Source organism: Deltaproteobacteria bacterium, assembly GCA_030690165.1.
GTDB lineage: Bacteria > Desulfobacterota > GWC2-55-46 > UBA9637 > UBA9637 > JACRNJ01.
Genome location: JAUYHF010000060.1, coordinates 1 through 57,671 on the forward strand (window position 1 = coordinate 1; position 57,671 = coordinate 57,671).

At 43.2% G+C, this 57,671-nt stretch carries 48 protein-coding genes, 5 tRNA genes and 1 riboswitch; of the genes, 33 read left to right on the forward strand and 20 right to left on the reverse strand.

The window, feature by feature from the left end; all coding sequences use genetic code 11:
• Positions 1–247: 247 nt before the first annotated feature.
• The 3 genes from Q8P28_09975 (at position 248) to Q8P28_09985 (ending at position 3,678) form a co-directional block, all read left to right on the forward strand.
• Positions 248–1,105, forward strand: a complete 858-nt coding sequence (locus Q8P28_09975; protein MDP2683107.1) for a sulfide/dihydroorotate dehydrogenase-like FAD/NAD-binding protein — start codon at positions 248–250, stop codon at positions 1,103–1,105.
• On the forward strand, positions 1,105–2,523 hold the full coding sequence (gltA, locus tag Q8P28_09980; GenBank protein ID MDP2683108.1) for an NADPH-dependent glutamate synthase: 1,419 nt from the start codon (positions 1,105–1,107) through the stop codon (positions 2,521–2,523). Before Q8P28_09975 ends, gltA begins: the two co-directional genes overlap by 1 nt.
• Before the next feature lie 171 nt (positions 2,524–2,694).
• The gene (locus Q8P28_09985; protein MDP2683109.1) at positions 2,695–3,678 is read left to right on the forward strand and encodes a beta-1,6-N-acetylglucosaminyltransferase; all 984 of its coding nucleotides are present in this window, start codon (positions 2,695–2,697) and stop codon (positions 3,676–3,678) included.
• A 166-nt stretch (positions 3,679–3,844) separates the two neighbouring features.
• On the opposite strand, the gene Q8P28_09990 is transcribed toward Q8P28_09985, so the two are convergent.
• Both Q8P28_09990 and Q8P28_09995 read right to left on the reverse strand, forming a co-directional pair.
• Positions 3,845–4,636 carry an ABC transporter permease gene (locus Q8P28_09990; protein ID MDP2683110.1) on the reverse strand — a complete coding sequence of 264 codons (792 nt, stop codon included), beginning with the start codon at positions 4,634–4,636 and terminating at the stop codon, positions 3,845–3,847.
• Entirely contained in the window at positions 4,633–5,364 is a 732-nt protein-coding gene (locus Q8P28_09995; GenBank protein ID MDP2683111.1) for an ABC transporter ATP-binding protein, read from the reverse strand. Before Q8P28_09995 ends, Q8P28_09990 begins: the two co-directional genes overlap by 4 nt.
• Before the next feature lie 97 nt (positions 5,365–5,461).
• Here Q8P28_09995 and Q8P28_10000 point away from each other — a divergent pair.
• The 5 genes from Q8P28_10000 (at position 5,462) to Q8P28_10020 (ending at position 6,008) form a co-directional block, all read left to right on the forward strand.
• A tRNA-Pro gene (locus Q8P28_10000) sits at positions 5,462–5,538 on the forward strand.
• A 45-nt stretch (positions 5,539–5,583) separates the two neighbouring features.
• A tRNA-Arg gene (locus Q8P28_10005) sits at positions 5,584–5,660 on the forward strand.
• 98 nt (positions 5,661–5,758) lie between these two features.
• Positions 5,759–5,834: transfer RNA gene (locus tag Q8P28_10010), tRNA-His, on the forward strand.
• An 18-nt stretch (positions 5,835–5,852) separates the two neighbouring features.
• Positions 5,853–5,926: transfer RNA gene (locus tag Q8P28_10015), tRNA-Arg, on the forward strand.
• 6 nt (positions 5,927–5,932) lie between these two features.
• Positions 5,933–6,008 (forward strand) — tRNA-Arg (locus tag Q8P28_10020).
• Positions 6,009–6,011: 3 nt separating this feature from the next.
• Here Q8P28_10020 and Q8P28_10025 read toward each other — a convergent pair.
• Positions 6,012–6,713, reverse strand: coding sequence for a Crp/Fnr family transcriptional regulator (locus Q8P28_10025; protein ID MDP2683112.1), 702 nt, complete (start codon positions 6,711–6,713; stop codon positions 6,012–6,014).
• Between the two features lie 98 nt (positions 6,714–6,811).
• Positions 6,812–6,898, forward strand: a riboswitch (ZMP/ZTP riboswitch).
• 110 nt (positions 6,899–7,008) lie between these two features.
• Between Q8P28_10025 and Q8P28_10030 the strand changes: the two genes are divergently transcribed.
• Complete coding sequence (locus Q8P28_10030; GenBank protein ID MDP2683113.1) at positions 7,009–8,829, forward strand: KUP/HAK/KT family potassium transporter; 1,821 nt, start codon at positions 7,009–7,011, stop codon at positions 8,827–8,829.
• Between the two features lie 50 nt (positions 8,830–8,879).
• On the opposite strand, the gene Q8P28_10035 is transcribed toward Q8P28_10030, so the two are convergent.
• Entirely contained in the window at positions 8,880–9,464 is a 585-nt protein-coding gene (locus tag Q8P28_10035) for a NapC/NirT family cytochrome c (GenBank protein MDP2683114.1), read from the reverse strand.
• A 284-nt stretch (positions 9,465–9,748) separates the two neighbouring features.
• Between Q8P28_10035 and Q8P28_10040 the strand changes: the two genes are divergently transcribed.
• The 9 genes from Q8P28_10040 (at position 9,749) to Q8P28_10080 (ending at position 21,715) form a co-directional block, all read left to right on the forward strand.
• Entirely contained in the window at positions 9,749–11,959 is a 2,211-nt protein-coding gene (locus Q8P28_10040) for a methyl-accepting chemotaxis protein (GenBank protein ID MDP2683115.1), read from the forward strand.
• 56 nt (positions 11,960–12,015) lie between these two features.
• Complete coding sequence (locus tag Q8P28_10045) at positions 12,016–13,029, forward strand: ethylbenzene dehydrogenase-related protein (GenBank protein MDP2683116.1); 1,014 nt, start codon at positions 12,016–12,018, stop codon at positions 13,027–13,029.
• Between the two features lie 89 nt (positions 13,030–13,118).
• On the forward strand, positions 13,119–14,123 hold the full coding sequence (locus Q8P28_10050) for an ethylbenzene dehydrogenase-related protein (GenBank protein ID MDP2683117.1): 1,005 nt from the start codon (positions 13,119–13,121) through the stop codon (positions 14,121–14,123).
• A gap of 15 nt (positions 14,124–14,138) precedes the next feature.
• The gene (locus Q8P28_10055) at positions 14,139–15,083 is read left to right on the forward strand and encodes a DmsE family decaheme c-type cytochrome (protein MDP2683118.1); all 945 of its coding nucleotides are present in this window, start codon (positions 14,139–14,141) and stop codon (positions 15,081–15,083) included.
• Between the two features lie 33 nt (positions 15,084–15,116).
• A complete protein-coding gene (locus Q8P28_10060) occupies positions 15,117–17,399 on the forward strand; it encodes an MtrB/PioB family decaheme-associated outer membrane protein (protein MDP2683119.1) in 2,283 nt (760 codons plus the stop codon).
• A 290-nt stretch (positions 17,400–17,689) separates the two neighbouring features.
• A complete protein-coding gene (locus Q8P28_10065) occupies positions 17,690–18,871 on the forward strand; it encodes a class I SAM-dependent rRNA methyltransferase (protein MDP2683120.1) in 1,182 nt (393 codons plus the stop codon).
• Positions 18,872–18,905: 34 nt separating this feature from the next.
• Positions 18,906–20,174, forward strand: a complete 1,269-nt coding sequence (locus Q8P28_10070) for a nodulation protein NfeD (GenBank protein MDP2683121.1) — start codon at positions 18,906–18,908, stop codon at positions 20,172–20,174.
• 17 nt (positions 20,175–20,191) lie between these two features.
• Positions 20,192–20,947 (forward strand): slipin family protein, encoded by a 756-nt coding sequence (locus tag Q8P28_10075; GenBank protein MDP2683122.1) that lies wholly within the window; start codon positions 20,192–20,194, stop codon positions 20,945–20,947.
• 42 nt (positions 20,948–20,989) lie between these two features.
• Positions 20,990–21,715 carry a response regulator gene (locus Q8P28_10080; GenBank protein ID MDP2683123.1) on the forward strand — a complete coding sequence of 242 codons (726 nt, stop codon included), beginning with the start codon at positions 20,990–20,992 and terminating at the stop codon, positions 21,713–21,715.
• A 47-nt stretch (positions 21,716–21,762) separates the two neighbouring features.
• Here Q8P28_10080 and Q8P28_10085 read toward each other — a convergent pair whose 3' ends face one another.
• The 4 genes from Q8P28_10085 to hypD are packed head-to-tail and all read right to left on the reverse strand — an operon-like array spanning position 21,763 to position 25,258.
• Entirely contained in the window at positions 21,763–22,095 is a 333-nt protein-coding gene (locus Q8P28_10085; GenBank protein ID MDP2683124.1) for a hypothetical protein, read from the reverse strand.
• 18 nt (positions 22,096–22,113) lie between these two features.
• Positions 22,114–23,073 (reverse strand): alpha-ketoacid dehydrogenase subunit beta, encoded by a 960-nt coding sequence (locus tag Q8P28_10090; GenBank protein ID MDP2683125.1) that lies wholly within the window; start codon positions 23,071–23,073, stop codon positions 22,114–22,116.
• Positions 23,061–24,122, reverse strand: a complete 1,062-nt coding sequence (gene pdhA / locus Q8P28_10095; protein MDP2683126.1) for a pyruvate dehydrogenase (acetyl-transferring) E1 component subunit alpha — start codon at positions 24,120–24,122, stop codon at positions 23,061–23,063. Before pdhA ends, Q8P28_10090 begins: the two co-directional genes overlap by 13 nt.
• 35 nt (positions 24,123–24,157) lie before the next feature.
• On the reverse strand, positions 24,158–25,258 hold the full coding sequence (gene hypD / locus Q8P28_10100; protein MDP2683127.1) for a hydrogenase formation protein HypD: 1,101 nt from the start codon (positions 25,256–25,258) through the stop codon (positions 24,158–24,160).
• Positions 25,259–25,407: 149 nt separating this feature from the next.
• On the opposite strand from hypD, the gene Q8P28_10105 reads away from it, so the two are divergent.
• Positions 25,408–25,713: a DUF3467 domain-containing protein gene (locus Q8P28_10105; protein ID MDP2683128.1), complete on the forward strand. Its 306-nt coding sequence runs from the start codon at positions 25,408–25,410 to the stop codon at positions 25,711–25,713.
• 88 nt (positions 25,714–25,801) lie between these two features.
• Positions 25,802–26,761 carry a DUF362 domain-containing protein gene (locus Q8P28_10110; protein MDP2683129.1) on the forward strand — a complete coding sequence of 320 codons (960 nt, stop codon included), beginning with the start codon at positions 25,802–25,804 and terminating at the stop codon, positions 26,759–26,761.
• On the opposite strand, the gene ligA is transcribed toward Q8P28_10110, so the two are convergent.
• Positions 26,758–28,806, reverse strand: a complete 2,049-nt coding sequence (gene ligA / locus Q8P28_10115; GenBank protein MDP2683130.1) for an NAD-dependent DNA ligase LigA — start codon at positions 28,804–28,806, stop codon at positions 26,758–26,760. The two genes, Q8P28_10110 and ligA, sit on opposite strands and share 4 nt — an antisense overlap.
• A 46-nt stretch (positions 28,807–28,852) precedes the next feature.
• Between ligA and Q8P28_10120 the strand changes: the two genes are divergently transcribed.
• A complete protein-coding gene (locus tag Q8P28_10120; protein MDP2683131.1) occupies positions 28,853–29,602 on the forward strand; it encodes a ComF family protein in 750 nt (249 codons plus the stop codon).
• A 12-nt stretch (positions 29,603–29,614) separates the two neighbouring features.
• Positions 29,615–30,097 (forward strand): D-glycero-beta-D-manno-heptose 1-phosphate adenylyltransferase, encoded by a 483-nt coding sequence (gene rfaE2 / locus Q8P28_10125; protein MDP2683132.1) that lies wholly within the window; start codon positions 29,615–29,617, stop codon positions 30,095–30,097.
• Positions 30,098–30,108: 11 nt separating this feature from the next.
• On the opposite strand, the gene Q8P28_10130 is transcribed toward rfaE2, so the two are convergent.
• The gene (locus Q8P28_10130) at positions 30,109–30,600 is read right to left on the reverse strand and encodes an NTF2-like N-terminal transpeptidase domain-containing protein (GenBank protein MDP2683133.1); all 492 of its coding nucleotides are present in this window, start codon (positions 30,598–30,600) and stop codon (positions 30,109–30,111) included.
• Between the two features lie 8 nt (positions 30,601–30,608).
• Positions 30,609–31,442 (reverse strand): universal stress protein, encoded by an 834-nt coding sequence (locus tag Q8P28_10135; GenBank protein MDP2683134.1) that lies wholly within the window; start codon positions 31,440–31,442, stop codon positions 30,609–30,611.
• Between the two features lie 184 nt (positions 31,443–31,626).
• On the opposite strand from Q8P28_10135, the gene Q8P28_10140 reads away from it, so the two are divergent.
• From Q8P28_10140 to Q8P28_10160, 5 genes are all read left to right on the forward strand, one after another.
• A complete protein-coding gene (locus Q8P28_10140) occupies positions 31,627–31,749 on the forward strand; it encodes a hypothetical protein (protein ID MDP2683135.1) in 123 nt (40 codons plus the stop codon).
• Between the two features lie 18 nt (positions 31,750–31,767).
• Positions 31,768–33,201 carry a tRNA uridine-5-carboxymethylaminomethyl(34) synthesis GTPase MnmE gene (mnmE, locus tag Q8P28_10145; protein ID MDP2683136.1) on the forward strand — a complete coding sequence of 478 codons (1,434 nt, stop codon included), beginning with the start codon at positions 31,768–31,770 and terminating at the stop codon, positions 33,199–33,201.
• 89 nt (positions 33,202–33,290) lie between these two features.
• Complete coding sequence (locus tag Q8P28_10150) at positions 33,291–34,550, forward strand: glutamate-5-semialdehyde dehydrogenase (GenBank protein MDP2683137.1); 1,260 nt, start codon at positions 33,291–33,293, stop codon at positions 34,548–34,550.
• A gap of 945 nt (positions 34,551–35,495) precedes the next feature.
• A complete protein-coding gene (locus Q8P28_10155; GenBank protein MDP2683138.1) occupies positions 35,496–35,744 on the forward strand; it encodes a hypothetical protein in 249 nt (82 codons plus the stop codon).
• Positions 35,744–36,298 (forward strand): SEC-C metal-binding domain-containing protein, encoded by a 555-nt coding sequence (locus tag Q8P28_10160; GenBank protein ID MDP2683139.1) that lies wholly within the window; start codon positions 35,744–35,746, stop codon positions 36,296–36,298. The genes Q8P28_10155 and Q8P28_10160 overlap by 1 nt, the downstream gene beginning before the upstream one ends.
• A gap of 105 nt (positions 36,299–36,403) precedes the next feature.
• Here the strand turns inward: Q8P28_10160 and mtnA are convergent, their stop codons facing one another.
• The 4 genes from mtnA to Q8P28_10180 all read right to left on the reverse strand — a co-directional run bounded on the left by mtnA (position 36,404) and on the right by Q8P28_10180 (position 41,679).
• On the reverse strand, positions 36,404–37,441 hold the full coding sequence (gene mtnA, locus Q8P28_10165; protein ID MDP2683140.1) for an S-methyl-5-thioribose-1-phosphate isomerase: 1,038 nt from the start codon (positions 37,439–37,441) through the stop codon (positions 36,404–36,406).
• Positions 37,442–37,562: 121 nt separating this feature from the next.
• Positions 37,563–38,816 (reverse strand): molybdopterin molybdotransferase MoeA, encoded by a 1,254-nt coding sequence (locus Q8P28_10170; GenBank protein MDP2683141.1) that lies wholly within the window; start codon positions 38,814–38,816, stop codon positions 37,563–37,565.
• A 53-nt stretch (positions 38,817–38,869) separates the two neighbouring features.
• On the reverse strand, positions 38,870–40,165 hold the full coding sequence (locus tag Q8P28_10175; protein MDP2683142.1) for a transglycosylase SLT domain-containing protein: 1,296 nt from the start codon (positions 40,163–40,165) through the stop codon (positions 38,870–38,872).
• A gap of 5 nt (positions 40,166–40,170) precedes the next feature.
• A complete protein-coding gene (locus Q8P28_10180; protein MDP2683143.1) occupies positions 40,171–41,679 on the reverse strand; it encodes a radical SAM protein in 1,509 nt (502 codons plus the stop codon).
• 165 nt (positions 41,680–41,844) lie between these two features.
• Between Q8P28_10180 and Q8P28_10185 the strand changes: the two genes are divergently transcribed.
• From Q8P28_10185 to Q8P28_10210, 6 genes are all read left to right on the forward strand, one after another.
• Positions 41,845–43,224 carry an FAD-linked oxidase C-terminal domain-containing protein gene (locus Q8P28_10185; protein ID MDP2683144.1) on the forward strand — a complete coding sequence of 460 codons (1,380 nt, stop codon included), beginning with the start codon at positions 41,845–41,847 and terminating at the stop codon, positions 43,222–43,224.
• A gap of 9 nt (positions 43,225–43,233) precedes the next feature.
• Entirely contained in the window at positions 43,234–44,478 is a 1,245-nt protein-coding gene (locus tag Q8P28_10190) for an MFS transporter (GenBank protein MDP2683145.1), read from the forward strand.
• A 78-nt stretch (positions 44,479–44,556) separates the two neighbouring features.
• Positions 44,557–47,211 carry an AMP-binding protein gene (locus Q8P28_10195; GenBank protein MDP2683146.1) on the forward strand — a complete coding sequence of 885 codons (2,655 nt, stop codon included), beginning with the start codon at positions 44,557–44,559 and terminating at the stop codon, positions 47,209–47,211.
• Between the two features lie 107 nt (positions 47,212–47,318).
• Positions 47,319–48,581: a (Fe-S)-binding protein gene (locus Q8P28_10200; protein MDP2683147.1), complete on the forward strand. Its 1,263-nt coding sequence runs from the start codon at positions 47,319–47,321 to the stop codon at positions 48,579–48,581.
• A gap of 28 nt (positions 48,582–48,609) precedes the next feature.
• Positions 48,610–48,747, forward strand: coding sequence for a hypothetical protein (locus tag Q8P28_10205; protein ID MDP2683148.1), 138 nt, complete (start codon positions 48,610–48,612; stop codon positions 48,745–48,747).
• Complete coding sequence (locus Q8P28_10210) at positions 48,744–50,165, forward strand: hypothetical protein (protein MDP2683149.1); 1,422 nt, start codon at positions 48,744–48,746, stop codon at positions 50,163–50,165. The genes Q8P28_10205 and Q8P28_10210 overlap by 4 nt, the downstream gene beginning before the upstream one ends.
• Positions 50,166–50,209: 44 nt before the next feature.
• Here Q8P28_10210 and Q8P28_10215 read toward each other — a convergent pair whose 3' ends face one another.
• The 5 genes from Q8P28_10215 to Q8P28_10235 all read right to left on the reverse strand — a co-directional run bounded on the left by Q8P28_10215 (position 50,210) and on the right by Q8P28_10235 (position 57,195).
• Positions 50,210–50,440, reverse strand: coding sequence for an RNA-binding S4 domain-containing protein (locus Q8P28_10215; protein ID MDP2683150.1), 231 nt, complete (start codon positions 50,438–50,440; stop codon positions 50,210–50,212).
• A gap of 151 nt (positions 50,441–50,591) precedes the next feature.
• Positions 50,592–52,079: a class I SAM-dependent DNA methyltransferase gene (locus tag Q8P28_10220; protein MDP2683151.1), complete on the reverse strand. Its 1,488-nt coding sequence runs from the start codon at positions 52,077–52,079 to the stop codon at positions 50,592–50,594.
• 67 nt (positions 52,080–52,146) lie between these two features.
• A complete protein-coding gene (rhuM, locus tag Q8P28_10225) occupies positions 52,147–53,121 on the reverse strand; it encodes a RhuM family protein (GenBank protein ID MDP2683152.1) in 975 nt (324 codons plus the stop codon).
• Entirely contained in the window at positions 53,111–54,424 is a 1,314-nt protein-coding gene (locus Q8P28_10230) for a restriction endonuclease subunit S (GenBank protein MDP2683153.1), read from the reverse strand. Before Q8P28_10230 ends, rhuM begins: the two co-directional genes overlap by 11 nt.
• Entirely contained in the window at positions 54,424–57,195 is a 2,772-nt protein-coding gene (locus Q8P28_10235) for a type I restriction-modification enzyme R subunit C-terminal domain-containing protein (protein MDP2683154.1), read from the reverse strand. The genes Q8P28_10230 and Q8P28_10235 overlap by 1 nt, the downstream gene beginning before the upstream one ends.
• Between the last annotated feature and the right edge of the window lie 476 nt (positions 57,196–57,671).

Consider the following 57,671-nt stretch of genomic DNA (forward strand, 5'->3'; position numbering starts at 1 on the left):
AAGGAGAAGGACAAGACCTATGGGTGTGTTCAGCGACAGAACGAGTATGGAAAGAATACTGTATGCTGTATTTACCTATGAAAACAAAAAGGAGGGAACTAATACCCCTTTCTTACTGACACATAATAATTGACATTACCGCCATTTGTCTTGACAACACCAAATAAGATTTTGTATCTTTAAATGCCCTTTAATTAACGATATAATACAACTTGGGCTCTGAATTATAAAATGAAAGGAGCAAACCTTGTTTGAGATAGCAGAGAAAAAACAGCTTTCACACACTGTGTCGCTTTTCAGGATTAAGGCGCCGCAGATTGCAAAGAAAAGAAAGGCAGGCCAGTTTATTATCATCAGGCTAAATGAGCACGGCGAGAGGATACCGTTAACCATTGTTGACTCTGATGCAGCAGAAGGGACAATTAGCATCATATCCCAGGAGGTTGGGAAGACCACTTCACTGCTCGGCGCGCTTGAAAAGGGTGACAGCATAATGGACGTTGTGGGCCCGCTTGGCAGGCCAACCCATATAGAAAATTTCGGCACAGCAGTCTGCGTGGGCGGAGGCATAGGCGCTGCGCCTGTATATCCCATTGCAAAGGCATTAAAGGCAGCGGGCAACAAAGTTATTTCCATAATAGGCGCAAGAACAAAAGAGATTTTAATCCTTGAGGATGAGATGAAAAAGACAAGCGATGAGCTTTATGTGACAACAGATGACGGCAGTTATGGCCATCACGGATTTGTAACGCAGGTACTTCAGAAATTCATAGATGAAAAGAGGAAGATTGATATTGTCGTAGGCATAGGTCCTATTCCTATGATGAAGGCGGTTTGCAATGTGACAAGGTCGCACAAAATTCACACAGTAGTCAGCTTGAACCCGATTATGGTGGATGGCACAGGCATGTGCGGCACTTGCAGGGTAACAATAGGCGGGAAGAACCAGTTTGTCTGCGTTGACGGCCCTGAGTTTGACGGCCATGAGGTTGACTTTGACGAACTCATAAGGAGAAACAGAAGCTATCTCAAAGAAGAAAAAATGGCAATGGAAGAAGCCACCTACCATGAAGGCGCAAGGTGTTATGATAGGAGCGGAAGCTGATGGATCCAAAAGAAATTAAAGAACGGATGAAGATACCCAAACAGCCGATGCCTGAGCAGGAGCCGAAGGAAAGGGTAAGGAATTTCTACGAGGTGCCTTACGGATACACGGCCGAGCTTGCAATAGAAGAGGCAAAGCGGTGCATCCAATGTAAGAACCCTTTGTGCATCGGCGGATGCCCTGTAAATATTGATATACCGTGGTTTATAAGGCTTATCGCAGAAGGCAAGTTTGTTGAGGCCGCAAGAAAGTTAAAGGAGACAAACGGCCTGCCGGCAGTATGCGGCAGAGTCTGTCCTCAGGAAGATCAGTGCGAAAAGACTTGCATAGTCGGTAAAAAGGGGCAGCCGGTATCAATCGGAAGGCTTGAAAGGTTTGCCGCAGACTACGAAAGGGAGCATGCCGAGGTGGTAATACCTGATATGCCGAAGTGGACAGGAAAGAAGGCGGCTGTTGTGGGCGCAGGCCCGGCAGGCCTTACAGTGGCAGGAGACCTCGTTAAAAAAGGGCACAAGGTTACTGTGTTTGAGGCGCTCCATGTCGCTGGCGGGGTTTTGATGTATGGCATACCTGAGTTCAGGCTGCCCAAAAAGATTGTTGAGTCCGAGGTTGAGTATCTTAAAAAGATGGGTGTTGAGATTATATGCAATGCGGTTGTCGGAAAACTTGAGACAATCGACGAACTTTTATCAAATGGCTATGATGCAGTATTCGTAGGCACAGGCGCGGGCCTGCCGATCTTCATGAACATACCCGGAGAAAATCTCATAGGCGTTTATTCTGCAAATGAATATCTTACAAGGGTAAACCTGATGCGCGCATATCAGTTCCCTGAGTTTGACACGCCTGTGCTGCGGGGCAAGAGGGTGGTTGTAATAGGCGGCGGAAATACTGCAATGGATTCTGCGCGGACAGCGATGAGGCTCTGTCCTGAAGAAGTGACAATTGTTTACCGTCGTTCAAGGGAAGAGCTGCCCGCAAGGGTTGAAGAGGTCCATCATGGAGAGGAAGAGGGTTTAAAATTCATGCTGCTTACCAATCCAATCAGATTTATAGGCGACGATGAAGGAAGGCTCAAAAAAATTGAATGTATAAAAATGGAACTTGGAGAGCCTGATGAATCTGGCAGAAAAAGGCCTGTGCCTGTAAAGGGTTCCGAATTCCAGATAGAAGTGGATGTTGCAATCATTGCGATAGGCAATGGCGCAAATCCGCTTATCCCTCAAACAACCCCTGACATCAAGCTTAATAAATGGGGCAACATAACCATCAATCAGGATACAGGCAGGACGAGCAAAAAGGGCGTATTCTCAGGCGGCGATATCGTGCGCGGCGGAGCCACAGTCATCCTTGCAATGGGCGACGGCAGGAAGGCGGCAGATTCTATGCACGAGTATATGACAACAGGGATATGGTAAGTAGATGTTCCCAGCAAATGCATATTAGTCATTTTGAAAGTGTAATAAAATTAAACAGATACGTCGGGTGTTTTTCCCCTTAACCTAAAATAAGCATCCTGCTATAGCTTGACACTGTAACTGGATAATAACTGGTTAGGCAACCCCTTTGCTAAAAGTATCAGGTGAAAAATGACAACAAAAGAAAATATGACCGAACAACTTATTTCAACACAAAAAGAAAAATTAAATTTTGACGCCCCAAGTGGACAAATACAGATTGCCTACTTCATTTTGGTTCATCGCTTTCCCGAACAGTTTAAAAGACTTTTTAAAGCCATTTACCACCCAGAAAATTACTATTTAATCCATTTAGACAAAAAAACTAGCTTAGAAATTTATGATGACATTCAAGATTTTTTAGCGAATTTTTTAAACGCATATATATTAGAGAGTGAGAATGTAGTTTGGGGCGGATATAGTATGGTTCAAGCTGAATTAAGTGGCATCAAATACCTTTTAGATATCAATGCTGAATGGGATTTTTTTGTCAACCTTAGCGGACAAGATTTTCCGCTTAAATCCCAAGATTTTATTCGTGATTTTCTTGGTAAAAACAAGGGGAATAATTTTATTAAAATTGCAAATCAGGCTACGGATAGACCAGAAACCATGAACCGCATTGAAAATTATTTTGTAGAAACAGACACTGGGTTTTCGGGAGTTCCTTACAAAAGGGCTTATCTTAAAGATGTTATTTCCTACATTGGTGGACAATGGATGATTTTGACAAGGGAATGTTGTGAATTCATTTGTAATAGTGGTGAGGTGAAAAAGTTTGAGGATTACTATCTTCATACGTTAATACCAGATGAATCGTTCTTTCAGACAGTGATGATGAATACCTCATTTAACGGAAAAATAATGAATGACGACAAAAGAGCTATCATTTGGATACCAGACATAGGCATTAAACTTCGCTCGAAAATCTTTACGGAGAGTGACACTAAATCTTTAATCGCAAGTGGAAAAATCAAACTACGCCCAAAAACTTTTATAACACAGGATCTTTCATTTCTACTCTCAAGTAATGCACTCTTTGCTCGTAAATTTGATGAAAATATAGACTCAAACATCTTGGACGTCATGGAGTCAAATTTTCATATTTACAACTAATCACAGACGAAAACAAAATCCCAAAGGAAAAACCAGGAGACGAGGAAAAACCAGGAGACGTAGATAAAAACATTGCGGAGGGAAGCTATTTGCCTAACAAAAGGATGAACCTGACTGGTATTCCGCTGAGCTCCATACCAGCAGGTTATCCTTATCGTTACCCCCCTCACTCCCCAACCTTTGCAAGAAGCCCCTTTTTCTTTACGATGCCAAAATTCCAGTGGAAAAATATGAATGAGGCGATTATGTATATTAAATTCAATCCTGTTGCCAGGAATATTTCATGGGCGGGAAAGCCGCCGCTATTGATAACTGCGCGCATACCTTCGAATATGTGGGATGAGGGTATAAATCCGGCAATGGTTTGAAGAAATGGCGGCAGCACTGCCACTGGATAAAATACTGCTGATACAGGCTGAAAAAGAAAGGCAACAGCCCATGCCAGGACTTCAGCCTCCTGGCCGAACCTGAGTATCAGGCCCATTGTAACAATTCCGAGCACCCATCCCATAACCACCAGATTAAGTATCAGCGGAATCAGGGATAGGCCGATTAGGAAAAGGTTAAAAGAATAAAACAGCCATGCAAAGAGAACCATAACGGATGCGGCAAGAAGAAGCTTTACAATGCTTACCAGCATCAGCGATGTAATATACTCCACAGGGCTTATGGGGCTTACAAAGATATTTAACAGGTTCCTTGCCCACATATCTTCAAGAAAAGATACTGACAATCCCTGCTGAGACCTGAATAATATGTCCCATAGTATAAGCGCCCCGATGAGAAAGGCTGCAAAGTCCGGAAGCGCGTCTTTAAATCTTGCAAGGTAAATTGATATAAAACCCCAGATCACGAGGTCCAGAAAAGGCCAGTAGAATACCTCCATGAGTCTTGGGAGGCTTCTCTTGTAAAGATAGAGATGCCGTATAACAATGGCCGCTATTCTGTGAATCTTCATACTCCCCTCGCAATCTTTATAAACACATCTTCAAGATTTTCAACCTTGAATTTTGTGAGAACTTCCTCGGGCCTGCCTGCGGCAATGATTTTTCCCTTATCAAGGAATATAATCCTGTCGCTCATCTCTTCCATCTCTTTCATATTGTGGGATGTATACAGGATTGACAATCCCTTTTCTTTTTGGATCTTCTTTAGAAGCCTTCTTGTCTTATCTGCAATATCAGGGTCAAGGCTTGCAGTAGGTTCATCAAGGAATAATATCTTCGGGTCATTCAAAAGCGCCTTCACAAGACAGACCCTTGTAATCTGACCTGTTGAAAGACTCCTCACGACCCTGTCCTTAATATCTTCTATCTCAAAATCCTTTAGCAGCCCGGCAATCTTTTCCTTTGGGTTTTTTACTCCGTAGAGTCTTGCAAACACAATAAGATTTTCCATGATTGTAAGCGAATACGGCATGGAAATATAGCTTGAGGAAAAGTTTACATCCTGAAGTATCTTCTCCCTGTGATGTGAAATATCTAAACCAAATATCATAATATCCCCTGATGTGGGTGTTGTGAGACCGAGGAGCATTTGGAGGGTTGTGGTCTTTCCTGCGCCATTTGGACCCAAAAGGCCGAGTATCTCACCCTGGTATACTTCAAAGGAGATATTATCAACGGCCTTATTTCCGTTAAAAGTCTTTGTTAAACTGCTTACTTCTATGATTGGATTTATCTGCATACTTTATCAAATCCTTCTATCACAAATACAGGAGGTATTCCAGAAATCAGAAAGGGCTTGCAATAATAATATGTAATGTGCTAAAACTTAACATTCTCGGGGCGTAGCGCAGCCTGGTAGCGCACCTGCTTTGGGAGCAGGGTGTCGGAGGTTCGAATCCTCTCGCCCCGACCATTTGAGTTTAGAGTTCGTAAACTAAAAACTCCTAACTGTTATATTGCGCCCGTAGCTCAGATGGATAGAGCAACTGCCTTCTAAGCAGTCGGTCAGGGGTTCGACTCCCTTCGGGCGCGCCATGTAAAGCAAGTGGACAGTGGTCAGTGATGAGTAGCTACTGAAAAGAAGTCATTTTAGTTTTTACTGATCACTGTTTACTGATAACTGTTTTTCAATGGTGGGCGTAGCTCAGCGGTTAGAGCATCGGACTGTGGCTCCGAGGGTCGGGGGTTCAAATCCCCTCGTCCACCCCAATATCATAATTGAAAATTGCGCCCGTAGCTCAGTTGGATAGAGCGACGGACTTCGAATCCGAAGGTCGCAGGTTCGACTCCTGCCGGGCGCGCGTTTTGCGCCTGTAGCTCAGTGGATAGAGCATCAGCCTCCGGAGCTGAGGGCCAGAGGTTCAAATCCTCTCAGGCGCGCCAGTTTTACTCACCTAGCGCCTCAAGCTTTGCAAGGGATTTTATAATAATCTCTTTCCTCTTTATTTCAATTATACCCTCGTCTTTGAAGCTCTTTAAAAGACGAATGGCTGTTTCCTGTGTTATCCCCAAAAGCTCCGCTATTTCAAGCCTTGACAGGGAAAGGTTTAATTTTATCTTTCCCTTTTCTGCAATGCCATATTCCTTTGATAAGGTATAGAGGAGATGGGCCATCTTCTCCCTCGCATTCATAAGACCCATGCTTCCTATCTTTGAATAGGCATGGTCAAGTTCCTTGCTTAAGGCAACAATTATCTTTTTTGCAATTGAAGGATGCCCCTCAATTATCCTGAAAAACGCATTTTTTTCTATGAAACAGAGTTCGCAGTCATCCATTGCCATGGCTGTATTGGCATATCTCTTGCCGTTATAAAATGTCTCCATCCCAATAAGCTCACCCGGCTGAAGTATCTTTATAATCTGCTCCTTGCCGTCTTTTGAAGTTTTCAAGAGCTTTACCCTTCCTGATTTTACAACATAAAAACCTGGGCATTGACCTCCCTCTATAAATATCACATCTCTTTTATTGTAAAATGATGTCGTAACAGCATCCTTAAAAATTTCAAGCTGCTCATCCGTAAGGTCGGAAAAGAGCGTATTCTCCTTGATCTTGCAGTAACATATAAGACAAAGCGACTCAGTAGACATGGGCAAATCATATTAAATCCTGCGGGACATTGCAAGCAGGTTATTTGTCAAAAAATATTCTTGACTTGATAATTTACTTATGCAAGCATTAACAAATATAAATCTTTCGTGACTGACGGAATGAAGGTGGACAACCACAATGGAGCGAAAGATAAAAAGATAAGCCGACCGTCTGGGCAAGGAAAAGAGAGATTGTAAAATCTTTTTTTGAAAGCCAAGATGGTTTTTTTATTATCTGTAAATACTATAAGTGAAGGTTTGTTCCTACAGATAAAATATAATAAAACACAGCATCATGCCTAATAGAGATACCCACCATCCGGTCAAAGGAATAATAAATTCACTTGGCGTTGTCTTTGGAGATATCGGCACAAGCCCTATCTACACACTCACGGTTATTTTCCTCATTACAAAACCCACAGCAGCCAATGTGATAGGTATCCTTTCTCTTGTTGTCTGGACACTGATAATTCTTGTAACTATTGAATATGCCTGGCTTGCCACAAGCCTGAGCAGGAAAGGTGAGGGAGGCACCATTGTGCTCCAGGGAATACTTGTCCGCTTTCTTAAATCCGGCAGGCAGGCGGCATTTGTTTCGCTCCTCTCATTTATCGGAATTTCTTTGCTTATTGGCGATGGGGTTATAACCCCTGCCATAAGCATACTCAGCGCCGTTGAAGGCATACTTCTCATCCCCGGCTTTGAATCAATTGGAAACAATGTCCTCATTATTATCGCAGGTGCAATCTCTATTATCCTCTTCTCATTTCAGCAAAGGGGAACAGAAAAGGTCGCCGGGATATTCGGACCAGTAATGTTCGTCTGGTTTCTTGTATTAACAATATCAGGTGTTCTATCAATAATACATGTTCCGTCTGTAGTTAAGGCTGTAAATCCTTATTATGCAATAAATTTTATGGCACACAATGGAATAGCCGGATTCTTTGTGCTTTCTGAAGTAATTTTGTGCGCTACCGGCGGCGAGGCATTATATGCAGACATGGGGCATCTTGGCAGGTTGCCCATTGTCAGGGCGTGGTATTTTGTATTTACTGCCATTGTTCTGAACTACCTGGGGCAAGGTGCGTTTCTCATCCAGCATCCGGAGGCAAAAAATGTGTTGTTTGAAATGATATTCAGCCAGGCGCAAATGCTCTACATCCCGTTTCTCATTCTCACCATCATGGCAACCATCATAGCGTCGCAGGCAATGATTAGCGGCATGTTCTCGGTAGTGTATCAGGGGATTATTACCCATATCCTCCCCATGTTTAAGGTGGATTACACATCTCGGGAGATGCGGTCGCAAATATATATCGGCGCTGTCAACTGGTTTCTGCTTTTCTCCGTCATCTTCATTATGTTTGAATTCAAAGAGTCTGCGCGTCTTGCCGCGGCATACGGCCTTGCAGTAACAGGGACAATGGCTCTTACAGGCATAATGATGACATGGATATTCTATCTGAAGCATAGATATATAAAAGCCGCTGTCGCAACCTTCGTTACGGCAGTGGATGTCATTTTTCTTGTTTCAAACATGTACAAAATTCCCCATGGCGGGTATTGGTCCCTCATCATAGCCGCAGTGCCGTTCATCATTATTCTCATCTATACCAAAGGCCAGAAAAGGCTTTATCGTGCGCTCCGCCCTCTTGATATGGAAGTCTTTCTTACAAGCTACAAGCAAATATATAATGAATGCCCGAAGATAAAGGGAACGGCTCTATTCTTTACAAAAAGTACGGATGTGGTTCATCCCTATATCGTCCATACGATGTTTAGAAACAACATCGTATATGAAGATAATATTTTCCTCTCTCTTATTATATTGCATGAACCCTTTGGCATTTCAGGCTCGTTTAGCGGCGAACTTGCATCTGGACTTCGATCATTTGTGATTCAGATGGGATACATGGAGGTAGTTGATGTGGAGGATATACTGAAAAAAGCGGGAATAAACGAAAAAACAATATTCTACGGCCTTGAGGATATAACAACCACAAACATTATCTGGAAGATGTTTTCTGTTATTAAAAAGCTCACGCCTACTTTCGTCAAGTTCTACAAACTTCCGGGCAACAAGCTCCATGGTGTGGTTACAAGGATTGAGATATAAAATTCCTTAACCCAGAAAATGCAATCGCGACCCCTTTGCTTTTTTGTTCCTTATTTTTCTTTCTCCTCCTCTTTTACCACGATTTTACCTTCTTTCATCCCTGCAACAATATCTTCCTCTGGAACCTCTTCATGGGCAAGATTCTGATGGCAGTCTATACAGGTCTTATTTTCTGTCTCCATTTTCTTGTGTTCCCTTGCCGTCTCATCGCTGGATGACCTTAGTACCTTGTGGCATGTGCGGCAGGGTGAGCTATCCCATTTCTTAATATTTATCCTGGCATTATGGGCATATTCTGCCCTGTACCCGTTAAACTTTTCCTTTGTGCTGTGATCGTGGGTAAATTCACCGATGAACCCCCTTACGCCGTCCACAATATGCGATTTAACCCTTTTTAAGAACTGGGGCGGCAGATGACAGTCCTGACATCCGGGATCGGCGCCAAGCGCCCCGTAATGCGATGACTTTTTTAAATCATCATGCACGTAACTCATGCTATGACAGGATAAACAAAAACCCGTGGAGCTAATGTACATTTCTCCACCAATAATCCCGAATGTTATCACAATGGTAACAACCGCTGTTCCCAGAATAATCCCCCATCGTTCCTTTAAAAAGTTTAACAACGTTCCCATAGATTTCTCCTTTGCCGAATGTATGCTAAATTTAGTTAAAATTTAAGATAGCGGCTCCTAAAATGGTGAAGTAATTTAGCGAAAAAAACAAACACCAATAAAGGAACCGGTATGGAAAAGGTATTATAAATCTCATCAAAAAGCAAGGCAAGAAAGGCAAGGTGTCAACCCAATTTAGAAATGTCCTGTTTTTACCAAAATAGAAATGTCCGCTTTTTAAGTTGTTGCCTCTTTCTAAAATAACTTGACAAAAATTCCCATAAAAATATATTATTAACGCCAGAATGTTCAAGGTTACCCTCCAGCAAAGAATATACCTCGTCATAGCCGTTGTGGTTATCGTCCTTGCCGCAAGTTTCAGCCTTCTCATCTACTACGTTATAAGAAATGAAGAAGCCAAGCTTATTCAAGAAAAGGCAAAGGCAAGCTCCATGATGTCTCAGACCATTCTCCATACCATTTATAAGGACATGCTCGATGAACGGGCGGACATGGCCTATCACCTCATGCAGAGCGTAAAAAAAATCAAAGGGATGGAGCGGGTGCAGATCGTGAGAAGCAACGGCGTTGAGGCGGCGTTTGCAGACGACAAGACACTCAAGGAAGTTGAAGAGGAATACGGAGAATTGAAACCGGAATGGAAAACCCCCCGCATCTCCCATGGCGGGAAAAATGTCGCCGATGGAGTAGACTACCCTAAATTCAAGGAAGCATTACAGTTTTTTAAAGACAATCCGAAAAATATCGAGCCAATACATTTTATAGAAGAACGCACGGATAAAAGACTTTTTACATATCTTGAGATTATTAAAGGGCGTCAGAAATGCAGCGCATGCCATAAGGAAACAGTAGGGTTTCGGGCTTTCCTCATGATCTCAATATCCCTTGAAGATACCTATGCTGCGCTCAAGGAGAGCCGGAACAACTGGACATGGTTCGGAATTGTGACCATCGCCGTGGTGAGCCTGATCCTCGGCACCACCATAACAGTAGGCGTTACCAGGCCCATTAAGCAGACAGTAAGCATGCTCGGGGATATCGCAGAGGTAAAGGGAGACCTGACCAAAAGGCTTACGGTTAAAACAGAGGATGAGATCGGCAAGGTTGCGCTCTGGTTCAATAAATTCGTTGAAGGGATGCAGGAAACCGTCAAAGTAGTCAAGACGGCTTTTGGGAAGGTTGTGTCCATTTCCGGACTTTTATCCGCATCTTCCCAAAAGGTGCGGCAGTCCGCAGAACAGCAACTCCGCTCAACAGATGACACCTCGTCTGCAATCAACGAGCTGGAAACGTCCATGAAGTCTGTTACAGGCGCTGCCGAACATATCCACTCCTCAATGGACAACGTTGCATCATCCGTGATTGAGATGTCTGCATCTTCCGAAGAGATATCCGGTAATATGGAAAAATTGTCTTCTTCTGTCGAAACAACAACGTCATCAATCATGGAAATCAGCGCGTCGGTAAAAGAGGTGGCAAACTCTATCGAGATGCTCTCGGACATTGCGGAAAAAATAGCCTCCTCCATAACGCAGATTCATGCTAATATCAAAGAAATTGAGAAATACACCGACGAGCAGACGGGCCTTGCCGAAGATGTTAAAAACTATGCAACTTCAGTCGGTATGGATTCGGTGAAAAAGACTATGACCGGAATGACCCGCATTCGGGAAGACGTCACCTCGGCATCCGCAGTCATAAAGAAGTTAGGTGAACGGTCCGAGGCTGTCGGCAGCATGCTCAACGTAATCAATAATGTCGCTGAAACGACATCTCTCCTCGCTCTCAACGCAGCCATACTTGCGGCCCAGGCAGGAGAGCACGGCAAGGGATTTGCCGTTGTTGCCAATGAGACAAAGAACCTTGCGAGTAAGACAGCCACATCAACAAAAGAGATTGCCGGCATTATCGAGGCGTTTCACGGTGATATAGCAGATGCAATAAATTCCATCGGGCGGAGCTCGGCCGCTGTAGAGGAAGGGGTTGCGGCCTCCTCAGAGGCGCTAACCGTCCTTGAAACGATCGGCCAGAGCACGGACCAGACCGCAGGGATGGCAAAAAAGGTAGGGATTGCCACCAGAGAGCAGGCACAGGGAGTGAACCTTGTCACAGAGACCATTCAGAAAATGGGGCAAATGATTGAAGAGCTGAAGAGGTCAACCGACGAACAACGGCGCGGAACTGAAGGGATCATCAAGGCCTCGGAAAACATGAGCGACATTACAAAAACCGTGAAGACGTCCACCCAACAGCAGGCCAAAGAATCAAAATACACCTCAGAGATTGTTTCCGACGTTGCGCAAAAGATAAAGGCGATCGCAAAGACAATTGACGAACAGAGAGTTGCGGTAAGCCGCATTGCAAAGACAGTGGAACTGGTAAAACGGGTCGGCGAAGACAATGTCAATCTTGCGGCAGAGCTCGACAAGACGGTAGAAAAATTGAATGAACAGGCAGCTCATATGAAAGAAGGTATGGATAAGTTCAAGGTCTGAGACTCACCCCGTTAGAGAACAAGTTCTCTAACGGGGCTCACTTTAAGGAGGCGTCCATGAAAAAAACTCTTTTGATTTTTGCATCCCTCGCCATGCTCTCGTTCCAGCGCTCTTCTCTCGTGATTGCGGCAGACGTTAACTGGGATGCCGTACCGGCAAACACCGTTAACTTTTTCTATACAGGCGTTGCGTCGTGGGAATTTCTGACGAGCAAGAACCACGGCGTCGGCATGGTTCCAGTCGTGAAGAAAAAGAAAACATGCCGCGAATGTCACATAAGCAAAGATGGTACTTTTGACATAGAAGTCTCTGAAATCATAAGCGGCTCGCTGGTCATGAAGGCATCGAGAAACTCATTTGAACCAAATCCCATACCAAACAAGCCGGCGATCATTGATGCCATGTTCCAGGTGGCGTATGACCCCGACTATGTCTATGTGAGAATACAGTGGAATTCTGCCGGCAAAAGCTGGAACAGCGCAGATGATGATAAAAATGATAAACCGGATAGAGTTGCCATACAGATGAATCTTAGCCAGGAGGAATTTTCAAAATTCGGCTGTTTTATTGCGTGCCACAATGATCAGAACTCCATGCCCGACAGCCCCTCAAAAGATAAGGTGGCTAAACATCCGTATTACGCAAAGCTCAAACGGGATGACGTACGTCTCTATGCGTTCTACAGCAGGAATGACGGATGGTCATCCTTAAAGGACAACAAGGCCATTGACGAACTTCTCAAAGGCGACGGCCTCATTGACCTCTGGGCAGCGAGCTTTAAGGGGAAAAAGACAGAATTCCTGGATGAATGGATACTGGAAGACAGGAAGGAAGACCACAAAGATATTGAAGGAAGCGGGAATTGGAATGGCGGAAAGTACACTGTTGTTTTTAAAAGAAAACTGAATACCGGCGATAATAAAGACGTGCCTATCAAAGATGGAAGCACGGTAACCATCGGCATCGCCATTCATGACGATAATGCAAAATTAAGACAGCACTATGTCTCATTCCCCATGATTATAGGATTCGGCGCTAAAGGGTTTATCAATGCAACAAATATAAAATAAGATATGCGATCTTTTTTGAAAGGATTATCAGGTAAGTATCGGGCACGTCTGCCCTTTTGAAGCAAACCATACATTTTCCGGAGGCTGACGTGCAAAAAAAGTTATTTATGTTGATGCTATCCATCCTCTGCTGTAGAATTCCTTCCGTTGCTTTTGCAGCAGACATTGACTGGAACAGCATTCCGCCGTATAAGGTAAGACTCTTTTATCCGGGCGTCGCGTCCTGGGAATACCTTACGAGCAAAGACCACGGCATTGGAAGATATGCTGTCATAAACAACAGAAAATCGTGCGCCGGTTGCCATATAAGCAAGGGGCTTACCTTTGATCTAAGGGATCAGGAAATAGTTAGCGGCTCGCTTAAGATGAAGGAGTCGGAAAGGCAGTTCGAACCGAGCCCTATCCAAGACAAGCCTGCCTCCATGATAGCGTCTATCCAGGCGGCATATGACGATGAATATATTTATTTCATGTTGCAGTGGGATTCCGCAGGCAAGAGCTGGGACAATCCGGCAACAAAACGGTTTGACGGTGTTGCCATACAGATAAATACCGGACGGCCCGAATTTGAAAAGTTCGGCTGTTTCATAGCATGTCATAACGATCAAAATACCATGCCCGACAGCCCCTCAAAGGATAAGGTGGCTAAACATCCGTATTACGCAAAGCTCAAACGGGATGACGTACATCTCTATGCATTCTACACCAGAAATAACGGGTGGGAAGATATAAAGGATGATGCATTGCTTGCAGACCTTCTAAAAAAGGATGGACTTATTGACCTCTGGGTGGTAGGTATAAAGGGGAAAAATATGGAGGTTAAGGACGAATTCATATTCACAGACCGCCGGGATGATTCCCGCAACGATATTGAAGCAAGCGGAACATGGGAAAATGGAAAGTATACCGTTATTATGAAGAGGAAGCTCGTAACCCTGGATCAAGAGGACATTCAGCTTAAAGCCGGCAGTTCGTTCAATATTGGCCTTGCAATTCATGACGACGGGGCTCAGAAAAGGCAGCACTATGTTTCATTTCCGGTAAGCATCGGGCTGGGGACCAAGGGAACAATAACAGCAACAAAAATAAGATAACTTAGGAGGGAGATTATGAAGAGATACCTATTTGCCATGCTATTTTTGGCGCTATGGCGTCCTCTTGCATACGGAGGAGAAGTTGACTGGGCAGCGCTCAATCCAGCGCTTGCTGACGCGACCTATATCGGGAGCAGCGCAAAATGTCTGGAGTGCCACGAGGAATACATGAACGTCTTCAAAAAGACAGCCCATTCGCGGGCCAGCCACACCATGAAGCAAAACGACTGCGAATCATGTCATGGGCCGATGAGCAAACACCTGGACGCTCCCAAAAGGCGTCCTCCACTTACGGTCTCTTTTAAAAAGGAGCGCGGATTGACGGCCCTGCAGAAAAATTCCATTTGCCTGCAGTGCCATGAAAAAGGAAAGGTAGCTATGTGGATGGGAAGTCAGCATGAAAGGGTCAGTGTTGCATGCGCAGACTGCCACAACATTCAGAAGGGAATGCCGCGGGACCTTATAAAACAGACAAATACCGACCTTTGCATCAAGTGCCATACGAAATACCGTGCAGCCATACAAAAGTCCTCTCATCACCCCCTGCGGGAAGGGAAACTCTTTTGTACTGACTGCCACAACCCGCATGGAACCATGACAGAAAAACTCGTTTCAGCAAACTCCGTGAATGAGAAGTGTTATGAATGTCATACTGAGTATCGGGGACCGTTCCTGTTTGAGCATCCGGTGGTCAGGGAAAATTGCATGACCTGTCATGAGCCGCACGGTTCAAATTTAACCTTTCTCTTAAGATTAAAACCGCCGCATCTTTGCCAGCAATGCCATGTGAACGTCATTCAGGGTCACAGCGCGTTCCTCTTCGACGGCAATGACCTGCCCGGTGGTTCAAACTTTAGCGGCAGTGTTGGCGGCAAGCGCATGGTCCAGAAAGGGTGTCCAAACTGTCATTCTCAAATACACGGCTCCAATCATCCGGCAGGGGCAAAGTTTCAGAGATAAGGATACATACATTACAAAACGAGGAGGATTGCCATGAGATTTCAAAAAAAATTACTTACAGCGCTAACACTGCTTTCAATTATACTTGGCATGCGCACAATCTCCATAGGAGCAGACACTGATGGCTATATTGAAGCAGGCGCCATGACTGTGGATCAGCGCCCTGAGTCATCAAAGTTCATGGAATATCGGGGCATAGATGAGGATGGCACATTCCCCATAGCAAACTTCAACGCTCTCTATGATACGGAAAGCCATTATTTCCTTGATTTTACCGGCAAGAACCTGGGCATTGATACAAGGAACGTATACTTAAAAGGCGGAAAATATGGGCTCTTTAAATACTTCCTTGAATATGACCAGATTGAGCAATTCATTTCAAACAACAGCAGAACGTTATTTACCAATCCCGGGTCTTCTGATTTAACACTGCCGTCAGGGTATAACAGAAACGTTGTAGCTAAAACCACAGTAGATACTATCTTAAATGGCGCAAGTGGCATCGGCGGGACCGGGAATCTGAAAGATATTGATATGAGATTAGAAAGAAAAGTTGGCAAGGCAGGATTTTCCTTCACCCCGTTTGACAATATTACCTTTGACTTTTCCTATAAACGCGAGCAAAAAGAAGGGGTCAAGGCAATCGGCGCCCTGAATGGGGGCGTAGCCAACATAGTCATTTTGCCTCAACCTGTAGATTATATTACGGATACACTCAGGGCAGCAGCGAGATACGACACTGAAAGCACGCATACGGAGTTTGAGTATTATCTCTCAAAATTTAACAATCAAGATGTTTCCCTCAGATGGGAGAATCCTTATAATAGCGGTTCTACAACAGATCCGCATCAGGTTAGGAGCGCCCTTCCGGATACCATCTATCACCGTTTCAGCCTGTCAGAGAATATGAAACTGCCGTGGTGGCACACCAGTCTTTCTCTTGCCGCTTCCTACGGCATCATGCTGCAGGATCAGGCATTTTTACCATATCATGCGGTTTCTTCAGCGACTGTGAATGGTTCAACCAATCCTCTGCCCAGACAATCCCCTGACGCAGAAGTTGATGTAATATCGCTCAACGCAAATATTGCCTCGCGGCCATCTTCTAACCTCGGCCTTAGCGCAAAGTTCATCCATTACGAAACTGTCAACAAGACACCGTCCTCGCTTTACCGGTATGTAGCGGCTGACGGCACTCCAACAACCGCAGTACCGGGGCTGAGCTCGGCGCAGTCAGTAAATAATCTGCCCTATGACATCATAAAAAATCAGGTAAAGCTTGACGCAACCGATCTTCTCCTGCCAAGTCAGAATACGACCCTTTCCATGGGATATGAGTTTGAGAAGATTGAACGGGACCACAGGGAATCAGACACAGCAGAAAATATCGGCAAAATAGGATTGCGTTCAGACCTTACGTCATTCGCCCAGGCCGGCGCGAACGGTTTATACGGAAAACGGGAGGCCCTGAATTATAACGGCAGGGTAGTCCTTGAATTGCACCCTCCGGAATATGAACAGTGTATAACAACAACTTCGCCTGCAGGATGCGGTGTTACTTCCCTTGCAAATGCCAGGAACTGGTTTAATCACCCTGATGTGCGAAAGGCTGATGTATCAGACAGGGAGCGGTATCAATACAACGGCTTCCTTAATATCTTTCCTCATTACAACGTAACCGTGGGCATTGACTATTCCAACACCATGGATGATTTTTACAATACATTACTGGGAGTGCAGAAACGAAATAACGAGATTTACACCATAAATACAACCTATTCACCCTTTGACGCGCTCTCTCTATATGCATACTATACCAATGAAAGAAACGATTCGCAGCAGGCCGGAAGACAAATAAGCGCTACTGCTACAACATGGTACAATCCAGCACTCGACTGGAGGATGGACATTAGAGATGTGAGCAATACGGCCGGCGTTGGGTTAAACATCTTGTTGCTCAATGACCGGCTGATTGTAACGCCTGACTTTATTTATGAGAGAACAACAACTGCATATACTGCTTTTGCAGGCAGCAGTTTTAATGGCTCCAGCGCAGATCTACTCCCGGCGAAGACGATACCTAACCTAAAGACGAAGCGCTATACCGTGGATATGTCAGGAAAGTATAAGCTTACGGATCACTGGACCGTGCGGGCAGGATATATATACGAGTCGTTTAAATCCGATGACTGGGCAATGGACGATATTACCCTGAATAATACAGCGTCGGTTCCAAACGCATTGTTCATCTTGAGTGAAAGCATACATGATTATATTGCCCATGTGGGAAGTGTTGCTATTGCGTATAACTGGTAACAGAGAGAAATGACAGAACCGAGGTATGAGTAATTAAGCGAGAAGTACTTTGCGAGTCAAACCCCCAGAGCCTGCCCCTGAAGGTTTCAATCAGGGGTAGTTAGCGAAACATTCGGGGATGGCGGGAATTTGGTTCCGGCTTGTCCGGATTGGAAAATCCTATCAGGACTGCGCTATCAATAATTCAGTAAAGCTCAGTCCTCATCACCTTCCTGTTTTTTCCGTGCAATATCTCATGCACTGCATTCAGAAGATCAACAGTCGAAAAAGGTTTTGATACGAGGTGAAACTTGGTTCAGGTTGTTGTTTCAAAAAAATGCGCAGAAAGGCTTTTGTCAGGCCATCTCTGGGTTTTTAATAACGAGATAAAGGCAGTCGAAGGCAATTATTCCAATGGGGATATTATCCATGTTGCTGATGGAAAGAAAAGATTTATCGGCAAGGGATATATCAATGACAACTCAAAGATAATAATCAGGCTTTTGAGCTTCAGGGATGAGGAGATAAATAAAGGCTTTTTCAGGAAAAGGATTGAAGATGCTTTAAGCTACCGGCTTTCATTGGGCTGGCAGATGGATGGCTCTTTCAGGGTCGTATTCAGCGAAGGTGATTTGCTTCCCGGTTTGATAGTGGACAAATATGAAAATGTCCTGTGCATCCAGATATTGACCCTCGGCATGGAAAGATGGAAGGAAGATGTTGTTGACATATTGAAAGAAATATTTAACCCAAAAACCATTGTTGAGCGCAGCGATGTTGATGTCAGAAAAAAAGAAGGGCTTCAGCCAAGAAAAGGGGTTCTCTACGGAGATGAAAACAGCAAAGTTGTTATAGCGCTTGACGGACTAAAGTTTGAGATAGACCTTCTGGAAGGGCATAAGACAGGTTTTTACCTTGACCAGCAGGAAAACAGAAAAATAATAGAGCCGTATGTAAAAGATAAAAGGGTTCTTGACTGCTTTGCCTATACAGGCGCATTTGCCATACATTCAGCGAAATACGGCGCAAAAGAGATTGTGGCGCTGGAGGATTCCGGCAAGGTATTGGAGATGTTACAGCAAAATATCCAGCTTAACGGCCTTGAAAATATAATAAGGGCTGAAAAAGGCGATGCCTTTGACTGGCTCCGCGAGCAATATAAAAAAGGCGAAAGATTTGACTGTGTGATGCTTGACCCGCCGTCATTTGTAAAAGGCAAGGAGGCAATGGCCGGCGCATGGCGCGGATATAAAGATATAAATATTTTGGGTTTGAAACTATTAAACGACAACGGCTATCTTATCACATCTTCTTGCTCGCAAAATATTTCTCCAACTGCATTTCTGGATATATTGAATGATGCGGCGCGGGATGCAGGCTGTATGCTCCAGCTTATTGAAAACCGCTCTCAGGCAAAAGACCATCCAATTCTAATCAGTATGCCGGAGACACATTATCTAAAATTTGTTGTGGCAAAGAAGGTTGCAAAATAAAAAAATCCCTGATATAAATACATAAATACAACGTATGAAAAATTATCTAATTTTATTATTATTATTCATCTCTATTTCGTCTCCTGTATTTGCCGGCAATATCCACTATCTTACTGTTGATGGTATTGTAAATCCTGTAATGTCAGAATTCGTTATAAAGGGCATACAGGATGCCGTAAAAGAGAATGCAGAGGCGGTAGTGATTCAGCTTGACACGCCCGGCGGTCTTGATTTGTCCATGAGGGATATTGTGAAGGCCATGCTATCTTCAGATGTTCCAGTTATAGTTTATGTTGCTCCTGCCGGCTCAAGGGCTGCGTCTGCCGGTGTATTTATAACTTATGCGGCGCACATTGCGGCAATGGCGCCAGGGACAAACATAGGCTCTGCGCATCCTGTTGCAATGGGCGGCGAAAAGATGGATGAGACAATGATGAAAAAGGTTGAAAACGACGCAGTTGCTTATTTGAAAGGTATCGCGGCAAAAAGGCACAGAAACGCAGACTGGGCTGAAAAGGCTGTGCGGCAGAGTATCAATGTGCCTGCTGAAGAGGCGCTTAAGTTGAATGTCATTGATTTGATAGCGCAGGATAAAAAGGCCCTGCTTGAGGCAATAGATGGAAGAAAGGTAGAGATTATTTCAGGAGAAAAGATTTTAAAAACAGCAAAAGCAGAGATAAAAGATATAGAGATGGGACTCCGGCACAAGATATTAAATGCCATAACAAACCCGAATGTAGCATATATCCTAATGATGATCGGTCTCATTGGTCTTTACTTTGAGCTTTCAAATCCAGGTCTAATCCTGCCTGGTGTTGTTGGCGCAATATGCCTTGTCCTTGCATTCTATGCGTTTCAGACTCTTTCTGTAAATTACGCGGGTCTGCTTTTAATCGGTCTTGCCGTGCTTTTCTTTATAGCAGAGATAAAGGTAATGAGCTATGGCCTTCTGACAGTTGCGGGTATCGTTGCGCTTACCCTCGGCTCGCTCATGCTCTTTGAATCGCCTCTGCCTTTTATGCAGGTTTCGCTTTGGGTTGTATTGCCAATGGTTATAAGCATCACTGTTATATTTCTCGGCGCAATGTATTACGGCCTGAAGATACGGCATAAAAAACCGATAAGCGGCGCAGAGGGCTTGCTTGATGAGATAGGCATCGCAAATACAGATATTGGAAAGGAGGGAAAGATTTTTATTGACGGCGAATACTGGGATGTGTGGAGCGATGAGCCGATAAAGGCCGGGGGAAAGGTAAGGGTGGTTGAAGTAGTAGGGCTGAAATTGAAGGTAGCAAAAATATAATTAAAAAAGGAGGCTTTATGATTTTAGGAATAGGCACAGGGACTTTGATTTTAATCGGCATAATAGTATTAATACTCTTCAATGCCATAAACATCCTGAAAGAGTATGAAAGAGGCGTTGTATTCTTCCTCGGAAGATACCAGAAGGTAAAAGGGCCGGGGCTTGTCTTGATATTTCCCGGCATCCAGAAGATGGTGGTGATGAGTTTAAGGACTGTAACATTGGATATCCCTCCGCAGGATGTAATTACGAGAGACAATGTCAGCATCAAGGTAAATGCGGTCGTATATTTCAGGGTTCTTGCCCCTGAAAAGGCGCTTATCAGTGTGGAAAATTATCTCTATGCAACATCCCAGCTTGCCCAGACAACTTTGAGAAGCGTATGCGGCCAGGGAGAGATGGATGAACTCCTCTCAGCAAGAGAGAAGATAAATAAGCAGCTTCAGGAGATTCTGGATAAGCAGACAGAGCCGTGGGGGGTGAAGGTGGCTCTCGTGGAACTGAAGGCAATAGACCTGCCGGATGAGATGAAGAGGGCAATGGCAAAACAGGCAGAGGCAGAGAGGGAAAAGAGGGCAAAACTGCTCCATGCAGAGGGTGAATTCAATGCCGCTCAAAAGATAGTAGATGCAGCTAATCTGATGAGCCAGAATCCGACAGCCCTGCAGCTACGTTATCTCCAGGCATTGACGGAGATTGCTACAGAAAAGAATTCAACCATTATATTTCCATTGCCGATAGATTTAATAAGTATGTTTATGAAACAAAAATAACAACTTGACGGCAAGACACTTCTTATGGAAGGATAGTATTGCATGGGTATTGATCAAAAAACTGTGCTGATAGCTGACAGCAACCGGGTAGATATTCTGCGCTTGTCCCTCCTGCTTAAAAGATTGGACTATTCTGTGCTTACAGTTTTAAACTGTTTCGATGTTATAAAGAAAACAGCCGTTTTCAACCCTGATATTGTGCTTATAAGTATCAGGATGTCTGATATGGACAGCACCGCATGTATGGAACACATTAAGAAGGATGCACATTTGAAAGCAATACCTTTTGTGACCATGGGTGAAAAATCTGATGCAAATGCCCTGGAAGACAGTCTTAAGAAAGGGGCAGCCGCACACATATTCAAGCCATTAAGCCCTACTTCGCTTTACCGCCTTGTCCAAAAGATAACAGAAAAAAAGCCGAGGGAAAATGTAAGGGCCAGAATTATATTTAAAACTACTATTTTATATCAAAACATCAGGAGGGTGTCTTTCGCAAGCAATTTGTCTGAAGCCGGGGTCTTTATACGGTCAATTAAACCTATTCCAGTTGGTACAAAGGTTTCCATTTCCATGGACCTTCCTAGCGCAAAACCTATTGAGCTTGAAGGTGTTGTTATCAATATAGTTGAGTTCAATAGAGACAGCTTTATAGAGCCGGGCATGAGTATCCGCTTTGCCAACATAGATAAAAATATACAGCTTGGCTTAAGAAAGTTTATAGAGGAACAGCTAACATACGACCTGGATCCAAATCTTGAGCTATAACCCAAATTCCGCGGCAAAACCCATGCCCTTGGTTTTATGCGATATGACTATTTATTTTTTAAGAGGGCTATCTTCAGGGTAGTATGCGCCGCATCCTGCCACGGCCAGAACATCGCTATTACGACCGTTCCGTCAGACCCATTCTTAAATAAGGTTTGATTATCAGAAATACCGCCAAATTCCTCTGTCAAATGCATATCGTGCTTGGCAGGTTTCACTCCTGCAACTTTTATGGGGGGACCAAGAAAACTTGCAATTACCTTATTCCAGTCGTCTGTTTCTTTGCTGTAGAATACCAATTCACAATACTCTGCTGTTGAGGCCCGCTTTTCGCAAATATTTAGATGGCTATATCTTTCGCTGATATCTGCTAATGTCATATAAAATCCCTTTCTTTATCAATACTCCATCACTTTCTTTAACGCCTTTATAACCTTCTCCTTTGAAGGCGCGTAATAATCCTCAAGTCTTGCCATCGGGATTACTGCGTCAAGGCCGGTAACCCTTATTATTGGCGCCTTTAAATGGAGCATTGCCTCTTCTGCTATAAATGCAGAAAGTTCAGCGCCAAAACCGCAGTTTCTCGTTGCCTCATGCACAATAACAACCCTTCCGGTCTTTTTAACTGAATTTAAAATTGTATCCTCATCATAAGGCCTTAATGTCATTAAGTCAATTACCTCTGCGTCAAATCCCTCTATGCTTTCCAGAACCTTGTGTAACATGCTCCCCCATGCGATTACTGTAATATCCTTGCCTTCCTGCACAACCTTTGCCTTGCCAATGGGTATTGTGTATTCAGTCTCAGGAACCTCTTCTTTTATGAGCCTGTATAATCTTGTCGGCTCAAGGAATATCACCGGATCAGGGTCTCTTATGGCTGATATGAGAAGGCCCTTTGCATTATATGGAGAGCTTGGCACAACAACCTTTATCCCCGGCATGTGGCAGAGCAGGGCTTCTGTGGATTCTGAATGGAGTTCGGGAGGTTTGATACCAAGACCATAAGGCGTTCTCACAACCAGCGGGCATGTGTAGCGCCCCCTTGAGCGGGAGCGAATCCTTGAGGCATGAGAAAAGAGCTGTTCAATGCCTGCGTATATAAATCCCATAAACTGTATCTCTACAACAGGCTTCAGGCCGTATACTGCCATGCCTATGGCTGTGCCGATAATGCCGGACTCTGCAAGCGGCGTATCAAATACCCTGTCAGGGAATTTTTCCATAAGGCCCTCGGATATTCTAAAGACCCCGCCATCCTTGCCCACATCCTCACCGATGAGGACAACATCCTTGTCCTTCTCCATCTCCTGCCGTAAGGCAAGGTTTATGGCCTGAACCATATTTATTCTTGCCATAGTTTTAATTCCTTTATCTGTCTCTGTGAAAGTTCTTTATATGTAAAACTTATTATATCCTTCTTGTCCGGCAAACCCGCGGCCTCTTCTTTCTTTATCTCGCCATCCACAAACTCTATTACCTTTTTTTTCACATCATCTTCATAAACCTGAGTCCAGAGCCTCTTTTTTTCCATATACAGTTTAAGCCTCAGGAGCGGGTCTTTATCTTTCCATCTTTCCACATCCTCTTTTGAACGGTATCTTGACGCATCATCAGCAGTTGTATGGTCGGCCATCCTATATGTAAAACACTCTATAAGTGTTGGGCCTTTACCTGCCTTTGCCTTTTCAAGGGCGTCCTTTGTTGCCTTGTAAACCGCAAACACATCATTGCCGTCCACCTGTATGCCTTCAAAGCCGTAGGAATAGGCCTTTTGAGCTATTGTTTTTGCTGCTGTCTGCTTTTCGCGGGGAAGTGATATTGCCCACTGGTTATTCTGGCATATAAACACAACAGGAAGTTTATACACGCCTGCAATATTAAGACTTTCGTGAAAATCGCCCTTTGACGAGCCGCCGTCGCCGAAATATGCCGCTGTTGCTATTCTGTGCCCTTTTATCTTTGCGGCAAAGGCTGTGCCAACAGCATGGATCATATGGGTGCCAACAGGAACAGATACGGGAAATATGCTTAAATCGTCGGGGGTCTTCATACCCCTTTCATCGCCTGTCCAGTATTGAAAAAGCATCCAGATCGGATACCCCAGTGTGATATACACCCCCATCTCCCTGAAAGACGGGAATACCCAGTCTGTTTTTTCAAGGGCATAGGCGCTGCCTATCTGTGATGCCTCCTGGCCGAGGATGGATGCGTATGTGCCAAGCCTTCCCTCTGCGTGAAGCTGGAGCGCGCGCTGGTCAAATTGCCTTGAAAGGATGAAGAGTTCAAATATTTTTTTGAGGTCATTATCGGAAAGATTGGGAAGGAGGGCGGCATCTGCATTACCCTTTTCATCAAGTATCTTAAGTTCTTTTACTTCAAATCTTTCTATTATATTTTCCGGCATATTGGCTTGAAGCCTATCACAAGAAATAGGTGTAGTCAAGGCGAGTTGGACACCTGTCTTTTGTATTGATACCACACCCTGCACGTTCCATCCATAGACACCATACACGGCCCATAAGGAGCATCCGGAACGCAGGTGTTTCCGAAAAGCGGGCACTCTGTTGGTTTTATCTTTCCAATCATTATAAGGTGGCAAGAGCAGCCGGGGTTTATATCCAACCCCCCTTCTTTTGTTTTGATATCAAATCTGTATCGTGCATCGCGCATCTTGTATCTTTCTTTCAATCTCAGCCCTGACCTTGGTATTTTTCCGATGCCGCGCCAGTATGCAGGCACAACATCAAAAACCTCTTTTATCGCCATTTGCGCCTTTGGATTCCCGTTATCCTGCACAGCCCTTTGATACACATTTTCGCATTTTGCAGTTCCTTTGTTTATCTGCCTGATTATTGCCAGCACAGCCATAAGCACATCAACAGGCTCGAAACCTGCTGCCACTGTGGGCATCCTGTATGCCTCTGGAAAAAGCCTATACTGCTTAAGACCCATTACTGTGGTTACATGTCCGGGTATCAGAAAACCGTTTATGCAGATGTCGCCGACTCCTAACAGAAACTCCATAGAAGGGGGTATAAGGCGGTGGGAAACAAGTATGCTTAAGTTATCAGGAATACCGGACTGAACAAGGCTTGCCACACCGCAGGCAGTGGTTTCAAAACCTACTGCAAACAAAACAACTTCTTTTAAAGGATTTTCTCTGGCAATCTTTAAGGCGTCAAACGGTCCATATACAACCCGTATATCAGCGCCCTGCGTTCCGGCATCAGAGAGAGAACCTGCCGATGATGGAACTCTAATCATATCCCCGAATGTGGCAATTACGGCCTCTTTCTCCAAAGCAAGTTCAACTGCGAATTCTATATCATGCCCTGGGCATACGCACACGGGACAGCCCGGCCCTGCAATCACATCCACATTATCCGGCAGCAATCCCCTTAATCCAAAACGGCTTATGACATTCTCATGCGTTCCGCATACATGCATTATCTTGACAGGGCGCTTTAAAGGCGCTTCTTTGATCTTTTTAACAAGATTCTCGACAATGGTCTTGTCTCTGTATACGGATTCTATAACCATTTCTGCCGATTATATTCCTTTCTTTTACTCATTGCAAAGCTTTACTAAAATCAGCAAGTGTGCTATTTAAAATACGGGAGAGAGAATATGGAATTCAGACATTTTTTGTTTTTGACTCCTGACTTTTGACTTCTTAAATTGGAGGTATTATGGCAGACGCAAAACAAGCGGCAAAAGATGTTAAGGTAGAGCTTCAGATAGATGACGACATTGCCCAGGGCATGTATACAAACCTGGCAGCGATAAATCACAGCGAAAATGAATTTGTCTTTGACTTTATCTTTCTCCAGCCGCAGTCGCCAAAGGCAAAGGTAAGGTCAAGGGTAATACTCAGCGCAAAGCACGCAAAGAGGTTCTTAAACGCATTGCAGGATAATATCCGCAGATACGAAAATAATTTCGGGAAGATAGAGGAAATTAAAGGCCCTGCAATAGATACCAGTTTCATGCATTAACAGACTATTTGATATGTCCTCCCGCCGTTTCATATTAAGCCTTTTCGGGGCTTTATTATTCCTCCTGTCTTTCAGAAAGAGGCTGGCCATGGCAAGTATATTTTTTAAACCAAAAAAGAAGATGAAGCCAAGAATACCGTCTGACCTTTTTACAGAAGGGGATAAAGCGCTTGTCGCCGTTGCAGGCGGCGGTACAGTAAAGGAGATGATAAGGGAGGCTGTGTCCCTCATCGGCGGTTTTGAAAGGCTTAATATCAAAGGCAAGACAGTCCTTGTAAAACCCAATTGCGTATCAGGGGAGAAAAATCCGGCGACAACAAATCCAGAGGTTGTAAAGGCAGCAGTAGAAATCCTTTATGAACAAGGGGCAAAGAAGGTCTATGTTGGCGACATGTCTGCCCTTGCCACCCTTTCCACTGTAAGAAATATGAAACGAAACGGGATAAAGAAGGCGGCGGAGGATGCAGGCGCAGAGGTTATTGTGTTTGAGGATTATGACTGGGTTGAGGTGGAACTGCCGGGCGCTTTGTATATTGATAAGGCGTATGTTACAGAATGGATTTACAATGTGGACATTATAATAAATCTGCCTGTCATAAAGACACACAGGTCTGCAAGCTACACCATCACGTTAAAAAACTTCATCGGATGCACCCACCTGAAACAAAGGCCGTATCTTGTAGACTCCAGCCATTGGGAGGAGCTTATATCGGAATTTAACATTGCCTATCGTCCTGATTTAAATATTGTTGACGGCACTGTCTCCATGATAGAGGGCGGGCCGTGGGAAGGGACGTCGGCAGATACAAATCTCATAATAGCAAGCGGAGCCCGTGTTGCAGCGGATATAATTGGCCTTGGCATAATAAAATCCTTCGGCAAATGGAAGATGGTTGCAGAAAAGGATGTCTGGGAGCAGAAGCAGATAAAAAGGGCAATAGAACTTGGAATTGGCAGAGGCAAGGATAAGATAAAGTTTATTTCAGGTTCAGGAGATAAAAAATTTAGGGAGTTGATGGAGCGGGTGAGGAGAGAGACGGGTTTTTAATCCACTATCTTTTTAAACTCCTCCTCTGTAATTATCTTAAGTCCCTTTTTTTTTGCCTCATCATATTTTGAGCCTGGCTCTGTTCCGACGACCACATAATCAACACCCTTGCTTATGCCTGCGGCTACCTTACCCCCATGTTTCTCCACAAGCTCTTTTGCCTTATCCCTTGAAAAAGATTCCAGTGCGCCTGTAAATAAAAAAGTCTTGCCGGATAGTTTTCCGCGCCCAGAGGGCACCCGCATTTTCATTTGAGAAACTACAACACCTGCCTTTTTTAGTTTTTCAATAACTTTCCTGTTGTGCGGCTCCTGAAAGAAATCATAGATGCTCTCTGCTGTTTCAGGCCCGATATCACGGACAGATAGTAATCTATCTTTGTCTGCCTCCATAATTGCCTCAAGGGTTCCGAATTCCTCTGCAAGGACATGCGCCATGTGTTCCCCCACCTGCCTTATGCCGAGGCCATAGATGAGCCTTGGAAGTGTAGGTGTTTTGCTCTTTTCAATCGCATCAATCAAGTTATCCGCCGATTTTTCAGCCCATCTTTCAAGTTTTAAAAGGTCAGACTTTTTAATATAATACAAATCAGCAACATCCATTATAAGGCCGTCATCAACAAACTGCTCAATATGTTTGTCTCCAAGCCCTTCAATATCCATTGCCCTCTTTGACACAAAGTGCTTTATAGTCTCTTTTATCTGCGCGGGACAGGAAAGGCCGCCTGTGCAATAGTGTATCTTGCCAATCCGCTCAATCTTAGAATGACAGGACGGACATTCATGAGGGATTGTATAGGTTTTCTCCTTACCCGTCCTTTTTTCCTTTATGACCATTACAACTTCAGGTATAACATCGCCTGCCCTCGCCACAACAACCGTATCGCCGATTCGCACATCTTTTCTATCTATCTCATCCTGATTATGAAGCGTCGCCCTCGTTATAGTTACACTTCCCGTTATATCTCCGATCTCCACAGGTTCCATAACAGCAACAGGCGTTAATGCGCCTGTCCTGCCTACGTCGGCAATAATATCTTTTATCCTTGTTGTTCCTTCCCGCGCCTTAAATTTATAGGCAAGCACCCATTTGGGGTATCTTGTCCGAACGCCGAGCCTTTCCTGAAGTTCAAGATTATTTACCTTAATGACTATTCCGTCAACGCCATATGGCAAACCGTCCCGCTTTTCTTCCATCTGGCTGTGATAATCTATTGCCTCGTCAATACCGTTACATATTTTTACAAGAGGGTTGATTTTTAAGCCGAAAGCCTTTAAAGCATTAAGTGTTTCAAAATGGGTGGTAAATTGAACCCCCTTAACAGTGCCGATGCCATAGCAGAATATGTCGAGCGGCCTTAAAGCCGTTATCTTTGAATCCAATTGCCTCAATGACCCTGCAGCGGCGTTTCTCGCGTTTGCAAACAGAACTTCACCCCTTTCTTCCAGTTCTTTATTAATCTTTTTAAACGCCTTGATGGAGAGAAAAACCTCCCCGCGCACCTCAAGGCGAAATGGAGCCCTTAGCGGCGAGTGGCTGGCGCTGGGGGATGTAAGAAGCCTCATTGGTATACTCCTTATTGTCTTAAGGTTCTGTGTTATATCTTCACCCGTGTATCCATCGCCCCTTGTAGAACCTGTTGTAAACACACCGTTTTCGTAGATAAGTTCCACAGCAAGTCCGTCTATCTTTGGCTCTACGACATATTCAATTTCATGGTTTATTCCAAGCTCTTTTCTTACACTGGCGTCAAATTTTTTCGTCTCTTCAATACTGAAGGAATTTTCTATAGAAAGCATAGCCATGGTATGTTTAACTGTTCCGAATGCTTCCGAAGGTTTTGCGCCGACTCGTTGGGTAGGGGACTCAGTGGTGATAAGTTCAGGATATTTTGCCTCAAGCTCAATAAGCCCCCGCATAAGCTTGTCATACTCAGCATCGGAGACTACAGGGCTGTCCAGCACATAGTAACGGTAGTTGTGGAAATTTATCTCATCCCGCAGTTTATCAACCTCTTTCTTAATATCTTTTATGGGGTTTGGCATAGCCCAATATTTAGCATAAAATTGAGATGGTAGCAAAGAACAAAAATTGATACAATTCCAGGCGCTTATGCTGAAAGGATTTTTAAATCTGCTCCTGCCGCCAATATGTCCTCTATGCAGCAGCGATGCCCTTGACGGCAGATTTTGCCAAAAATGCCTTGACAGCGTAAGCCTGATTACAGGCCCAATCTGCATTTGCTGCGGCAGACCTTTCGTTTCACAGGAATGTGAATCGCATCTGTGCTGGGAATGCATAAAAAAACCTGAGAAAATAGCTTTTTCAACGGCAAGGAGTTTTTTTGTATATAAAGGGGCTTTGTTAGATGCCATCCATATGTTTAAGTATAATGGCAAAACCTCTCTGGCAAAGCCTCTGATAGCGATAATAGCTGACTCGCAACCTGTTTTTGAAAAAACCGGATTATTATTTAACAGCCATGATTTGATAGTCCCTGTGCCTTTGCATAAAAAAAGACTTAAAGAACGCGGTTTCAATCAATCGCTAATTCTGGCAAAAGGGCTTGCCGAGATATACAACCTGCCTGTAGATTATCTGAACCTTAAGAGAATACGCGAAACAGACCCGCAGATAAATCTGAAGGGGGAGGACAGGATAAATAATGTCAGGGGCGCTTTTGCGGCAGAAGACACGGCGGCCTTTAAAGATAAAAGGGTCTTGCTTATAGATGATGTCTATACAACCGGCGCGACTGTTCTTGAGTGCAGCAGGGTCTTGAAAAAGGCCGGTGCTAAAAACATAGATGTAGTTACCCTTGCAAGGGTGGCTAATCTGTGATACGAGATATCTATGGCTAAAAACAAGCTTGTTGCCCTGCGAACATTAAAGAAACATATTGGCAGCGCCAGAAAAAAAGGTAAAATTATTGTCTTCACAAACGGCTGTTTCGATATTATTCACGCAGGACATGTCCGTTACCTTAATAAAGCAAAATCGCTTGGCGATATACTCATAGCAGGATTAAACAGCGACATATCTGTAAAAAAGATAAAAGGCGAAAAAAGGCCTATTGTGCCGCAAAAGGAAAGGGCAGAGGTTTTATCAGGCCTTGAGGCAGTTGATTATGTGGTTATCTTTAATGAGCCGACACCCATAAAACTTATAAAGGCTGTTCTGCCGGATGTCCTTGTAAAGGGCGCAGACTGGGCAGGCCATGCAATTGTAGGCGCTGATGTGGTAAAAAAGGCCGGCGGCAGGATTGCAAGGATAAAATTAGTAAAGGGGAGGTCAACAACAAATATAATAAAAAAGATTTTGGAACTTCACCAATGAAAATTTAAGATTTATTTTATTTTTATATGCTTCTTTGATTTATGCTTTGGCATGTCAGGCGATGCGGCGAGCATATCCTTTACCTTTATCTTCCATCCTTCATCTTTAAGATAAAGAGGCACCTCTGCGTTAACATAAGAAATATCATTTGACTGGTCTTCAAAACCTAGCTTTGCCGATACAACTGCCTTGCCTGAAGAATATAATTTAACCTTTACATCCTGAACCTTTTGCCAGCAGCAGGCAAGCCTTTTCTTTTCATTTGTTATGCGGCTTATAAATTTTTCTTTTGACAGCGCAGACTTGTCTCTATCCGCAAATTTATCATAGAGGCTGTCAAATTTATGCTCATACCATAATTCAACAATCTCATTAAAAGCAGACTTTGCCTGTTGTGTCTTCTCGGCCTCTTTATCGCTGGTCAAGGCATAGATATTATGGCTTGCCAAAAAAGTTAGATGTAAAACCATCAATATAGCGAGCATCCATCTATTCATTTCCATAGTTCGTATTATCTCCCTAAAAATACAGGACCGTTAACGTTTCTCATCACATATTCGGTGGTGCTTCCAAGAACCATCTCTACAATTCTTGAATGGCTGGTTACGCCCATGAACAGTATGTCGTGGTTATTTTCCTTATAATATCTAACTATTTCCTGCGGAGTGTCTCCTTTAACCGAGATAAATTGAGGCTGGATATTATAAGGCTTGAAATATTCTTTTGCCTCTTTCAAAAGGGCTTCACCGTTCCCATCCCTTGAAACCGTTAAAACTGTTAACGGAAGTTTCAATGTCTTTACAAATTCAGCGGCGGAATGCATGGCGCGGCTTGCCGTAAAACTCCCGTCGTATGCAAAGAGCGGGTTCGACGGCTCCTTATATTCATCAGAGACAATAATTACAGGCCTTGGAGATTTCCTTACTACGCCCTCAGTAGTTGAGCCGAGAAGGCCATATTCAAACTGGATGTTTACCCCCCTGCGGCCCATTATGACAATATCCGCAAGTTTCGCCCTTTCGCATATCGTATTTGTAACTATTCCAAATCCCTGCGCGCCGTCATAAGCCACCTTTTCACGCTCGCAGGTTTCCCTGAATTCCTTTAAAATACCCTTGCCCTTATTTTCCAATATCTCTCTCATCTTTGTTGAGAAATTTAAGAAAGGTTCAAAGCCAAGAGAGCCCGAAAGGTCGTGAAGGAAAGGGCCTTCCATTACAACAACATCAACAACATAGAGGCCGATTACCTTGGCGTCAAATTTCCTGGCAAGCCAGATTCCGTAAGAAAGCGCCGTCCTGCTGTGATTTGAACCGTCCTGCGGTATGAGAATATTCTTGAACATAGTTGCCTCCCCCTAATCATCTTAAACCCCAGTCATTTACTGGGACGATTGTTTATCAGGAACTCTATCTCTGCTATCTGCACACCGCTAATTTTACCGAAATGAGTCCCTCTATGCAAGTAATATCTAATCATAATACTTTAATTTCCTTGACGCCGCATTTATCTTCAACTAAACTTTAAACATGAAGAAAACCTTTATCCTGTCTCCTTCCACTATTGTCTTCGTAGTAGATGTTGCCCCTCGCATATCCGATATGGAGATAATTGAAAAGCTTACAAAATTGGAAGAAGGACAGAAAGTGTAGTCAATGGTCTGGAGTCAAATGAATCTCTCCGATACCATATCTGCCATAGCAACCCCTCATGGAGAAGGCGGAATCGGCATTATAAGGATAAGCGGCGCTGATGCAGAAAACATTGCCAGAACTGTATTCAAACCCCGCAAAATTCCCCCTTCTGTCCCCCTTTGTCAAAGGGGGATACAGGGGGATTTTGCAAAAGGGGGGATTTTTGAAAACCGCCGCCTCTACTTCGGAACAATCTTTAACCCATCCGATAACACCCCTCTTGATGACGCGCTTATGGCAATAATGAGAAAACCAGATTCCTTCACAGGCGAGGATGTGGTGGAATTTCACTGTCACGGCGGCCAGCTTGTGCTGCAAAGGGTGCTGGAGGCTGTTTTGCGGCAGGGGGCGCGATTGGCAGAGCCAGGCGAATTCAGCAAAAGGGCATTTTTAAACGGCAAGATGGATCTGGCCCAGGCAGAGGCTGTTATAGATTTAATAAGGGCAAAGACAGATTTGAGCTTAAGGCTTGCACGTCTTCAGATGGAGGGCGTTCTTTCCAGAAAGGTAAATCAGATAAAAGAGTCTGCCGTAGGTCTTCTTGTTTCCATAGAGGCAGGCCTTGATTTTCCGGATGAAGAGGACGTGACAATCCTTTCTGGTTCGGAGATTAACAAACGACTAAAGCAAATAAGCGGCGAAATAAAGAAACTCCTTTCCACATACGAAGAGGGGAAGATTATACGGGAAGGGATAAACTGCATTATCCTGGGAAGGCCTAATGTCGGAAAGTCAAGCCTTTTAAATCTCCTCTTAAAAGAGGAACGCGCCATTGTTACAGCAATTCCCGGGACAACCAGGGATATTATAGAGGAGGTTGTTAATATAAAAGGCATACCGCTAAGACTCATGGACACAGCAGGCCTAAGAGAGACACAGGATGAGATTGAAAGCATAGGCATACGGTTTACCATGAAAAGGCTTGAATCCAGCCAGATGGTTCTTTTTGTAGTGGATCTGTCGGATGGCGAATTTAAGGAAGATATCGGAATTCTGGAAAAGATTTCGGACAAAAAAATTATTATTATTGGGAATAAGATAGATAAGGCATCTATAGAGGCTGTCAGTTCCTTCCATAGCGCATTCAAAGAAATGACAAAGTTAGAGATTTCCGCGCTGCTGAATAAGGGCATTGAGGAGTTAAGACAGACAATATACAATGAGGCAATCGGGCATAAGGCCGATGAATCTATTGGCGTAGTTATCTCCAATGTGCGGCACAAGATTAGCCTTGAAAAGGCGCAGAGGGCTGTTGCAAAGGCAGAAGAAGCCCTGGAAAACGGCCTGTCCGGAGAATTCATTGCAGTAGAGCTTAAAGAAGCAATAGAAAGACTCGGCGAAATAACAGGGGCAGTAACAACAGAGGATATTCTTGACAGGATATTCAGCCAGTTTTGCATAGGAAAATAAACCACGCAATCACTGAAGCGCTTAACCTATTGACAATAAAGGCCATATTGCTACAATAGCCCAACAAATAAACTTATGAGGCATATCTAATGTCTACAATAAAATCCGATATAAAACAAATTGCTAAATCCGCAAGAGAGGCATCTTTAAAGCTTGCCAATATAAATACTGGCGTAAAGAATAAAGCCCTTTTAAGGATGTCCGATGAGCTTCTGAAAAATGGAAACAAAATAGAAGAGGCTAACAAAAAAGACATTAAAGCCGCAGAGGACAAGGGTTTATCAAGGGCAATGATTGACAGGCTTACAATTACCGACAAGGTTTTAAAGACCATGTCCGACGGCATAAAAGAGGTTGCCGGCCTTTCTGACCCTGTTGGCGAGGTTACCCGTATGTGGAAAAGGCCAAATGGCCTTCTTGTCGGGAAGATGAGGATACCGCTTGGCGTTATCGGAATAATCTATGAGGCAAGGCCGAATGTTACTGCTGATGCGGCAGCGCTTTGTTTAAAATCAGGCAATGCTGTTGTCTTAAGAGGCGGTTCAGAGGCAATAAATTCAAACCTTGCCATTGCAAAGGTTTTGCAGGATGCGTGCAGAAAAGAAGGTATTCCTGACACGGCAATTCAGGTTGTGCCGACAACCGACAGAGAGGCAGTTTTGGAGATGTTGAAACTTGAGGAATATATTGACCTCATTATTCCCAGGGGCGGCGAGGGGCTTATCAGGTTTGTTGTAGACAATTCTAAAATCCCTGTTATCAAGCACTATAAAGGCGTGTGCCACATATTTGTGGATGAATACGCTGATTTAGATATGGCTCTTAAGGTGTGTTTTAACGCCAAGGTTCAAAGGCCTGGGGTTTGCAATGCTATGGAGACTTTGCTTGTCCATAAAAATATTGCCAAAGAGTTTTTGCCGAAAATGGGCAAGAAATATCAGGATGCTAAAGTTGAACTCAGGGGATGCGCGGAAACAAGAAAGATTCTGCCATATGCCAAACCCGCAGCAGAAGAGGACTGGCCGGCAGAGTATCTGGATTTGATTCTTGCGATAAAGGTTGTAAAAGATATGGATGAGGCAATATCGCACATTGCAAAATATGGGTCGCTTCATACTGAATCAATAATCACAAAGGATTACAGCAACAGCCAGAGATTTTTGCGGGAGGTCAATTCATCGACTGTCCTTATAAATGCCTCTACAAGATTTTCTGACGGCTTTGAGCTTGGCCTTGGCGCGGAGATCGGCATATCAACAACAAAGATTCACGCCTTTGGCCCGATGGGGCTTCTTGAGCTTACAACACAGAAATTTATAATTTATGGAGAGGGGCAGGTAAGGGAGTAATTTAAGCAGCAGTGTATCTGCAAATATCCCGTTTTAATCTTGATAGGTTTATTTATTTGACCTAATATCAGCAAAAACGATGCTGCGGCATAAAAAAGAATGTTAGCTTGACCAAGATACCCAGAGACTCGTATGCCGACCACCGACGAAATGAACATCTCGCTCGATGATGCGAAGTTCTTCAACGACAAGATAGGGGAGATAGTGCGAGGCCCTGATCACGGTCACGATCTCGCGGTCGTTCGGCGTTACTTTCGTGGCTATTTGCACTGTTGGAAGACCGTCTTGCATCTCGTTCGAGAGGCCAAAGGATTTGGGGCACCGAGACAGACGAAGAGCTGGATCGCTTGGTGTAAGCGATGGCAGTCTGGGCATCTGGACTCGCGAGACGTCGACCTCATGGACCAGCTTCGCGAAACGAGAGATTACGATACACACACCGGAACAATCGTGATTACCGGCGAAGTCGCGGCCGGGCTTTTCCCACTTGTCTTCGTGAGCCCTGTGACAACGTCGCACACCAGGAGAGAATTGGTAACCTGCACAAGAAGAGGTCTCGATCTAATCAGCGCAATCATTGCAACACACGCGAGTACGCCGTAAGGAACAGTATCTCTTCGGCACCAGCTTTCTCTCGAAGTAGTCCTCTTCTCGAGCGCTTCCGGAAGTTGATACAAAATGTGGAAGGACAGGTTAACAACCGAATGGAGCCGACGCGCCTGTCCGTCTGTGCGATCATGTCGCTGAAGGCGCTCGGCTCATTAGGAAACGTTGGAATTTCCCAACCTGACGCTCCAGACGGTCTACGCCGCTGAGCGGGCCACAAAGTCAAAATCAAATGAAAATCGATTTTGCCCTTGCATTTCTGATTAGACATCTGCTATTATATATTTAGACAGTCACTTAACGCTGTAGTATTATTAGTTATTTTAAAGAGTTAAAAACATGGCACGTGTAAATCTCAAAAAAGAGTTCAAATTTTATCTCGACCACCAGAACGAGTTGGTGGAAAAGTACAACGGTAAATTCATCGTGATAAAAGATGAAGATGTCATCGGAGCATATACATCTGAATCCGACGCAATTGAAACAACATCAAAGACACATGAACTCGGGACTTTTCTCGTACAGAAGTGTGAACCTGGAACAGCAGGATATACCCACACCTTCCATTCCCGTGTGGTTTTTGTCTAATGCCACCCGCCGGCTCCCGCAGTTTCACTCTTCAGAGTAACGGTGGTCTTCTTAATCAGCTTATAACCGATATTGAAATTGCTCCTGCTTTTGATCCAGCCACCGCAGCACAACAAACAAATCCATATAAACCGTATAAAGCCCTTTGGGATACGGGCGCCACGGGAACCGTAATCACCAAAAAGATTGTCGATGATTTAGGTTTGAAGCAGATCGGCATAACAAAAGTATTTCATGGTGACGGATCAACCGATCAGCCGGTTTATTATATTAACATCATGCTCCCTCATCGGGTTGCCTTCTCTTACATTCGTGCGACCGAAGGGAAGCTTACTGGATTTGATGTTCTCGTCGGAATGGACATAATAGTAAAAGGTGATTTTGCCATTACGAACTCAGATGGTAAAACAACTTTCTCGTTCAGGATACCATCAGAGATCTGCATTGACTTCGTGAAAGAACATAATAGCAAGAACGCCCCACCTCGTGTCGGAAGAAACGATCCCTGCTCCTGCGGTAGCGGCAAGAAATACAAAAAGTGCCACGGTAAATAGTGTATTTCCTGTATTTCTAGCAAGCATTTACATCACCAGAACAACCTCTTATTCCAACCAGAAGATCGAGAGCGTCCGGGGCACGCCCCGCGTCTCATCTTAGCGCTATCCTTTGACCATTCTTTTCAAGCTCTTTTCAAAGGGTTTTCCGGCAATCCCATTTTCTGTGATAATGGCTGTTACCAGTCTGTTCGGTGTTACATCAAAGGCAGGGTTTCTTACCTTTATGCCAAGAGGGGCAATGGGAATGTTTTTTATATGTGTAATCTCCCTTATATCCCTTTCCTCAATCGGAATCTTATCTCCATGTTTTATGTCTAAATCTATAGTGGATATGGGGGCGGCAACATAAAAAGGTATCTTGTGCTCCTTTGCGAGAACCGCAACAGAATATGTCCCTATCTTATTAGCCACATCGCCATTTGCGGCAATCCTGTCAGCGCCAACAATTACCAAATCTATCAATCCCTTTTTCATCATATATCCTGCCATACTATCAGTTATAAGCGTGGTATCTATGTTGTCTTTCATAAGCTCCCACGCTGTGAGCCTTGATCCCTGCAAAAATGGCCTTGTCTCATCCGCAAAAACCTTGATTTTTTTCCCATCTTCAATTGCCGCCCTTATTACGCCAAGGGCTGTGCCGTAACCGGCGGTTGCAAGCGCGCCTGCATTGCAGTGTGTAAGCACAGTTGCCTTATTTTTTATGAGCTTGCTTCCATACCTGCCCATCTTTTTATTTATCTCAATATCTTCATCATGAATCCCTTTTGCCTCCTGAACAAGTCTTTCCTTAATCTCATCCGGAGACATCCCTGTATCTGCCTTTACAACCCGCTTCATCCTGTCAATTGCCCAGAAAAGGTTTACTGCTGTCGGACGGGTGGAGGCCATAACCTTGCAAATCTTTTCAAACTCTTTTACAAATCCCTTGCGCCCTTTCGCATTTATCTGAGATGCGCCCAGCGCAACGCCCATTGCCGCTGCAACGCCGATTGCAGGCGCGCCTCTTACAACCATCTCCCGTATGGCCTCTGCCACATCAAGGAAATCTGTATATGTCCTATAGACCTCTTCGTTTGGCAAAAGCCTCTGGTCTATCATTACAATGCTGTTGTTTTTCCATTCTACGGTTTTAAACATACCGCCTCGCTCCCTGTGAAATGTAAATTGTAAATATTAAATTATAAATTGGTTCGCTTTTGTTTTAAAATTTTCACTCTTCAATTTGCAATTTCCAATTCAACATTCTTAAGAATGTTGCTTAATATCCAGGCTTATCCTGATATAAAAAACCATGATCCAGCATCTGAACCTTTACCTTGCTGTCCTTTTCTATATCCTTGGCATCTTCCGGGAGAATTATAAGGCAATTGGCTTTTACCATGCTGCTCAATATGCCTGAACCCTGGCCCTCCAGAGGCGCAGCGTAAAATTGGCCATTCTTTTGTTCAAGCGCCGCCCTTACAAAATGCACCCTCCCTGGTTTTTTCTTTATAGGTTTGGTAAGCAGCGCATCAAATACCCTCTTAAAAATCTCTCTTTTTCCCATCATCTTTAAAATGGCAGGCATTGCAAACTGTTCAAATGCAACCATTGATGAAATAGGATTTCCCGGCAGGCCGAATGCAGGTTTGCCTCCGATAACGCCAAATGCAAGGGGTTTACCGGGTTTCATTGCCACCTTCCAGAATCTCATCTCGGAACCCATTTCCTTCAGAACATCCTTTACAAAGTCAAAATCTCCCACAGAAACGCCGCCGGATGATACAATGCAGTCTGCTGTCAGGCCAAACTCAAGTTTTTCCCGAAGGTCTTTTTTATTGTCTCTGGCTATGCCAAGTTGAACAGGGATTGCGCCGTATGTCTTTACTTGAGCGGCAATAGCATAGCTGTTGCTATTTCTTATCTTGCCGTCTGTTGGCGTTTCATCTATCTCAACCAGTTCATCCCCTGTTGAAAGCACAGCAACCTTTGGCCTTTGATGCACATAGATAACAGGCTTGCCGACTGCTGCAAGCATACCTATTTCAGCAGGCCGTATACTTATGCCTTTTGTTAAAACAATATCGCCTTTCCTGAAATCCTCTCCTGCTTTCCTTATATTGTCCCCAAGCTTTGCTTCTCTAAATATTTTTACTTCTGACTTTTGACTTTTGACTTCTGACTTTTCCGTATCCTCCACCATCAGCACTGCATCAGCGCCCTTTGGCATAGGCGCCCCTGTCATTATCCTTATTGCCTCGCCTTTTTTAATAGTCTTTTTTGCCGTATAACCTGCCGGCAGGTCTTCTATAACTTTAAGGATTATAGGTTTGTCCTTTGATGCCGTTTTTGTATCAATTGCCCTTAAGGCATAACCGTCCATTGCAGAATTATCCCACGGTGGATTGTCTGTAGAGGCAGTTATATCCTCGCCCAAAACCCTTCCGAGCGAGGAGAGGATATTTATTCTCTCCATGCCAAGGGGTTTTATCCCGCTTAAGATTATTTCAAGCGCTGCTTCAACTGAAATCATAGGATTTAGAATTAGAAATTATGAATTAGAAATTTGATGCGGTCTCACGACAGTTAGCCTCTTGGATTGGATGAGGCAGTTACCGGAGCGGCCATCTTTTTAGGCCTTACAGGAATCACTATCTCTATGCCAACCTTCACATATTTTGCGCTTTTTAGTTTGTTCAGATACAGGATAGAATCAATGGATGCGCCGTATTTTTTTGCTATAAGCGAAAGGGTTTCGCCTTTTTTTACCGTATGCACTAAAAAGTTAAGCCGTTCCTGCGGAGGGATTACTATAAAATTTGCTTGAAATACCCCGGCCTTTTCCTTTGGCAATTTTATCTCATATTCCGGGTAGTTCGGGGGGGTAAACCATTTTAAAAGTTCCGGGTTCAATTCCTTTATGTCTTCAACAGGGCACTCACACGCATTTGCAATAACCCTTAAATCTGTTGCACCTGGGATGACAATCTTATCGTAAGCAATCCGGGGTTGATATTCCATGTCTGTAAAGCCATATTTTGCGGGTTCTTTGGCAATAATCATGGCAGCGATGTATTTTGGTATATAATCCCTTGTTTCCCTCTTTAATGTCTTTTTCTGTTTTGCAACAATCCAGAAATCATCCGTCTTATGTTTTTTCATAGCCCGCAAGATGCGGCCTTCTCCTGCATTATAACTTGCTGCCGCAAGGTGCCATGAATTAAATATGCCGTATAGGTCTTTGAGATATTTTGCGGCAGCCCGTGTGGCTTTTTCCGGATCTTTTCTTTCATCTACCCACAAGTCTGCCTTCAGGCCGTATTTCTTCCCTGTCCATTTCATAAACTGCCACATCCCGACAGCCCTTGACCTTGACCTGGCATTGGGATTAAAGCCGCTCTCTATCAAGGCAAGATAGGTCAGGTCTTCAGGAAGGCCGTTTTGCCTGAATATATCCTTAAGCATAGGAAGATACATCTCAGACCTGGCAAGCCATTTTTCGAAATATTTTCTACCGCGTGTTTGAAAATACTTTATGAAGAACTCAACCTTATCATTTACAACAACAGGCACATCATAGGTTATTTCTTCTTCTATCTCATCGTCTGGAGTTTCAGCAGTCAAATCATCAAGCCTTTGAAGATACTGCTCCTTATCGGGAACTGCATCCTGCCCGCTGTTGTTCTCTTCTTCCTGCTTTTCCATGGCTGTGGCAAGAATAGTTTTATCCTGTGAATGGACGGCAGTTATACCGCCTTCAATGGCGAAGGCAGGAGAAGCAGTGACCAGTAAAAACAAAACCAACCTCATTAGACCTTTTCTGACCACTGACCACTGGCCACTATATTTTGGAGATGGGGTGCGGAATGTCTGTGTTTTCATAATTATTACCACTTCAAATTTGTTTTTGCTGTATTTAACCTTGCCAGTACACCGCTTATTTCAAGCTGCCTGAACCTTTCCTTTATGTCCTCTGCCGTATTTTTAGCGGCCAGTTCTATCTGTTTGCCCTTTTCAGTAATGGCCTTGGTATATTCAAGAAAATATTCGTTCTTCTTTGCCCATTTTTTTGTAAGGTTTCTACCATATATCTTAATTGACACATTGAACATGTGCAGTTTGACGGCCCTTTTTATTATCTGACCTATGGAGTAAAATCTGGCGGTTGCCTTAACGGTTTCAGCCTGAAGCTCATGGTATGTCATCTTCTTAGGCTCAAATACAGCATGGTGCGCATCATATAAGCTCCAGTCCTTTGTTATAAATCTGTTCTGTTTCTCCATTTCACGGAAAAAGCCGGTGCCCGGCAGCGGTGTAAGTATCATGAATTGAACAGACTCAATGTTGTTCTTTTTTGCAAAAGAAACAGTCTGCTGTATAGTTTCAACTGTATCATTATCTGAACCAAATACAAACATCCCATGGATGCGGATACCGTGGTCATGGAGTTTTTTTATACAGGCTTTAATATCCTCAACAGACTGCTTTTTGTTATACGCCTTTAATGTCTCCGGGTTTACAGATTCAAAACCTATATAAACAGTATGACAGTTTGACCTTTTCATAAGGTCAAGAAGTTCAGGGTCTTTTGCAACATCAACCCGGACCTGGGCAGTCCATTTTGGGGTCAGGCCCTTTTCTATCATAAGCCTTAAGAGTTCCTTTGTCCTTTTTTTGTCCGCCGAAAAATTATCATCATAAAAGAAGACCCATTTCCCACCGTTATCTTTGTTAAGCTGGAGCTCTTCTATTACACTTTCTTTGCTCCTGAACCTGTATTTCTGGCCGAACATCCCTGTCACAGAACAAAAGCTGCAATCGTAGGGGCATCCTCTGGATGTCATTATCGGCGTTATCGATAACTTTTTGCGCGCCTCTTTTTCAAGGCCTTTGACTATTGAGAAATCCGGGCATGGAAACTTGTCCATGTCCTTGCAATAGCTGGTTGTCTTATTGTGAATTGTCTCTCCGTTTTTTTTGTAAGAAAGTCCTGTAATAGCCTCAAATCCCATGCCTGTTTCAAGCGCCTTTATAAAATCTACTATAGTCTCATCTGCCTCTCCGCGCAGCACATAATCGCATACCTCCAGCGCCTCGTCAGGCATATATGTGACATGAGCTCCTCCCATAAAAACAGGTATTCCTGCCTTTTTCACAATTCTCGCTATCTCGTATGCCCGTGAAGATGTAGATGTAATCGTTGATATGCCGACAGCGTCCGCTGTAAGCACATCCTCCAGATCTAATTCCCCGACTGCCTCTACATAACTCCTGACATCGTATCCCTTTTCCTTAAGCACTGTTCCAAGAAGAACGGTGCCAAGCCTTGGCAGAGGCATCTTGCTGAATATATGAAAATCCGGCGGTTTTGGCTCTATGAATATTATCTTTTTCAATGAATCCTCCTGTGGGCAAACACACTATAATTATGCGCCAAATATTATAATTGCCGCATCCTACCCTATTCATCCCTATTTTGTCAAGGCTTAAAAAAAGAGACTCATGGACAACCCCCGTATCATCTCTTTATATCACCCTTTCAATATGCTATTATTAATACCATGCTTTCCAAAAACATCATAACAGAGATGATCAATATCGTCGGCAAGGAAAATATTTCCACTGACAGGGAAGACCTTATCTGTTATTCCTACGATGCGACAAACCAAAAGTTCCTGCCGGATGCGGTTGTTTTCCCCAAAGGCGCTGAAGAGATATCCATTATTTTAAAGCTGGCCAATAAAGAGGTATTTCCTGTTATTCCCCGCGGCGCAGGCTCAGGTTTTTCAGGAGGTTCTTTGCCGGTTGAGGGCGGGGTAGTTGTATCTCTTGAGAGGATGAATAAAATCCTGAAGGTTGATGCTGATAATCTCATTGCCATTGTTGAGCCCGGAGTTGTTACAGGGGATTTGCAGGAGGAGGTGGAAAGGCTCGGCCTGTTCTATCCGCCTGACCCGTCAAGCCTTAAATTCTGCACTATCGGCGGAAATGTAGCAGAATGTGCGGGCGGGCCGAGGGCTGTGAAATATGGCGTTACAAAAGATTATGTCCTGGGGCTTGAGGTTGTTCTACCTACCGGCGGGATAATAAACACAGGCGCTCAGACTATAAAAGCCGTTGTAGGGTATGACTTGACAAAATTGATGGTCGGTTCAGAAGGCACATTAGGCATTATTACAAAGATTATATTGAAACTTCTCGCTCTGCCGGAGGCTACAAAGACCATGCTTGCGGTTTTTACCGATATGCGGGATGCAGCCAAAACTGTTTCAAAGATAATTTCTTCAAAGATTATTCCTTCAACACTGGAGTTTATGGATAAAGACAGTATAAAATGTGTTGAAGATTATTCAGGTATGGGACTTTCGGATAATGTTGATGCGCTTCTTTTGATAGAAGTGGATGGAGGTAAGGAACTTGTGGAAAATCAGGCAGAGACCATTAAGAAGATATGTCTTGATAATGGAGCGAAGGAGGTAAGGATCGCCGGAGATAAAAGGGAGGTGAAAAAACTCTGGCAGTTGCGCCGCTCTATATCGCCGGCATTGGCAAAACTAAAGCCAAACAAGATAAACGAGGATATTGTTGTGCCGAGGAGCAAAATCCCTGATGCGATAATCGGTATAAGGCGGATTGCGGGAAAATACAATCTGACCAATGCCAACTTCGGCCATGCAGGCGACGGAAATATCCATGTGAACATTATGATTGATAAGTCTCTTAAGGATGAGCTTAACAGGGCAGAAGAGGCTGTAAAAGAGATATTTGAGCTTGTAATTAGTCTTGGCGGAACCATTTCAGGCGAGCATGGGATTGGCACAACCAAGATGCCGTATATAGGAATGGAATTGAGCCAACTTGCGATAGATATAATGAAAAAGATAAAACATGCTTTAGACCCAAAGGGGATATTGAATCCTGGAAAGATATTTCCTCAATAACAAGAAAATATGGCGATTAGCCGACAGCTTGACAAAAAATCTATCCTGAGCTGGTGTCTGTTCGATTTTGCCAATTCCAGCTATTCCGCAGTCATTGCCGCAGTGGTTTTTCCAGTCTATTATGCCAATATCGTAGTGGGTAATGAGAACGGTAATGGGGATTTGTGGTGGGGCAGGGCCATATCCCTGAGCATGGCAGTAATAGCCATCAGCTCTCCTTTCCTCGGAGGCATTGCAGATTATGTTGGGCTCCGGAAGAGGCTTCTCCTGCTTTACACTGCTTTGAGCATATGTGCAATAGCAGGTTTTTCTCTATTAGACAAGGGAATGATTATGGGAGGCTTTTTCATGATTCTGGTTGCTAATATTGGCATGGAGGGCGGTCTTGTATTTTATAATTCATTTCTTCCTGAGATAGTTCATAAGGAATACCATGGGAGAGTCTCGGCATGGGGCTTTGGAACAGGATATGCGGGCTCTATTATCTCCCTTCTCATTGCCATACCTTTTGTAAAGGCAGGCAGTTTTGAGCTTGTATGGTTCATGGTAGCGCTCTTTTTTTTGGTATTTTCCCTTCCTGCCTTTATCTTTCTCCCATCGGACAAGAGAAACAATGTATCTTTAATCAAGGCCGGTACAACGGGTGTAAGATATACCATTGCGACATTGAAGGAATTATGGAATAGAAAAGAAACAAGAAAATTCCTTCTTGCCTATTTAATATATGAGGACGGCATCAATACCGTAATAATATTCTCAAGCCTTTTTGCAGCCGCAACCCTTGGTTTTAAGCCACAGGAATTGATAGTTTTGTATATTGTCGTTCAGGTTACGGCTCTTATCGGCGCATTCATCATGGCAAAACCGATTGACGTTTGGGGGCCAAAGACGGTTGTTATCACATCTCTTATCATGTGGAGCATAGTGGTAATGGCAGCATTTTTTGTGCAAACCAAAACACAGTTCTGGGGCATAGCCACCTTTGCCGGTCTCGGCCTTGGCACTGTTCAGGCGGCAACGCGTGCTTTTTATATGCAGTTTATTCCACAAGAAAAAGAAAGCGAATATTTCGGCATATATTCCCTTGTTGGAAAATCATCAGCTATAATAGGGCCGTTGGTTTTCGGCTTTTTGTCTTCTGCTTTTGGAAGCCAGAGGCCGGCCATCCTCTCCATAGCCGTATTTTTTATTTTAGGCACTATGATATTGAGCTTTGTTAGGGGTGGCGGGCCTAACGTAACAAATGCAAAATGAAGATTGCAAATTGAAAAATGCAAAATTTAAAGGAATGGTTTTCATTTTTCAATGAGCGATAGCGCATTAGGAGTTTTGATGCCAGAAACATATACCATACCTCAAGCTTTTGAAAAATCTGCATTGTTCTCTCCTGAAAAGGTTGCGCTTCAGGTGAATGTTAATGGCGGATACGCATGCTGCACCTATGGAGAATTATTAGCCAGAGCTAAAAATGTTGCAGCATTTTTAATTTCCCAAGGCGTCAAAAAGGGCGATAGGATTGCTATTTATTCAAGAACCTGTCCTGAATGGGGAATATCCTACATGGGGCTTATGATGGCAGGCGCTGTTGCAGTGCCTATTGACGCTCAGATTGAGACAGAAGAGGTAAAAAATATCCTTACACATTCTCAAGGCAGGGTGATTCTTATCTCTGAAGAAAATGGAGATAAGACATTAAAAGCAGCCGAAGACCTCATGGTAAGGATAATAAATCTTAATAGTAAGGAATTCTTAGATATCTGTCATTACAACCAAAGCTCTAAAAAGTTTAATCTTCCGGAGGTTAATGAAACAGATATTGCCTCCATAGTTTACACCTCGGGGACAACAGGTATTCCCAAAGGGGTCATGCTCAGCCATAAAAACTTTTGCTTCGATGCCTTGAGCATTATAGAGGCTGGTCTTATATCAAGAGATGATAATGTGCTTGGTGTATTACCCCTTCACCACACATATCCATTTATGACAACCTTGCTCACGCCGCTTATCGCAGGAGCAACGGTTACCTATCTAACCATACTAAAAGGGCCTGAGATAGTTAAGACAATGAGAGAGTGCAAAATCACTATTTTTATAGGCGTGCCGCAGCTTTTTGAAATGCTGTTAAGAGGAATTCATTCAAAGATGGAAAATCCCATTTTGAAAGGGCTGGCTTATGTATGTGATTTTTTTAGGAAAATAACAGGGCTTAATTTGGGGAAAATTATTTTTAGCAAGGTGCATAAAAACCTCGGTACTGGCTTACGATTCTTTGCATCCGGAGGCGCAAAGCTTGACCCGGATGTGGGCAGGGGGTTTTTTTCTCTTGGTTTCACTATCATTGAAGGCTATGGACTGACAGAAACATCTCCGGTTGCTGCATTAAATCCTGAAAACAAGCCCAAAATCGGTTCAGTGGGCCTGCCAATACCAAAGGTTAAAATAAGGATATTAAACCCGGACAAAGATAGGGTTGGTGAGATAGCTATCAAAGGTCCGATAGTCATGCAAGGCTATTATCTGAATGCCGAAGAGACGGATAAGGTAATAAAAGACGGCTGGCTCCTGACAGGGGATTCCGGGTATAAAGATGAAGATGGATACCTTTATATAACAGGCAGATTTAAAGAGGTAATCGTTTTGAGCTCAGGGAAAAATATCTATCCGGAAGAAATTGAGAAACTCTATCTTGTCACGCCGTTTATAAAAGAGATATGTGTAATCGGGGTCGAAAATAAGAGTGGGGTTACAGATCACCTGCAGGCTGTAATTGTGCCTAACTTTGATTATTTAAAAGAGCAGAAGATTGCCAATCTGAATGAGGTAATCAAGCGGGAGATAAATGTGCTATCCTCAAAACTGCCTTCCTATAAACGGATTATGGGCTACAGGATTGTAACAGAGACTCTTCCCAGAACATCTCTCGGCAAGATACGGCGATTCATGGTAAAGGAATTTTTACAAGGGAAAAAGAAGCAAGAGATAAAGCAAATATCTGCCGAAGACCGGGTTATTATGCAAGACCCTTCTGTCCGGAAGATGATCACATATCTAAAGGGTGTCACAAAAAATGAGATTATCAACCTTGATGACAATCTGGAGCTTGACCTCGGTATTGATTCTCTGCAGAGGGTGGAGTTGGTAGTTGCAATGGAAGAGATATTTGGCACAAAACTTCCAGAAGGTTTTGGCACTGAGGTTATAAGTGTACGAGATCTCATAAAAAAACTTCTGGAGCTTAAAGGCACGCCTGCAGAACGGGTCAAGGTTAACCGGTGGCCAAAGGTTTTTGAGGCAGAGCCTGATGAAGAAGATAAGGACAGGGTTGGACTGAACCAAGGAGTTATCTCAAAGATTTTTTTGACATCCGGGCTTGTCATTTTAAAGGCAATATCAAAAGTGGTCTTTCGGCTGGAGGTCAGGGGGATAGAGAACCTGCCTCAGCCGCCTTATATAATCACGCCAAACCACACTAGTCTTGTGGATGGTTTTGTTGTTGCCTCTGCAGTGCCGTTCAATATTTTCTACAATCTTTATTTTGTTGCTATTCAGGAATATTTTGACAATATGGCTACAAAGGCTTTTGCAAGGCTTGCCCATATCATACCAATCAATCCTGAGGCATATCTGTACAGGGCCATGCAACTCAGCGGTTTTGTACTGAGAAACAGCAATGCCCTCTGCCTTTTTCCTGAAGGAGGAAGATCAATTGACGGCAAACTGATGGCCTTTAAAAAAGGTGTTGGTATTCTCTCTAAAGAACTCAATGCGCCGCTTATACCGACAATAATTGAGGGAGCCTTCACCGCACTTCCCATGGGCGCCTGGTTGCCGAGACCGGTCAAGATAACGGTAAGTTTTGGGAGGCCTGTCTATCCAAAGGACATTGATTCCTTAAAAAAACCTGATGGTATTGATGAATATGAGTGGATAGGCTTGCAGCTTCGGGAGGGAATGATCAAACAATTTGCTGAGGTTCTGGGAAAATAGTTTATTAAGAATTATAGATAAGGCACTGCATTTTGTGCGCTATTAAGGTATAATAAACGCATATCCAGAGTATTTTCTAGTAATTCCATTTTTATAAAGGCGTATATATGAAGGACTTAAAACAGCTTACAGACGAAATCAATAAATGCGTCCTGTGCGGCACATGCAGGAGCGTGTGTCCTACCTTTGACGTAGTTCATAGAGAGCCTGCCAGCGCAAGGGGAAAGGTGGCTCTCTGCGATGCGTATTTGAATAAAGAGATAGGAATTTCAGAGTGTTTTATAAAGCACATGAATGAATGTGTCCAATGCATGGCGTGCCAGAAAGCCTGCCCAAATGACGTGAATGTGCCGGACATAATCCTTGCAGCAAGGGCAGAGATTGCGAATGAGAATGGCCTGCCTTTTGCAAAATCCTTTATACTAAAAAATATCCTTGATTCAGAGAAACTTATGCCGGCTGCCATGAAGTTTGCGTCAAAGCTTCAGGGGTTTTTATTGAAAGGCATCCCGGAAGAGAGCGGTCTGCACAGGAGATTCCCTTTGCCTCTTGTAGATGAAAGGCGCCTTGTGCCGCCATTGGCAGAAAGATTTTTTCTGGATAGCATAAGTGAGAAGTCAGAAGTCAGGAGTAAAAAAGATAGTTCACGGCCTCGTGTCGGTTTTTTTGCAGGCTGCCTCATCAATTATATGCTGCCTAATATTGGCGATGCATCTTTAAAACTTTTGGAAAAGGCTGGCGCATCTGTTGTTGTGCCGCTTGATCAGCGCTGCTGCGGCATGCCTGCGCTCGGCATGGGCGATGTGGAGACAGCAAAGTCCCTTGCCTTAAAGAACCTTGAGGCATTTGAGCAATACGAGCTTGATTATATAACCACTGCCTGCGCAACCTGCGGCGATGGCTTGAAAAGGAGATTTAAAGAACTTCTGTCAGATGAATACCATGAAAGGGTTGAAGCCTTCTCTGAAAAGGTTAGAGATATAACAGAATTGTTGGTAAATGAATTGCAAATTGCAAATTGCAAATTGCAAATTGCAAATCTCAAATCTGTGGTTACTTACCACGACCCATGCCATTTAAGAAGGGGGCAGGATATAGCAGATGAGCCAAGAAAGCTTATAGAGATGTCAGGGGCTAAGCTTAAAGAAATGAGCCATCCGTGCAGATGCTGCGGCCTTGGCGGCAGTTTTAATATCACAGACTATGACTTTTCAATGGAGATAAACAGAAAAAAAGCAGAGGACATAAAGAATACAGGCGCTCAAATTGTTGCAACAGCCTGCCCCGGCTGCATGATTCAGATTAAGGACGGGCTTCACCAACTTGGCGCAAATACAAAGGTGGTTCATGTGATAGAACTGCTGGCTTAAAGAGCAATACTCTTGAGGAGGTATGGTTATGGAAATGGAATTGATTTACAAATGTCTTGTCTGCGGCTATATTCATACCTGCCACGGCCAATGCGGATCCCCGCCTGAAAAATGTCCTGATTGCGGCGCATCCAAAGAAAACTTTGTAGAGGTTGAAGAGGATTGAAAGAAATCCACAAGCTAAAGCACTGGGATTGCGATTTAAGGCGCGCTTTTCTTGGCATTCCTGAGAAAGAAATCAAAACCATTTTCAAAGAAATATATCATGCCTCCAGGGAAAGAGGTTTCACCTATGAGCGCGAAGGGCGGTATGATGTGATAAATCTCCTCCCCCTTCCCCTTGTTGCGACCCCTGAACAAATAAGATATCTCCATAATACATGCCTTGTTATAAAAAATGCCCTGTCAAAACTCATAGACCTCTATCTTGAGTATCCGGAGGTGAGGGAGATTTTGCCTCTGACAGAGGAAGAGGAAATCTGGATAAAGGATACTTGGACAAAGGCGCACAGAAAGACGCGCGGCATTTGGAGCAGACTGGACTTTCACTTTGACATCTATCACCCTGACTGGAAGGAGACCATTACATTTTTTGAAGACAACTCAGTAGCAGTCGGCGGCAATCACTATGCGCCGACAGCAGAGGAGTTGATTACAAAGATTGTCCTGCCGCGATTGAGAAAGATAAATAAAAATATAGTGCTTGAGAAGAATGAAGACATACGCACACTCCTGTGCCATGAAATATTGCATCAGGCAGAGGCGCTTGGCAGAAAGGGCCTTAATATTGCATTTGCAGAGGATAAAACCCTTACATCAGGCATTACAGAGTTTCCATCCCTTGCAGAGTTTTACAATAAAAAATTCGGCAAAAAATGCGAGATGAAGACATATATGGTTGACCCAAGGGAATTGTATTTAAAGGGAGATGAGATATATTATAAAAACCACGAGATTGATATAATATACCGCGATTTTGAGCTCGTTGAGCTGTTCAAGATGGGTAAGGGTACGCACTTAAATGCCATGAAAACTGCTTTCAAGAAAAATCAGGTCATATCATCTATTGCCGGAGAGATTGACCACAAAAGCTGCTGGGAGGTATTGAGGGATAAAAGATTTGCGCAGGTTTTTAAGACACTCAGGAATACGGGTATATTAAGGCATATTCCATGGACAAAGATTATAAGAGACATACGGACAGACTCGCCTGAGGGCAAAAATGTGGAGCTATTGAATTATATAAGGAAGAACAAAGACAGCCTTATACTCAAGCCAAACCGCGGCTACGGCGGATACGGCATAGTCATTGGAAGGGATGCGACACAACCTCATTGGGATGAGATGATTGGCAGAGGATGCGCTGAATTTGGCAAATGGGTTGCGCAGGAATATAGAAGGGTATCCACAAGAACATTTCCTGCAATTGATGAACATGGCGATATTGTGTTTGAGGAGTTTTATACTGTGTATGGATTGGCAGGGACACCCGAAGGCATCGGCATCCTCGGCAGGGCATCACAGAAAAAGATTGTAAATGTGGCGCAGAAAGGCGGGATAGTGGCGGTATTAAGGGGGCATTGATTGCAGCCATGAAGGTAATGGATATTCAAGAAGCTGTTGGGAGATTAACTCGGAAAGACCTGAACCTGCACATTGGCAAAAGAAACAATATCTCCGGAATAAATCTTTTTTCTTTTCCTGGTTTCTACTTCTCCGTTAACCTGCACAAGACCTTCGCCAATCACGAATTTGGCTTCTCCGCCGCTATGCACTAAATTTTCTATTTTTAAGATCATGTACAATTCAATGGGCAGGCTCTTCACCCGGAGAACCCGGACACCTTTATCTTGACCCATTACTGTTTTTTCAGACATGGTTTTTAAGCTATCAAAAATCTCAGGATAGCACAATATCTATTCCTTATATTATAGATCCTTGTTAATTTCTTTTTTCATTTAATTAGGTGTTAAGCTTAACTTCATGCTTGAGATAGAATGGGTAGGCCTTCTATTTTGTGTTTAATTTCACCATAATTTCTCTAAAACTTTCCAATCCTGCTTCCAGGTTTTCAATAATATCTTCGGCTAATTCTTCCGGATCAGGCAGGTTATCAAGGTCTGCCAGTGATTTATCTTTTAGCCATGCGATATCTAAGCTGGTTTTATCCCTTGCAATGATTTCATCATAAGTGAACTTTCTCCAACGGCCTTCAAGATTTGATACTGCATTAAATATCTCTTTGCGCTTATGTCGGTTTGTGGGGTTGTAGCAAGAAATGAAATCTCTCAGATCGTCAAGTTTTAACGGATTTTTCTTTAAGGTGTGATGAATATTAGTCCGGTAATCATAAACCCAAATCTCTTTTGACCAGTGGTCTTTGCTGGCAGGTTTGTTGTCGAAGAAAATAACATTTGCTTTTACACCCTGGGCATAAAATATACCAGTAGGTAATCGTAAAATAGTATGCAGGTCAGTTGTTTCCAAAAGCTTTTTACGAACTGTTTCACCTGCGCCGCCTTCAAACAATACATTGTCGGGAACGACAACCGCCGCCTTTCCTGTAGTTTTCAGCATGGTGCGGATATGCTGAACAAAGTTTAATTGCTTGTTGCTGGTGGTTGCCCAAAAATCCTGACGGTTGTATGTTAAATCATCTTTCTCTTGTTCGCCTGCATCATTGGTAAATGTCTGACTGCTCTTTTTACCAAATGGCGGATTAGTTAAGACATAATCATAAGTAATCGGTGACGCCGCTATTAAGGCATCGGCAGGTGAAATAAAGTTATCACTCTCAATGTCGCCTATGTTGTGTAAAAACATATTCATCAAAGCCAGTCGCCTTGTTGCGGCTACAATTTCATTGCCGAAAAAAGTTGAGTTTTTCAAAAACTTGTTTTGTTCTTTATCTAATTTATAGTTATTTACAATGTAATCATACTCTGCCAAAAAGAATCCGGCTGTACCACTTGCCGGGTCGGCGAAGGTTTTCATTGGTTGTGGCTGAATACACTCTACCATTGCACGAATCAATGGGCGCGGCGTAAAGTACTGCCCTGCGCCGCTCTTTACATCTTGTGCATTCTGCTCTAACAGCTTTTCATAAATATCACCTTTCACATCAGCGCCCATTACCAGCCATTGTTCGCTGTCGATCATATCTATTATTTTAGCCAGCATAGCAGGGTCTTGAATCTTGTTTTGGCTCTTGGTAAATATCTGCCCCAATATTCCTTTTTGCTTACTCAACTCCCTTAGTAAAGCGACATAATGTAATTCTAAATCTGCACCCTTTAAGGCAGTTAAGCTTTCCCAGTTGAATGCCTTAGGAATATTTAGTTTTCGATTATGCGGCGGCTTGCTGTATTCATCAGCCATTTTTAAAAAGAGTAGATAGGTGAGCTGCTCTAAATAATCGCCATAACCCACACCTACATCACGAAGGGGATTACAGAAACTCCATACTTTGCTTACTATACTTGATGTGTTGTTGCTCATATTTTTCAATTACGAATTACGCTCCTTACAAAGAGTTTCGGCTTATTGTATCCTAACTAAATATTTATTATGCCAATAAATTTAGAAGCACTTTAATCATTATATCTTTATCCGCAGCCTTACTCGCGGCTATCATCAATGTTAAGGCGACCAATGCGTTATCATCTATCCTCCTGCTTCCATCCGCGCGGATCAAAAGGTCATTTTTCTGGAGGAAACAAATAAAAAGCGCCGCCGCAATGCGCTTATTGCCATCCACAAAACTATGATTCTTAGTTACAAAATAAAGCAGATGGGCGGCTTTTTCTTCAACAGTCGGATAAACATCCTTGCCGCCAAATGTCTGATAGATCGTCCCGATAGAGCTTCTAAAGCTCGCATCTTTTTCCTGTCCAACCAGCGCGGAGTCTCGAAACTTATTTCGCATGGTTGCAATAATTATTTTGGCTTCTTCATATGTTATCTTAAATTTTGTTTGTTTTGTTCCTTTGGGCACAGAAAGCCGTTCATGGTCGAAATCGTCCAGAATATCCAGGGCGCGGGAATAATCGGTTATAATCTGGATAATTCCTTTAGCCTCATCTGATACGCCATCTGATAACGCGACATTCCCAAGAAGCCTAACTGCATTTTGTAATTGCCTAATCTTGTCAGTCTGCGCCTTAAGCCGCTTTTCGTTAATGGTGTAACCGTCAACCAGATGTTTGCGTAAAACATTCGTTGCCCAGATACGAAATTGAGTGCCTTGTTTTGAATTAACCCGATAGCCCACGGAAATAATCACATCCAGATTAAAATATTCAACTTGATATGTTTTTCCATCTGCGGCAGTTGTTGCAAAATTTGCAACAACTGAATTCTTTATCAATTCTTTTTCTTTGAACACATTTGATAAATGACGAGATATCGCAGACTTGTCCCGTCCAAATAAATACGCCATCTGTTTCAGGCTCAGCCATACGGTTTCTTTATCCAGCCTGACTTCTACATTATTCTTATAGAAAATAATTTGTCCGCGATTCATTTCTTTATTAATTCGCATTTGTATTTCCCGATTCGTAATTGACCAACCTCCCCTCAAACGCCTTCTTCAAAATACTCTGCCGCAGAGTTTCTGCTTGTTGCAGGCTTTGGCTGATGGTTTCTTCTATCTTATCGCATACGGTGAGTTTGCTTTCGAGTTCTTCAATTATTTTCTGTTGTTGTTCAATAGGAGGTATTAGCATTTCTATTTCTTTAAAATCCTTTATTCCAACTAAATTTGGCATTGCTGTACCTTGTGACTGATCAAAGATTTTTCTTTGAAAAAATGCACCTCTAAAGTGGAGCACAAAATACTTATTGAGAATTAAATTATGTTTTAAGCGTATTCTTAAAAGGGCCTGATTTATTACGCCCGGTTTAGCATCGTCAGGAATTTCGCAAATTCTACCAAGTGTAACACCTGAACAACTTACAATTAAGTCTAATGGAATTACTTTAAATTTGATCAATTCTTGATACTTTGCTTCACTCAAATAATAATTTCCTCTATATGGGTCGTTATTAATTGCATTGCCTTGCTCGTAAACTTTATAACCTTTCGGAACAAAGAATTCTTTTTTGATAGCACTTCCAAATGGTCCTCTTCTTAATCCTTCTTTTTCAAGTGTGATATCTTTCAGTTTTAAAGATTTCCACCCCTTCGGCAATTCACCCTCTTTCACATTTTTATTGGTGAGTTTGCCCTCAAACGCCCATTTCAACAAACTTTGCCTGTACACTTTTAATTGCTGTTGTGCGGTTTGCAGTTGTTGTTTGCCGTTTTCTAAATCGCTGAGTAGTTCTTCTATTTTTGCTACGATGGCTTGTTGTTCGGGGAGCGGGGGGACAACCAAATCAATTCCTTTTAAATCTTCCAATGAAATATTATTCATTGCTCCGCCTCTCGCTTTTAATTTTACATATTGCGAAATGAAAGAACTTAATTGATAGGTCAAAAATTGTGGTTGAACTTTTTTGTAATAACCTCTTAAAATTGCTAATGCTTGATTTGTATTTGCAGGCAAATATTCTTGTTTTATTAAACAAGTTTCACCTATAGTTCCTGCAATAGAAAACAATAAATCGTTTTCCTCCAGCATTGATTTTTTCTGATAATTATGAGCGTCAGCCGATATAAAAGTTCTTATTGATGAAAGGTTGACCTTGCCGTGTTCAATATTTTCAATTTTGATAAAATTTATTCCACTCGAAACGAAAGCAAAACCATAGGTTGTTGGTGTTCCACCTTTAGTTATTTTGTCACAGACTTCCCCCAACTTCTTAACTTCCCAATGCTTAGGCATTTCTTTCATCTCTCTCATCACGCCGCTAACGCCTCATTTAATTCGTTAATAATTTCCTCTGTCTTCTCTCCAAACAGTTGCCACATCTTGCCCAATCCGCCTTGGGCGTTAAATGGGTTTAAATCAAAATCATCCTTCTCGATATGAAAACTATTGGTCACGTAGTCCTTTATCATGCGCAGCCACTGCATCTGTTCTTCATTAAACTTGATGGCGCCTGCCTGTTTTTTGAATACCCAATCCTGAAAGTTTTTGTCCACTGTTTTATCAAAGGCCGTAAGGCTTTTATCCAATCCGCTTACTTTACGGATGAGCGAAACAATGGCGGTCAGTTCATTTCTTGGTGAGCCGTTGCACTGCTCCAGCGCTTCGTATGCCCGCCATACATGCATTGGCGCAAGCGTAGGTTTATCCTGTTGCAGTTTTTCCAGTACCTCTTTTATCATTGTGTAAGTAAGCTCACGCCTGCGGAATGGCTGATTATAAAATATCTGCAATGCTAATAGTTCGTCTTTGTGTTCTTGCATCCACTCGGTAAAACCATTTACAAGTTCATTTGCCTTCCTTTTATTGTCTTTATCCCAGCCAACTTTTATTACTTCATCAGGATTGGTCAGGTCAACTCGCTGTTCATGTGCCTTGCGTACATTTTCAATATATTCGTTCAAATCGCCAGTAAAAACTTTGGAAGCTTCATTCTGTAATTTTTCGATTTCAGCTTTTATAGCGGCTTCGATTTCTATGCGTGCTGCACCGGCTTTTTCCGCCCTAACTTTGGTTTCAATTTCTTCCAGCGTATCAGGATTAAAGGCGTTCAATAAATCTTTAACTACCTGTGAAACGGTTTTGCCATTTGCCTTTTCGGCAAATTGTTTTTTCTCTTTTTCGGTAATCTGCTTGTCTAATCGGGTAAGGCGGCTGGCTAACGAGGTGAACAATTCTTCTTCTCTTGCACCCACGGCAACGGCTTGTAATAAATCTTTCAACGGCACACCAGGCTTTTTCTCCAACGGACGGCTGTCGGTTTTAAGGCTTTTGGTTACGCCAATGGAATCTACAATTACAAAATGGTCTTTAGTATATTGGGCTGTGGGTGTAACTTTCCTTAAGCTGTCTAAATCAATGGTTCGGGTGCCTCTGCCTTTCATCTGCTCAAAATAGTTGATGCTTTTAACATCACGCATAAAGAGCAGACATTCCAATGGCTTTACATCCGTGCCTGTGGCGATCATATCAACTGTTACGGCAATACGAGGGTGATAATCGTTGCGGAATTGTGCCAGTGTGCTTTTGGGGTCTTCGGCAGTGTAGGTTATTTTTTTGCAGAATTTATTTTCTTCGGCAAACTCTTCTCTTACAATATCAATAATATCGTTGGCGTGGCTGTCGGTCTTGGCAAAAATTAATGTTTTTGGCACTTCAAAGTTTCCGTTTTTATCATAACGGTCTTTGAAAATGTCTGGTAAATGCTCTTTGAAAGTCCGGATGATGGTTCTTATCTGATTGGGATTCACCACATCTTTATCTAATTGCTGTTTTGAATAATTTTCATCTTCGTCCTGCAATTCCATTCGTTTCTTACGGCTCAGGCGTTCACGGTGCTCAATATATTCACCTTTCCAGAGTGTAGCCCCTTGCTGAGTTACTTTGGTATCAATGATAAAAACCTCATAACCTACATTTACACCATCGGCAACAGCCATTTCATGGGAATATTCACTGACTATATTCTGATTGAAATAACCGACAGTTCGCTTGTCCGGTGTGGCGGTTAAGCCTATTTCAAAGGCATCGTAATATTCCAATACCTGTTTCCATAGGTTGTAAATACTGCGGTGGCACTCGTCAATGACAATAAAATCAAAAAACTCGATCGGTATTTTAGCATCATATTCAATCGGCGGAATTTCTTTGGGCTGCCATCTCCGTTCATTTGGGTTTTCTTCTTCAGCGCTTTCCTCCAGCTCTGTCCCTTTTAAAATTGAATACAGGCGTTGAATTGTGCTGATGCAAACCTGACTGTCGGTGGCTATGGCGCTTGATTTTAAACGCTGAACACTATATAGCTCTGTGAATTTTCTGTTATCATCATTGGGCACGTAGGACATAAATTCCTGCTCAGCCTGTTCTCCAAGGTTTTTAGTATCCACCAGAAACAAGACTCTCTTTGCCTTGGCAAATTTCAACAAACGATATACGAAGGTAATGGCAGTAAAGGTTTTTCCTGAACCTGTTGCCATTTGTATCAATGCCCTTGGACGATTCTCTTTAAAAGAGGTTTCTAAATTGTTGATGGCTTTTATTTGGCATTCCCGTAAGCCGTCTGTTTTTAGAACTGGTAGATCAAGAAGTCTTTTGCGCAGCGATTTATCTCTTTTTACCCAGGTGATCAATGTCTCAGGCCGGTGAAAACTGAATACTTCCCTTGCCCTTGGCTTGGGGTCTGTAAAGTCAGTAAACCTTGTTACTTCGCCAGTGCTGATATACACAAATGGCAAAGGCTCATTTTTGAGATGTTTGAGTTTGGCATTTGCATATTCTTCAACTTGCCCTTCATGAACATTAATTCGGTGTCCTTCTTCCTCGCGCTTTGCTTCAATTACACCGCAAGGTTTGCCATCTACAAACAATACATAGTCAGCAGGGCCAACATCTGTCGAATATTCTTTGACAGCTACACCAATACCTGCATTCAAATTAACTTGCTTAATGCTTTGAATGATCCATCCGCAAGCTATTAAATGCTTGTCAATATTATCACGGGCTATTTGTTCTGGGGTTTGATTCATAAAATATCGGGGACAGGTCTACTTTCTTGTCAATTGACCGTCTGGCTTGTGATTCTACTAACGATGCAAAACACATTATTTCTCATATGCCAACTCCTCTTTTACATAGCCCATATATCGCTGTATTTGTCCAACCACATTATCACATACTCTGTTTTTTTAATTCCTACGACAAGTAATGTTTTTTGTCTTTGCTTACGCCTTCTCCAAAATTATAACCACTTGCAATATTAAAATTTATTAAACTTAGACCACAATTTACCACATAAAGACTAATTGTCAATAATCCGTTATCCAAGGTATTTATAGTATGGCAAGTTTTGCAGATCTAACTAATTTATATCCATTAAGACGGTCATAATGTAAGGCAATTATTTTGTCATCTATTAAAACCATATCCGTCCCCTAATTCCCTTGCAGGGGATAGAATCACTCGGGGATAACAATGGTGAAGGTATAGCAATCCCTTACCATTC

Coding starts and splice junctions, on each gene's coding strand:
- gltA (MDP2683108.1), top strand. CDS start 1,105: ATGGATCCAAAAGAAATTAAAGAACGGATGAAGATACCCAAACAGCCG.
- Q8P28_09985 (MDP2683109.1), top strand. CDS start 2,695: ATGACAACAAAAGAAAATATGACCGAACAACTTATTTCAACACAAAAA.
- Q8P28_09990 (MDP2683110.1), bottom strand. CDS start 4,636: ATGAAGATTCACAGAATAGCGGCCATTGTTATACGGCATCTCTATCTT.
- Q8P28_09995 (MDP2683111.1), bottom strand. CDS start 5,364: ATGCAGATAAATCCAATCATAGAAGTAAGCAGTTTAACAAAGACTTTT.
- Q8P28_10025 (MDP2683112.1), bottom strand. CDS start 6,713: ATGTCTACTGAGTCGCTTTGTCTTATATGTTACTGCAAGATCAAGGAG.
- Q8P28_10030 (MDP2683113.1), top strand. CDS start 7,009: ATGCCTAATAGAGATACCCACCATCCGGTCAAAGGAATAATAAATTCA.
- Q8P28_10035 (MDP2683114.1), bottom strand. CDS start 9,464: ATGGGAACGTTGTTAAACTTTTTAAAGGAACGATGGGGGATTATTCTG.
- Q8P28_10040 (MDP2683115.1), top strand. CDS start 9,749: ATGTTCAAGGTTACCCTCCAGCAAAGAATATACCTCGTCATAGCCGTT.
- Q8P28_10045 (MDP2683116.1), top strand. CDS start 12,016: ATGAAAAAAACTCTTTTGATTTTTGCATCCCTCGCCATGCTCTCGTTC.
- Q8P28_10055 (MDP2683118.1), top strand. CDS start 14,139: ATGAAGAGATACCTATTTGCCATGCTATTTTTGGCGCTATGGCGTCCT.
- Q8P28_10060 (MDP2683119.1), top strand. CDS start 15,117: ATGAGATTTCAAAAAAAATTACTTACAGCGCTAACACTGCTTTCAATT.
- Q8P28_10070 (MDP2683121.1), top strand. CDS start 18,906: ATGAAAAATTATCTAATTTTATTATTATTATTCATCTCTATTTCGTCT.
- Q8P28_10075 (MDP2683122.1), top strand. CDS start 20,192: ATGATTTTAGGAATAGGCACAGGGACTTTGATTTTAATCGGCATAATA.
- Q8P28_10080 (MDP2683123.1), top strand. CDS start 20,990: ATGGGTATTGATCAAAAAACTGTGCTGATAGCTGACAGCAACCGGGTA.
- Q8P28_10085 (MDP2683124.1), bottom strand. CDS start 22,095: ATGACATTAGCAGATATCAGCGAAAGATATAGCCATCTAAATATTTGC.
- Q8P28_10090 (MDP2683125.1), bottom strand. CDS start 23,073: ATGGCAAGAATAAATATGGTTCAGGCCATAAACCTTGCCTTACGGCAG.
- pdhA (MDP2683126.1), bottom strand. CDS start 24,122: ATGCCGGAAAATATAATAGAAAGATTTGAAGTAAAAGAACTTAAGATA.
- hypD (MDP2683127.1), bottom strand. CDS start 25,258: ATGGTTATAGAATCCGTATACAGAGACAAGACCATTGTCGAGAATCTT.
- Q8P28_10105 (MDP2683128.1), top strand. CDS start 25,408: ATGGCAGACGCAAAACAAGCGGCAAAAGATGTTAAGGTAGAGCTTCAG.
- Q8P28_10110 (MDP2683129.1), top strand. CDS start 25,802: ATGGCAAGTATATTTTTTAAACCAAAAAAGAAGATGAAGCCAAGAATA.
- ligA (MDP2683130.1), bottom strand. CDS start 28,806: ATGCCAAACCCCATAAAAGATATTAAGAAAGAGGTTGATAAACTGCGG.
- rfaE2 (MDP2683132.1), top strand. CDS start 29,615: ATGGCTAAAAACAAGCTTGTTGCCCTGCGAACATTAAAGAAACATATT.
- Q8P28_10130 (MDP2683133.1), bottom strand. CDS start 30,600: ATGGAAATGAATAGATGGATGCTCGCTATATTGATGGTTTTACATCTA.
- Q8P28_10135 (MDP2683134.1), bottom strand. CDS start 31,442: ATGTTCAAGAATATTCTCATACCGCAGGACGGTTCAAATCACAGCAGG.
- Q8P28_10140 (MDP2683135.1), top strand. CDS start 31,627: ATGAAGAAAACCTTTATCCTGTCTCCTTCCACTATTGTCTTCGTAGTA.
- mnmE (MDP2683136.1), top strand. CDS start 31,768: ATGAATCTCTCCGATACCATATCTGCCATAGCAACCCCTCATGGAGAA.
- Q8P28_10150 (MDP2683137.1), top strand. CDS start 33,291: ATGTCTACAATAAAATCCGATATAAAACAAATTGCTAAATCCGCAAGA.
- Q8P28_10155 (MDP2683138.1), top strand. CDS start 35,496: ATGGCACGTGTAAATCTCAAAAAAGAGTTCAAATTTTATCTCGACCAC.
- Q8P28_10160 (MDP2683139.1), top strand. CDS start 35,744: ATGCCACCCGCCGGCTCCCGCAGTTTCACTCTTCAGAGTAACGGTGGT.
- mtnA (MDP2683140.1), bottom strand. CDS start 37,441: ATGTTTAAAACCGTAGAATGGAAAAACAACAGCATTGTAATGATAGAC.
- Q8P28_10170 (MDP2683141.1), bottom strand. CDS start 38,816: ATGATTTCAGTTGAAGCAGCGCTTGAAATAATCTTAAGCGGGATAAAA.
- Q8P28_10175 (MDP2683142.1), bottom strand. CDS start 40,165: ATGAAAACACAGACATTCCGCACCCCATCTCCAAAATATAGTGGCCAG.
- Q8P28_10185 (MDP2683144.1), top strand. CDS start 41,845: ATGCTTTCCAAAAACATCATAACAGAGATGATCAATATCGTCGGCAAG.
- Q8P28_10190 (MDP2683145.1), top strand. CDS start 43,234: ATGGCGATTAGCCGACAGCTTGACAAAAAATCTATCCTGAGCTGGTGT.
- Q8P28_10195 (MDP2683146.1), top strand. CDS start 44,557: ATGCCAGAAACATATACCATACCTCAAGCTTTTGAAAAATCTGCATTG.
- Q8P28_10200 (MDP2683147.1), top strand. CDS start 47,319: ATGAAGGACTTAAAACAGCTTACAGACGAAATCAATAAATGCGTCCTG.
- Q8P28_10205 (MDP2683148.1), top strand. CDS start 48,610: ATGGAAATGGAATTGATTTACAAATGTCTTGTCTGCGGCTATATTCAT.
- Q8P28_10215 (MDP2683150.1), bottom strand. CDS start 50,440: ATGGGTCAAGATAAAGGTGTCCGGGTTCTCCGGGTGAAGAGCCTGCCC.
- Q8P28_10220 (MDP2683151.1), bottom strand. CDS start 52,079: ATGAGCAACAACACATCAAGTATAGTAAGCAAAGTATGGAGTTTCTGT.
- rhuM (MDP2683152.1), bottom strand. CDS start 53,121: ATGCGAATTAATAAAGAAATGAATCGCGGACAAATTATTTTCTATAAG.
- Q8P28_10230 (MDP2683153.1), bottom strand. CDS start 54,424: ATGAGAGAGATGAAAGAAATGCCTAAGCATTGGGAAGTTAAGAAGTTG.
- Q8P28_10235 (MDP2683154.1), bottom strand. CDS start 57,195: ATGAATCAAACCCCAGAACAAATAGCCCGTGATAATATTGACAAGCAT.